Source organism: Acidicapsa acidisoli, assembly GCF_025685625.1.
Lineage (GTDB): Bacteria > Acidobacteriota > Terriglobia > Terriglobales > Acidobacteriaceae > Acidicapsa > Acidicapsa acidisoli.
Genome location: NZ_JAGSYI010000004.1, coordinates 57,672 through 115,342 on the forward strand (window position 1 = coordinate 57,672; position 57,671 = coordinate 115,342).

The window sequence follows — 57,671 nt, forward strand, 5'->3', positions numbered from 1 at the left end:
AAGATTGTGCCGAGCGGAGCTGCGTCCCCTTCCGGCTCCACAGACTTCGCCGTGGAGACATCTAAGAGCAACTGCGGTATATCCGGCAGCGGCACAACGGCCTCGGACGGCCAGACGGCATTCACGATTGCGCCGAATTCCTCTTGTGTCATCGCCGTTCGCTTCGAACCTACAAGAGTCGGCCAGATCACCTCTACCCTGACCTTCGACGGCGATAACTTGGAAGGGTCTACCTCAGTCACACTCTCCGGAACCGGCGTCGGACTCATTATGCAAGCAACAGATTCACCGAATCAGTCCTCCTATACCTTCTCCTGCACCTACTCCAATCTCAACAATTGCAATTTCCCGCTTGGCAATCAGAACAATCAATCGGCCAAAGTTAACGTGTATTACTTCACTGATCCTTCGGCTCCCGACACCCTCACAGTTAGCCAGACTCCCGCCGCCGTTCCCCCAGCCGCGGCCCAGACATTTGCGAGCAAGACGTTACCAACTGTTTTAGCAACCATTCCGAGCCTGGCTCAGATATTGACTGTGCCACCAGGATCAGTCACTACCATGACGTTCTCTGACACCAAATTCTTCAAGACACCGCTGACAGTCAACTTCGTCTTTGAAACTGTAAAAACGAAAATTGATAAAAATGACGTGGCGAGTTCTCTCGACGCCAACAAGCTAAAGCAAAACACTACATTGAGTGTCCATGTAGTGTCTGACCCCGATAGTGGAGTTCCTACAGGAACCGTCACGTTTGCTTTCAAGAACGCCGCTGCTGTTGTCAAGAAGCTTCAAGCAACTATAGATGGCACTGGTACGGCTACAATTAACGCCGACGCTCTGTCCAAGCTCGATCCAGGAACATACGACCTGATGATTTCTTATGACGGAGGTGACAAGTTTATGCAATCAGACATTGTTACCTTTTCAGGAGTGATCGTTTCATCCCCGCCAAAACCGGTTAGTCTGACGATCGGTCCTAAAACAGCAGTAGTCGAGTCGAATTCATCCGCAAAAGTTCCTGTAACCGCATCCAGCACTGGTGGAACTTGCCTCGGAACTCTCAGCGCACGAGTAACTATGAATGGGAACGATGTCACTCCCACGCTGTCCCCAACAGAGAACGGGAGTGGCCCATGGACCATAACATTCCCCACTGCGTCGGCCGGTCAGTACACCATCACCGCGACCTATGCGCCAACTGATTTGTCGGCGGCTTGCGCGGCAGGAAACCAAACGACAACGATTAGCCTTCCATAGAAAGCAATCACAGGGAGGATGTCAGAACGACTTCCTCCTCCGCGATCATGATGTCGCCCAGGCCTGATTCCACGGCAAAGCGTTGAACTTGCGGTAGTGTGAGCATCGTTCTAGCTTCCCTTCTCGATGGCTTTGTGCTGCCCTAAGCCGGTGAGGTTGTGCAACTCTTCAGGCGCAACATTCACGAAGATCCTCCACGTTTCGTCATACCCGATGGCGCGTGGTACTACGTGTTCAGGGGATGAGCCAAGCCAAGTCTTACGGCTACGAGCGGCCAGATCGACGATACGCGCGCGCGCGGACGACGGCATATCCGCCTTGATGAAATCAGCCAACCAGCCGAAGCGTCGTGCCAATGCGCCGGCGCCAATGCGCTCCAGATAGTCTGCTGCTTTATCCCAATCAAAGCGGCGACGACTGGCGGTAGCGAAGATTGTGGCGGCTTCGCCAACGCCTCCGGTGAATTCCGGGTGATCTATGCAGTCGATGGCCGTCTTCTCACGGTCGGACAGCATGACCTTGTAGCTCAACACATCGACCTCTGCAATGCCAAAGAACTTGCTCTCTGCTTGAGTGACGATTTGAACCCTTGAGCCGCCGACTGTGCGTTCGCGCAGCCGTTGCGGCGTGACCACAAAGATTACGTTGCGGTGCTGCGTGGTCAGACCGTAGTGGGCAGCCGCCGTTCCGAACCCGATGTAATAGCGCTTTGTGATGCGACTCGCGAGCGCAAGGAGATTGCTGTTGCCGAGCGCATCTGGTCCATATTCAGGAGGAATGAAGAGGTAAGCGCCCCAGGTCGCTCGTTCCAACCATCCCTTGCGGCGTAACGATTCGATGACATGGTCAGCCGCCTTCGGTGTGCTCCCAAGCAGATCGGAGATTTCGGCACGAGTGATCTCCCGCCGCCCGCTCTCGCTGAGTGAGAGGACGATTCTGCTTTCCTGAGCCGAGAGTGATCTGGTTGCGAATTCCATGTGATTCTCTGTAACGAAACCCCTAGATTGAAGGTGTTTCGATGAAGACTATAGCACCGCAGGAAGCCAAATGCCACCATTTCATGTAACAAAACACCCTTATTTGAGGTGTTTTGAGACATAATAATGCACGTCAGCAACGAAAATGAGCGTAAGCTACATAAAATAAAAGGGATGCGTCCAGGGCCAAATGAAGACTCAGGGGAAGTTCGTGAACAGTTCTCTTGGAGCCACCGACAGCGCACGAGCCAGTTTGACGATGTTCTCCAGAGCGACGTTCCGCTCCCCTCGCTCGACCCCACCAACGTAATTGCGATGCAGCCCTGCTCGCTCGGCCAGTTCCTCTTGCGAGAACCCGCGCTCGTCGCGAAGTTTTCGCACTGAGGAGCCAAATCGAGCCTTTACCGAGGGAGTGGTCACTCTCCAATCTTTGGATTGTGACCACTATGAGTCTACACACGATGAGTGTGATAATGGACCAGCCACGGTTGCGACGCAGATTTCCACCACGGCGAGGGCAAAGATGGCAACCTCAGCTTGCGCAGCTCATACGAATACGGTGGTTCTCCATCTGCAATCGCGCAATAATATCTTCGTCTCAAGCAAGCAAGGATTGCAGTGGTTTCCCGTAGAGCCTGGCCAGTTGCAGAGACTCGATTACGTTGATGAGACGCTTACCGGTGTCCCATCTCGAAAGAGACCATTCTGTTCGGCGAAAGGACGGGAAGGATGACGGGCGACTACATTGAGTGTTCAGATATATCAGGTAAGACGATTCAGGCGCTTCGGATTTACAAAGATACGGGGGACGGTACGGAACTCCAGATCGACTTGACCGACGGAACTAGCTTCTCGTGTTCATTCTTGGCTAAGTCGGTTGTGGAGGCAAGCCTCATTCGTGCCGGATCGGGTGAACCGCAGGTCCTGAACAAGTATGATCTTGCGTAAAGCTTCACCACCCTACCACCATCTGATACGCATCTATTCCGCCACGGAATAGTCCGCTGACAAAAAGTCATTGGACGATATGCGATAAGCAGCCGTAGGTTTGCGCCATACCCGACGAGATCCAGGTCGGATGGAGGTGCAAACATGAAAACGGTTCATAGTTCAGCCCGAGTAAAGAGTTCAGGTTGGCGGCCTACTTTCTCGGGCCTTCTACTGCTCACCCTACTGGTGATCCCTGTGGCAGCTCACGCGCAGAGCGGGACGCCGTTCGATACCGGCTTCACCGCCATCCAGACCCTCTTCACCGGCACGATTGCAAAGGTGGCAAGCCTGGTTGCCATTGTGATTGGCGGATATGGCTTTGCCCACGGAGAACCGGGCGCAAAGAAGGCGCTTGCCGGTGTCGCCGCTGGTACCGGTATTGCCGTCCTCGCTGTGAACGTCCTGAGTTGGCTTTGGGGCGTGTAAACAATCTCGCCCGTCCACTCACACCCCTTCGTCACAGCGAGCACAATGAGGGGCATATGACAGCCGTGAAGCCGCAAACACGCCGAACCAACCGGGTCTTCAAGAGCCTGCATAAGCCCCTCACGTATCTGGGTGTCGAGCGCACCTTGTTTTACTTTGTCTGCGTTGGCGCGGTCGGCGCATTCAACATCTTTAACTCCATCCTCGCCGGCATCGCCGTCTTTATCGGAGGCTTTGCCTTCGGGCATTGGGTCACGGACAGCGATCCCGCATTCCTTCGCATCCTTGCAAAGTCCGAGCGCTACAAGCTGCGCTATGACGCCGCCAAGCAGAGTGTCCCCCGTGTGGAGGTGGTCTGATGCTTCGCCTCGACAAAGTCATCAAGCCGTGGAAAGAGAGTGCGTCCCTCAACGACCACATCAACCTCTACGGCTTCTGGAATGAGACGGCGTTCCTGACAAAGAGCGGCGACCTGGGCGTGGTCATGCGTGTTCCCGGCGTGGATTACGAAAGCCTTGACCATGCGGAACAGGAATATGCGGTCAAGCGGCTGGAGGCAGCGCTGAAGGCATTCGGCCCCGGCTTTCACATCTATCAGTATCTCTTCAAAAAGAACCGGCCTGACATCCCCTTCGCGTCGTATGACGACGCCGTCGTGGATGCCGCCATCGAACAGCGGCGCCAGTTCTTTGAGGACAAGCGCGACAATCTTTATCAAATTGAGATTTTCTATTGCATTGTCCTTGAAGGGGCGCGGTCGAAAACGGGTGTTGGTGTTGCGCTCGCTCGCCTGTTCCACGATCCGTGCGGGGCAATTGACGAGCTAAGAGCGCAGTTCACCAACGACAGCATGAAGACGCTGCTGCGGACGCAGATCGAAGCCGACCTTGCGCGGCTTGAACAGCGCGTGCAGGCATTTGCCCGGCAGCTCGCCGACTTCGTGCAAATTGTCGCTCTTGACCAACTGGGCCAGCTTCACTTTTTTCGCCGGTTGCTGAACTACGACGAGTGGCGGATTGCGGGCAAGCCACAATCCACACAGTTTCTTGACTACCAAGTGGTGAATTCGAATGTCGAAGCGGAGCGAGATCATCTGCGCGTAGGCGAGCACGTTGTCAGGATCTTGACGATGAAGGAGGCGATTACGGAGACACGGCCTTTGGTGCTGGATTCTCTGTTGAAGATCCCGGCCAACTTTTACGTGGTGACGGAATGGACGCCGCTCTCAACCGATAAGGCCCGCAAGGAAGTCAACAAACGCCGCCGCCATTTCAATATGTCGAAGACGGGCTTTGTGTCCCAGATGGGCAACGACCCCGCAAAGACCAACCCGCGCGACGTGCTCGTCGATGAATCGAAGCAGGCAGACATTGAGAACCTCGGAGACTGCCTGCGGGCGTTGGGCGACGGCCAATCGCTCGGCGATTTCTCGCTCACGATTGTGCTGTGCGGCCACTCGAAGCCCGAGATTGACCAGCTTGTGGGCGAGTTTGCCGGGGTCTTCACCAATGCCGACGGCAATCTGTTTGTCGAGACGTACAACCAGCTCAATGCCTACTTTGCCACGGTTCCCGGCAATTACGCGCTGAACCTCCGCAAGTTGTACCTGCTCAACACGAATTATGCCGACCTCTCGTTCCTGTTTACGATCCTCCCCGGTGAGATGACCAATGCCCATCTTGGCACGGAGTACCTGGCCGTGCTTGAGACCGACAACAGTACGCCCTACTTCCTCAACCTGCATAACGGCGAGGTCGCGCACACGCTCATCCTCGGAATGACCGGATCGGGCAAGAGCTACTTCTGCAATTTCCTGCTGCAGAACGCCCAGAAGTATGCGCCGCTCACCTTCATCTTCGATATCGGTGGCAGCTTCCAGTCGCTCACGACGATCTTCGGCGGCTCCTACCTCAATGTTGGCCAGGAGGCGCGTGATTTCACGATCAATCCGTTTTCGCTCCCCGATACCAAGGAGAACCTGCAATTTCTCTTCAGCTTCTTTCGGGTGCTCATTGAAGGCAACGAGCAGCGTTACCGGCTCGACTTCAAGGAGGAGCGCAGGCTGTGGGACGGAATCGAGCGCATGTATATGCTGGAGCCGGACCAGCGCACCGTCTCCAACTTCGCCAACATCATTGGCGAGTTGAAGGAGCGGCTGCACCGCTGGACGCGCGGCGGCCAGTACGGCTTTCTCTTCGACAACGCCGTGGACACGCTCTCCTTCAGCCGTTTTCAGACATTCAACTTCGCCGGTTGGGGCGACGCCCCGGAGGTGTTCGAACCGCTCCTGTTTTATGTCCTGCACCGGGCATCGAACGAGATCGCCGATCCGAAGAGGCTGGCAACGTTCAAGCTCTTCCTGTTGGACGAGGCGTGGCTTTTCATCAAAAACGAGACCATTCGTAACTATGTGGTGCAGGCGCAGAAGACTTGGCGCAAGCACAATGCCGCGATGATCCTTGCCACGCAGTCCATCAAGGAGCTTCAGGAGTCGGGCATGTTGCAAATCGTCTCCGAAAGCTGTCCAACGAAGATCTTCCTTGCGAACCCGGAGATGGACCGCGACGTGTACCGCGAGGCTTTCCACCTGAATGACACCGAGCTGGATTTGATCGCCGGGCTTGTCCCGCCAGGCCAGATGCTCATTCGCAAGGCTCAGTCCTCCAAGAAAGTTCAGTTGAACGTCGATTCCGTCTCGCATTGGATGGCGACCAACAACGCCCGCGACAACCTGAAAAAGCGCGACTACTTCGACCGTTTTGGCATCGCCGACGGGCTGCGCCGTCTGGCTACGGACTTCCCCTTCCGGCCCCGCACGCTGGCCGGCGCAGCAACTTCCACCCCCAAAGGAGCTGTCGTATGAATCGCAAATTCATTTTCATAGCCTGGATTGCTCTGACTCTCTCCTCCGCAGTGGCCCGCGCGCAAGATGCGTCTGCCCGTACTGTGCAGTACCACTCACAGGACATCGTTCCAATCCACGCCAAGTTGAAGTACACGACCTTGATCGAGGTTCCGCCCACTGAGAAGATCATGGAGGCGGCGACCGGCGACAAGGACTTCTGGATTGTGGATGTGGTCGGCAACTTCTGCTTTGTGCATCCGGCCAAGGCAGGCATCAGCTCCAATCTGAACCTCATCACGGACAAGGGCAACATCTATTCGTTCACGCTCCAGGATGTTTCAGGCACATCCGAAGCGCCGGACTTGAAGGTGCTGATCGAGCCCGCCGACCACTCTTCCATCGTCGCGGCCAACGGACCTCCACAGTTCGTCCCGGCCGCCCAACTGGAGCGGACGCAAGAGCAACTTGCCGCGCTCCAGTCCCATGTCAGCCAGGCGGTGGACGAGTATAAAAGCGCCTACCCGATGGAGTTGAAGTTCGATTATGTCTACAAGGCCAACGAAGCGCCCTTCGACATCCAGTCCATCTACCACGACGACAAGTTCACCTACATCAAGACCAACGCCCAGGAAAAGTTCAGCGTCTACGAGATGAAAGATGGAAAGCCCAACCTCATCACCTATGACCTCCGCGATGGCACGTACATCATCCCGAAGGTGATGGACTCGGGCTATGTCGAGCTGGGGAAGAAGCGGATGGATTTCACGCGGAAGGGGTAGAGCCATGCCAGAGCCGGAATTGACAGTGAAAGCCATTGACCCGAAGGGCGTGCTTCAGAAGAACATGAAGGCATTTATCTTCCTTGGAGCCTCCGCGCTGGTGATCGCGGCAGCCATGTTTAGCGCAGGCGGAAAAAAGTCTACCACCCAGGCCGCGGCCAAGGGTCAGCCACCCCAACCCACCCTTCAGGACAACACAGACAACAACGTGCAGGACTTGAAGAACCAGCTTCAGGCCGAACGTCAGAAGCAGCAGCAACAAGCGGCGCTTGCCGCTGCGATCGGCGGAGATCCTGCTCTTGCGTCTGCCACGTCCGCGCAACAGGCCGCCGCAGCGGCCTATGGCCAGACCGGCGCATCCCTGCCTTGCGTTCCGGGCCAGTCCTGCCCGCAAGCCCAGCAGGCCAACATGCAGCAAGTGAATCCCGAACAGCAGCAGGCACAAATGATTGCTGCGAAGGAGCGCGAACGCGCCGACGAATCTCGCTTTGCCTCCAACCTGGTTTACTCCCGGCCGTCCGAACAACAGCAACAACAAGTCCCAGGCCAGATGATGCCCGCGCAGTATGGTCCGACCGGTTCACGGCAGGCAGGCAGTAGCCTCGTTCCCCCACGAGCCCCAGGCGAACAGCAGGAAGTGCCCGAGGGCTACAAACGCCCTCTGGAAGCAAATGTTGATTCTGCCACAGGTCAGCCGTACCTCGTTTACGAGGGCTCGGTTCTCGATACCGTTCTTATGAATCGTCTTGACGGCGATGCGGCAGGAGCGGTAAAAGTTCTAGTCTCGAATCCGTTGTATTCGCACGACCATCAGCACGTCATCATCCCAGAGGGAACGGTGGTGCTAGGCGAAGCCAAGAAGATTGGTGCGGCTGGCTTCGGCCAGCAGCGGCGCATTGCCGTAGTCTTTCACCGCCTGATTATGCCGGACGGCTACAGCGTAGACCTTGACCAGTTCCATGGCCTCGACCAGATCGGCGAAGAGGGCCTGAAGGACAAGGTCAACAATCACTACCTTGAAATATTCGGTACCTCGATTGCCTTGGGTGTCATCGCCGGTGCGGGAGAAATTACCGAGGGCGGAGGCACGATTTCAACTAGCGGCTCGCAGGCATTCGTCACCGGGGCTGCCGGTAACCCGAGAACAACTCCGAAGAGGAAGTGGCCGTCTAGGCCACTTCCATTTCTGGGGAGACGAGGTGCCATTGGTGAGGAATCATTTCAGATCTCAAGTTTTCGCGCTTCGAATAAAGTCGCGACTTATAGGCTTCGCCCGGGGTGCTCAACAGATAAGCTCCCTGACGATCCCAGATGTCACGAGAGGCCTGCTGTGTATCCGACGATTCGACGGCGTTCATGATCGCTTGGAAGCGCTTCACGGTACCCCAGTTGATGAGCGACGGATGGTTTACTTCACACCATCCCTTGATATCGGTCATGAAGACATTCATTCGCATCAATGCGAACGGGTGGTCGCAGTGATCTACTCGTTGCTCGTCAAAAGTCCCGGGTGCCCAGAGGTAAAACAGTCCACCTATAGCCAGCAGCAAGAAAGTCATGATGAACTCTTCTTCAGGAAGCTTAGTTGCCAAGAAGTCGGCAAGAGACTTGCCCATTATTCCGTCGAAGAGATTCTTGATCAGCATGTGGGCGCAATAGCCGTCGGCTTCTACTTCCATTGCCTGCAATCTGAGGCTGTTTTCAACGTTATACGTGAAGCACGGAGCAGCGTTTTCTGCCGCTTCCACGAGCGGCAAAGAGCGCGCGGTCTCATAACAGTGACCATGGAATATGTGGCCTGTTTCATGGCTGGTCAGAACCTGCATGATTGTAGAAAACAAAGCACTCGCCAATCGACTGAGATCGTCCGGCTTGCCAATCCCCAACTGTGCCCAGATCCCAGGCGTAACCGCCATACTTTGGGTGATATGAAGGACTCTGTTGACCGCCGCTTCTGTGATCGCGATGCAAGCCAGATCGTCAACATAGAAGGCGAAAGCATTGCTCTCTTTGGACTCAATATAGTCCAGGTGAATCCCGGTGATGTCATCTGCTGCTTGAATCTTGGGCCAATTGGCGTCGTGGCGCTCGTTAATAGCGTTCCGAAATGTGGAGATCGCATCGTTCAAAACCACATCGCCGAAATCCAAAGACTCGAGACGTCCTGGATATCGCCTTCTAAACGATGGATCTGGATGTGTTGTGAAGTACCGCCGGAACTTCATCAACGTGTCGAATTCTACTGTCTCTGAGTGTGAAGGAGTCTTTTCCATGTGCTTTGATCTTATACTCCCATTTCTACGGCCCATCGAGTCGCTCCTCATGGATGAAAGTATCAGCGAGATCATGGGCAATCCAGACGCCTCATGGTGGTACGAGCGCGACGGGATCATACGTCAGGAGGAGAGCATCTCCTTCGACGCCGGCAAGCTTCGCACCGGCCTCGAAGTGATCGCCAATCAGCTTGGCAAGCGGCTTGATGAAGACAACCCAGTCCTGCACGCGCAACTCCCGGATGGAAGCCGCCTTGCGGCGGTCATTCCTCCGGTTGTGCGTCCCTCTCCCGCAGTGACTATTCGCAAGTTCACCAGTCGCCATTACACGGTCGATGACCTGATCGCTCGCGGTACGCTGACGCGGCCACTCGCGGACCTCCTGGCCGAGCAGATTCGCAGCGGAAAGACGCTGGTCATCAGCGGCGGAACTGGGACCGGCAAGACGACATTACTGCGGATATTGGCGGATTTCATCCCGGAGCATGAGCGCATCGTTGTCATCGAGGACACCTCCGAGCTTCATATACAGAAGCCCAATATTCTCCCCGTCGAATGCCAGACCGATACTTTCAAGGCCAGCATCTCATTCGATGATCTTCTGAAGTCCGCTCTCCGCTGGAGACCGGATCGGATCATCCTGGGCGAAGTGCGCGGAATCGAGGCGCGGACGCTGCTCGATTCCTTGAACACCGGCCACTCCGGTTCTCTCGCCACCATCCATGCCAATTCTGCCGAGAAAGCTCTGCATCGCTTTGCCAATCTGGTCATGCGCAACCACGCGCAGACGACTTTCTCGGATATCGAAGCGGAGATCGGCGAAGCCGTCGATTTCGTCGTGCATGTAGAGCGTCAGCCAGGCCGCCGCATCATCCGGGAAGTGCTGGCACTACATGGATATGACCGCGACACGAAACGGTTCCTGATTGAGCCGGTCTTCGAGGTGCAACATGCCTCAGCATAGATCGCGGATCGCCGCCGCCTTCCTCACCCGTGGCTTCGCACCGGGCGAGACGATTGCGCTCCTGCTGCGCCGTCAGAATCCCGCCGTCACATTCCAGCGGATCGTCCCTCTGGAGTGCGCGCTTACGCCTCGCTACCTCTGCTGGCTCGCGCATGAGAACGCCTCCGGTGCAAACATATACGTGGCTGCCAATCCGCTTCGCTCCTGCAGCCGCAAGCGCACCAAAGAGAGCATCGCTGAAGTTCGGCACCTCTATCTGGATTTAGATTCGGATGGCGACGCCCGGCTCGCTGCGCTCCGGGCATCCGACGCCGTTCCCACGCCGACCGCAATCCTCTCGACTTCCCCCGGCAAATATCAGGTGCTTTGGCGCGTCGAAGGGTTCGACTTCTCCATGCAGGAAAGCACCCTCAAGCTGCTTTCCGTCGCCTATGGCGGCGATCCTGCTTGCACCGACTGCAACCGTGTCCTGCGCCTGCCCGGATTCTTCAATTGCAAGTACATTCCGTCGCATCCAGTCACGGTCGAATACACCTGCAATTCAATATCGAATCCAAGCGACTTTCGACTCGATATGGCAGCGCCCGACACCGTCCTCCCGCTGGATGGCATCGCGCGGCAAAAGCATCAGGGAAATCGGACACATTCCGAGCACGATTGGGCGTGGGTCCAGCATGAACTGGCGCTGGGAAAAGACGCTGCCAAACTCACGCTCGCGTTAGCTTCATGTCGATCCGATAAGCCCAATCCTCTCTACTACGCGCAACGGACGGTCGATGTCGCCTCGGCCAAGCTCTGGCTGATCGAAGGCGCACTCATTGCGGATGTAATCGCCATGCTTGAACACCGCCGCAGCTTCGAGATTCCCGCCGCACTTTGCTCCGCTCGTGCTCGGGAGATCGCTCATACTGCGCAGCGCATGATCGCTCGTAGAAGGACAGCTTGATTCCAACGCTCAAAGGAGAACCAATATGCCGTTACTTGAGATCAATCAAACCCGCCAGATCAGCGCATCTGTCCGGCTCGACGAAGGCACCGCAACCCAGGTGGATCAATACGCCACCTTCATCCATGCGTCCGCTGATGACGTGGTGGATAAGGCGCTCAACTACGTGTTCTCGAAAGATCGCGACTTTCAGGACTTCCTCAAGACGCCGCAATCCAGGCATGTCACGTCCACTCTGCGCATCCGTAAAGCCGCCAGCAATGATGCGCCGGAGCAGCCTGCAAGAAGGCCCGTTGCCGTGGCGGAACCCACAGAATCTGTTCGGACATTGAAGGCATGATTCTCCATCGAATTCCGGGGTGGAGCGGGCACGGTGCTCCGCACCGGAACAATGTTGATACTCCACCCCTCCGAGGGTCGTGCCAGGGACACTTGATGGCACTTGAAGGCAGGCGAACAAAACCAATGATTTATAGGCAGCAGGTGTCCCTACGGACACTTCGGGGACACCCAGGGACACCACGAGTGAGGGAGGAACGATGAAGCTCCTAGACGATGCACAAATTGCTACCGACGCCCAGAAGCGAGCGGGCTACCGCTTGCGTGGCGTTACCACAAAACTGAGTCCGAGCGAAGTGGATTCGGTCGAACGGCTCGCGCGGTCGCGGGGCCTGCAGCGGGGCGAACTCATCCGCAAGCTCATCCTTGACGAGCTTGCCCGCGACTCCGGTTCCGTACCCGCCAGCACGGAGCTTACCGAGATCATGGGCATTCGTCTGATGTTGACCAACCTCTTCCGGCCACTCGCCACCGGCCAAAAGCTCACTCCCGAAGCCTTCGACAACATGGTTGCCGAGGTCAAGAGACGCAAACGCAGCGTCGCCGAAGACGCGCTGCAAGACCTGGAGCGTGCAGGATGAATACACCAAAATGGGGCCGCAAAGAGACCGTCATCTTCCCGCCGCATTCGCCGATCTACACTTACGGCGCAGTCTTCTTCGCGCTGATACTGACGGGCATGTTCGTCTACCTCCGGTTCAGCCGAGGTCAGACTCCATTGCAGCGGTTCTACACGCCGATCTACGCAAGGAGCGCGGCGGGCGAAGCGTTCAACAAGAGGGACAAGTACCAGCTACTTTATGTTGGCGACGGAGCGGGGGCCGCGCGGCTGGCGACCGAAGCAGACGTGCAGGCGGGAACGACCGCCGAGTCCAACGGCAAGCCCGTACCGCTCGCCTTATCGAGCCAAGCAGCCGCTCAAGGGCTTCGCATACTATATCGCGGCCCCGCGCAGAGTTACTTCGATGCGCCCCTCAGCGCCTATCTTCGCAGTGCGGTTTTCGGCGGTGAACAGCTCCGCGACATCTACCAGCTTCCGCTTCTCTTCGGCCTCCTGTCGCTGCTCGCTCAGCTCCCGTTCTCCATCCGCAAGGACATCCGCCGCCGAAAAGAACTGAAGTACGGGCGTCGGCTCAAAGGCCCCGTCCTGCTCACCCCGAGGCAGTTCAACAAGACGGTGAACGGCGACGGCATCGGCTTCGTCACCACCGAAGCCAAAGAGATGATGCGGATACCGCTGCAAGCCGAAGCGCAGCACATCGAACTGATGGGCGACACAGGGGCCGGCAAGACGACACTTATCATGCAAGTTCTCCGTCAGATTCAGAGCCGGGGCCATGCGGCCATCGTGTACGACCCGGCCTGCGAGTTCATCCAGAGGTTCTACGACGAGAAGCGCGAGGACATCGTGCTGAACCCGTTGGATGAGCGGTGCCCCTACTGGGGACCGTCCGAAGAGTTGCGCCGGAAGGCGGAAGCGAAGGCCATCGCGGCTTCGCTTTACCAGCCGACCAGCGACAAAAAGGGCGAGTTCTTTACCGAAACTCCGCAGAAGATATTTGCGCATCTCTTGACCTACGGGCCGAATCCGCAGCAGCTCGTGGAATGGCTCTCGAAGCCCGCGGAGATCGACAAGCGGGTGCAGGGCACCGAGATGGAGGCCATGATTGCCAAGGGAGCGCAGCAGCAGCGCAACGGCGTTCTGGCCTCGCTCGGCCTGGTCGCCGACAGCCTCCGTATGCTGCCGACGAAGCAGCAGGCAAAGAACAAAACATGGAGCGCAACCGAGTGGGCCGTCAGCCGAAAAGGATGGATCTTCATTACGTCCAGCCCGACCGAGCGCGAAGCGCTGAGGCCGCTGCATAGCCTTTGGATCGACCTACTCGTGATGCGGTTGCTGACCGCGCCGCAGGACAAACAGACTCCGGTATGGTTCGTTTTGGACGAGCTTGCCAGCCTGCAACGGCTGCCTCAACTCCATACCGCCATTACCGAAAACCGGAAATCCAAGAACCCGCTCGTTCTCGGATTTCAGGGCAAAGCCCAGTTGGAGGTCATCTATGGACACCTCGCCGAGGTCATGCTCTCGCAGCCGGCCACCAAGATATTCCTGAAAACCACGGAGCCGAAGGCCGCCGAATGGGTGTCGAACGCCATCGGCAAGGTCGAGATCGAACGCATGAAGGAAACGCACTTCGACGGCTCCCGCTCGGGCAGGAACTTCGCCGTAGACCGTCAGATCGAACCCTTGGTAATGGACTCTGAAATCTCCGGCCTTGAAAACCGCCATGCCTTTCTCAAGCTGGGCAACAACGTTGCCCGCTTTGATTTCGAGTACATGGACGTGCCTCAGACGACACCAGCATTTTTGCCGCGCAAGGTGGAGGACGACGAACTGCCCTTCGATCCAAAGACGCTTGCGCCGAAAGCGTCGGCACCAGTCAAACCGGCTACCGACTTGGAGGCTTCCGTGCCCCCATCGTCAGGGGCAAAAGCAACCGCTCCGCGGGTAGAGCCTCAGCCTGCCGTTATGAAGAATGACGAAGGCAAGAAAGAGGCACACTCGCCAATGCAGCCCGAAGTCCCGGCGAGTGACCCCGATCCCGATGGCTCGGAGGATGGTCATGAAGAGGATATTCCGGTAGCCGACCCACAGCCGATGCGTCTCTGAGATCGCCTCATGCTGACCATCTCCAAACCGCTCAGTTCCAGCCAGGCGCAGACCTATCACGCCAAAGAGTTCATGTCCGCCGAACAGAACTATTGGAAGCAAGGCGACACCATCCTCGGGGAATGGCAGGGCCGGATGGCTGAGCGGTACGGCCTTGCCGGGGCCATCGACGCCGAGCACTTCGCACGCCTCAGCGAGGGCCAGAATCCCCTTACGGGCGAGCAGTTGGTGCGGCACCGCACCGGCCAGGAGTACACGACCGCTGACGGAACCACAGTGAAGCCCGTCGAGCACCGTGCCGGTTGGGACGCCACCTTTTCAGCGCCAAAGTCGGTGTCGTTGACCGCGTTGGTAGGCGGCGACGACCGGGTCCGCGAGGCCCATCGGCAGGCGGTGACAACCGCCCTCACGGAATTGGAGCGGTACACCCAGGCGAGGATCGGCGGTAATCACGCCGCCGAGACCACCGGGAAGTTCATCGCTGCCAAGTTCGAGCACGACACCGCGCGTCCAGTCGATGGCTATGCCGCCCCTCAGCTCCACACTCACGCCGTCATCTTCAATATGACCGAACGAGCGGATGGTTCCACCCGCGCCATTCAACCCCAGAGCTACTTCGACAGCCAGCAGTTTGCGACTGCTGTCTACCAATCCGAGCTGATGTATCGACTCTCACTGTTGGGGTACGAAATTACGCCGGGGATAAGCGGAGCGCCCGAGATCAAAGGCTATACGCAGGAGTACCTCGACGCCTCCAGCCCGCGTAGCCAACAGATTCGCGAGTACCTCGAAAAGAGCGGATTCGCCGGGCCGGAGGCGGCGCAAATCGCTGCCCACTCCACTCGCGACAAGAAAGAGATTCACACACCCTCCGAGGTATTGGCAGCCCACCGGCAGGTTGCGGCCGAGTTCGGCAATCAGGCCGATAGCGTCGTCCAAGAGGCGCGACTCCGGGTGAATAGCGTCGAGCAGACGCCACATCCGAACTCGCCCGAGCGGGTTCAGGAAGCTGTCACTTTCGCCAAGAGCCGCAATTTCGAGCGTGAGGCCGTAACCGATGAACGAGACATCATGCGCGACGCCCTGCGGCGCGGCATGGGCAACCTTACTTACAGCCAGGTACGCGACAACTTCGAACAACGGGAAGCCACCGGGGAGTTCCAGCGTGCCCCCAGCCAGAAGCACGACACTGGGCGGACATTCACAACCCGCGAGGCCATTGCCGAAGAGCTTGCGACCATCAAGCACATGCAGCAAGGCCAGCACGCGGTCGAGCCGATCATGCGGCAAGAGGATACCGCCCCCCATTCCCGCACTCGCGAGCTCCTGAACCCGGCACAACAAAAAGCCATCGAGGAAGTTCTCACCTCCCGGGACCGGATACACGGGCTGCAGGGGTTGGCGGGCAGTGGCAAGACCACGACCCTTGAGGCCATCCGCGAGGGCGCGGAACGGAACGGATACGCCGTCGAGGGCTTCGCTCCCACAAGTCGAGCAGCCGGCCAGCTTCGCGATGCTGGCATTCAGGCCGACACCTTGCAAGGTTTTCTAGCCCGTGGCGGCGTCGGGCGAAACGCGGGAGACCCAAATGTCCGGCACCTTTATATGCTCGACGAATCCAGTCTTGCCAGCACCCGGCAGATGCAAGCGTTTCTCGAAAAGATCGGGCCACAGGACCGAGTTTTACTCATTGGGGACACCCGGCAACACCAGGGCGTCGATGCCGGAAAGCCCTTCGAGCAGATGCAGGAGGCCGGAATGCGGACCACCCGGCTCGACCAGATTGTGCGCCAGAAAGACCCGGAACTGCTACGCGCCGTCGAACATCTCTCTCGCAACGAGACGGCCACCGGCATTCAAATTCTTCAGCAGCAAGGCCGCATTACCGAGATTCCCGACCGCCAGCAACGCATCGAGGCCATCGCCAGGGATTATGTTGCACACCCGGAGAACACACTGGTAGTCGCGCCCGACAACGTCAGCCGCCGCGACATCAACGATGCCATCCGCGCCGAGTTGCAGGACAGCGGCGCTCTATCCAAAGACAATCACGCAATGACCGTTCTTACACAGCGTTCGGAGTTGACCAGCGCCGACCGCAACTGGGCCGCGCTCTACCAGCCCGCCGACGTTCTCTATTACACCCGTGGCAGCAAGGAACTTGGCATTGAGCGCGGCACCTACGCCACCGTCGTCTCCACAGATCCCAAAGCGAACCAGCTCACGGTCGAACAGTGGGACGGCCAACAAGTTACCTACGATCCCAAGCGGCTGCATGGCATCGCCGCGTACCGAGAAATCACCAGGGACTTTGCCGAAGGCGACCGTCTCCAGTTCACCGTCAGCAAGCCCGACATGGACATCAAGAACCGCGATCTGGGCACGGTGGAGCGCATCGACGGCACCAGCATGACTGTCCGCATGGATGGCGATAAGGCCCGGCCCCTGACATTCGACACCTCCGAGATGCGGCACTTCGACCACGGCTACGCCGTTACGTCGCATAGTTCTCAGGGACTCACAACGGATCGAGTCCTGGTTAATATGGACACGACAGCTCACCCGGAACTCATCAATACCCGATTCGCCTATGTGTCCGTCTCTCGCGCGTCCGAAGACGCGCGAATCTACACGAACGACGCGACAACGCTCGCCGAGTGCCTCAGTACCGACATCAGCAAAGCCTCCGCTGTCGAAGTCGCGAGACCAAAGAACGAAACACAGGCCCACCAACCCCAATCGAAGGAGGAGACCGTGGATAACGCGAAAGAACAGACCCTCGAAGAACAAAGACGACAGCACCAGCATGACACTCAGAATCAGGCAGCCGACAAGTTGCCTACGCCGAACGAGATCGACTTCCGGCACTACGCGCCGATCCAGACTGCGCTTCCCAATGAAGCCACTGGATACGAATGGAAGCGGGAGACCGGCGACATCCAGAGCTACCAGCACAATCAGAATGGCGGATGGCTTCATATCGACCCGCAAGGCCAGTTCTATGACCGCCAAGGACAGCCCCTCTTACGGGAGAACGCCCTTGATCACGCTGGCCATTCCGCGGGTCTTTCGGAAGCTGAGAACAGCCAAGTCCAATCGTCGGCAGTCGGCATTGGTAATGAACATGGAATCGGCATGTGAGTGCTTTCGCTTCCTGGAGACTCTTCAACACCATTCAATCTTCCCATGTCGCAAAAAGAAGTGGCTCCGACAGCCATGCTGCCGCCAGACAGAGGGACTTAGACTTACGGTTCCGTCATCATGTTCCTGTGTTTTCCAGCATGGTCTGACCTGGCGAAGTAAATTGAGCCGAATAACCGCCTCGCACCCACATGGGCAAATGAGGGCTGCGGCCCAATAGTTGCCAGCCTCTCCAGCAACGTAAAGTCGATAGGGTGTCAATTCATCCGGCATATCTTCGACGAACACCAAGCAATACGAAGGCTCTTCTCTGGCCGGCAAACTGGAAATGACTCCAGGCTCGGCCCTAGAAAATCGCCTCCGAAGCCGGCGCCATAGGTTTAGCAGCCAAATCATTGATCGCTCCTGATATCCCCAAGCTCAGGCATATTTAATAATGGCTCCACATCGCCTCGTCCAATTCCTTTTGTGAACAGGCCGCCAGATACGCCATCCGGCTGCCGATAGGTCGCTCCATCAACAAAACTGACGCGTACGATTGCCGACTCAGAATTTGGATCGAGTCGATACGGATGAAGGCGGGCCAATAGTTCATTCACAGCTATGCTTGCCATTTGAGTATTGATGCTGATAACGGCGGGACGATCTTCTTTGACTCCGTGAATATAGCCGGCTTTCACTTGTTCTATGTATGCTTCCGGGTCAGTCCGTTTTAGCCCCTCTGATCGAAGTTGATCGAGAGTATAAACGTGACGGTCAAGCAAGCTTGAACCATCTGGTCTGACGTAGTGGACCGCCCCGCAAGCCTCTTCAATGCCACCTAAACCGTCGGCCTTCAGCTTCACTCCAACATCGAAGTATGGGAGCGTGTAGTAGGCACACAGTCTGTTAAGAACGTGACGGCCCTCAACACTATCCATGCATCCAAAAACGACATCGCAACCAGCCACAGCCTTGACAGCCCGAGCAGTCAACAAGCTATCCGCAATGATTTCGACTTCCGTTCCGAACCCCATCCGAGCAATAGCAGACGCGATCACCTGCACCTTTGGCCTCTGGAGGTACGCATCCTCCAGAGACGAGTTCATGATGCGATTAAGATTCTTCATCTCGATTACGTCCGGGTCTAGCAGGACGAGGCGACCAAAGCCAAGTCGTGCCAATTGCTCGATGAGTGGGCTACCAGTGCCGGAACAGCCGATGACAGCAGCCGACATACCTCGCACACGCTGGGTTGTTCCCGAGCCAAAAAGTTGCGCATGACGTTGAACAAAAGCGGGAAGTTTGACGCCTTCTTGGCTCATCCATATCCGAAGATCATCACCAGGTACAAGGATTGATTCGAGAGCGCTAAATGAACCATCGGCTTGAATGGCTCGCCCAAAGAGCCTCCCTCCCGGCAACATGACCGCACTGCACTGTGGGGAGCTGCTGTCCGTCCACCCATAGATTGAACTGAACAGGTCGATATCCGATTCATCGTCGGTTGCTGAAAAGGACTCATAGCCGCCAGGATGACTGTGTACCTTGAGAATTGCGAGGTCCTTCTTCGCAGCCTCCAAAAGAAGAGGCACGAGTCTTTCGGTTGACCACGTAACGCGGGTAGGAGTTCTTACCTTGCAGTCCTGATACGGAATCGGTTCAATTTTGAGAACTGTCAATATGTGGTCGTTCTTACCGTTGCGGCGGCCGCAAAGAGCCACCGCAACGGCTTCTAGCCCGTCGCCCGGAAACAGGTGACGTTCGAGTAGCCCGTGCTGAGACTGCGTCATCCGCAGCTTGGTCTTCATTAGCCCTTCCCCAATTCGCGCTCAAGCCAGGTTGTCACCTGTAGAAGGTGGGTGCAGATCGAGTCCAATCCGGGACGCCACGGATTCGCCGCAGTCCGGTGCCGTGACCATTGCTGGTATCGCTTACCTTCTAGGGTGATCGCTCCTTGGGTTGCTCCTATGTGCCGGTTGCTTAGTAGCGCAAGGGACGGATAGAAGTAAACCATGTCGATTGGTTCATCGGGATAGGAAGGCCCCAACCGGACCGCGGCATCCGCAACAGCGACGTTATAGCCTGCGGGGATTGAAAATCCCCGCAGGACCACCCATTTTGCCGCGCCCTCCGCGATCGTGTCGTAGACGTGACCCGACGCCGCTAAGGATTCGGTGTCATCTTCACCCAACACGAAGTCTCGACGCATCGCCACCTCCCTCGGTCGGGTCCAGCGCCAGCGTCTGGAAGCGTTCGATGATATGGTGACGAAAATCGACAATCTGGTCAGCGCCCACGGGGACGACTTGACCGCCGTGCAGTTTCTGCGACAGGAGGTACTTCTCCGGGGTCTTGCCAACCAGCGCCAAAATTTGGCGTCCGGTCATCTCCGGAACATGCACTTCCTTGTACTCGCGGTCGATGCGAATGCGGTAGCCCTTCGCATGTGGTGCCTTCTTGCCTTGCTTCGCGTAGACCTCAAGGTCGATGATCTCCTCGACGATGAGAACTTCGGTTACGTCACCCTCTCGGGTGACAATTTTCTCCACGACCACGATCTCCTCTTGAGAATCGTGGGAACGACCGATCTCCGATTCCGATTCCATAAGCACCTCTGCATGCTATGTAAGCATACAGAGCGTACATTTGCAAGCGGATCACAGTAAAGTCTGGTTTGTTTTGGGAAAAAGCTGCTCCAACCGAATCTTCGCTGCGACCGGATTTACGTCAAACTGCGTCGAAACCGCTTGCGCCGCTGCGACACGCGCCGTTAAAGGAATTTGGGGGATTCCTAGCAACCCGCCCCTCTCTAACCAACCCTCAACAACTTCCGTAACGAGCCCAGCCGGCATCAGAAGAGGACCGATGGCGGCATTTGCCTGGAACTCCCACCATTTGCCATCGTAGGCACCTACCGGAACATCTCGGCAAAGGATCTTAGGCTTGTCTGTGTGCACCTCTTCATCTCGAAATAGGTCGAGGGGCATGTCAGCCAAGGCGAAAAGATGGCTGTGCAGCAGACAGTGCCCAGCCTCATGGGCGAGAGTTGTATTGATACGACGTTCCGCGACCACTGTCCCGGCATCTGCCAGCATCTGAGCAATGACCATTGCTGAAGGGCCGTTCGATCCGAAAATCGTATACCCTAGGATTCCCGCTGGCAGAGCGCTGTACTCGGGGGTCAACCCAAATCGCTTTTCGATGAAGCGTTCAATTCGGATAGGCTCTGCACTGGAAGGCATGAGTTCCACTTTTCGCAGAGCTTCTTCGCAAATGTTCTCAATCTCGATTGGCTTGAAAAAGGGTTGTTCCCGGAACGGGCCGCGCCCTGCGCTCTTGCGAACTTTCACGGCTTACCTCGCGTCGGGCGGTTCTTTGCAAGTTCGAGAAGATCATCTGCACTGACCTCCTTGTCTAGCAGAGTTCTAAAAGCAAGCCCAAAGGCAGGATTCGATTCCGCGAGTCGCTTCATCTCTTCGACCGGCGGCCTCGGATCGCGCTTCATTAGCTCCTCAACAGTAGCCCCCAACTCCTCAGCCAAGTGCCTAAGCACGTCCTCGGACGGATACCTCCGACCAAGTTCAATATCTGAAACGAATGCTGCTGAGGCTCGTAACCGTCGCGCCAGCTCCCGAAGCGAGATGTCCTTCTTTTCTCGAAGGAAACGTATGTATGCTCCAAAGGTTTCCATTACGTCAGCTTACGCAGCTAACAGAGGAGTTGGCAACCCTCGTCACTGTTTCGTTACGTTGTTCCATCGGCCTTCACCGTCCTTATCCCTTGCCTCCGGGTGAAAATGCTGCGTGTCCCGACGCCATAATGACCTTGCCCAGGTCAGACGCGGTAACATTCGAGGTCGAATCTTTCCTCTTTCATATGGTCCGTGGCGGACTTGCTACGTGGCAAATACAAGCCGCACGAGTACGGCCAAGTCATTCTGGCGTTTACGGTTCTGCGCCGTATGGACTGCGTACTTGAGCCCACGAAGCAGGCTGTGCTCAAAGAGGCGGCGAAGCGGGGATCCAGCGGTGCCAGCGTTAACCCGTTCCTGACCCGCGCCTCCGGCGCCACATTTTACAACATGTGGCCGATGGATTTGAGATCCATCATCGGTGACCAAGGCAATGTCCCGCCAATCTTGCGGCTTACCTCCACGGCTTTTCGCCGAACGTGAAAGACATCTTCGACCGGTTCAAGTTGGAAGTGCAGATCGACCGGCTCGCGAACGCTGACCTGCTCTACCTTGTCACCAAGAAGTTCAGCAAGATCGACCTGCACCCTAACCAGGCCAGCAATGCGGACATGGGCACCAGCTTCGAGGACCTGATCCGGAGGTTTGCTGAACGCTCAAACGAGACGGCTTGCTGAACATTTCACGCCGCGCGAAGTCATCCGGCTCATGGTCAACCTCATTTTTTCTGGGGACAACGACGTTCTCTCGAAGGCTGGTGTGGTGCGAACGATCTATGACCCGACTGCCGGCACGGGTGGAATGCTTTCTGTCGCGGGTGAGTAGGTGCATGAGCACAACCCAAATGCGCGGCTCACCGTATCCGGCCAGGAGCTGAATGACGAGTCCTATGCGATTTGCAAGGCGGACATGCTCATCAAGGGGCAAGATGTGGCGAACATCAAGCCGGGTGACACGCTAACCGCCCCTTCCCACCCGTGCGCGGATGCTCCTGCACGAATCGCAGGAGCGCCTGAGCCGCCCTACAGTCCATCTAAAAGATGGCAATCGCGCATTGAATATATGTTTTATGATATTCTGTGCTTGCGGTATATCGTATGGCATATATGCAGGATCAAATCCGGCAGGCGCGTGAAGCCAAAGGTCTTACCCAATCCGGCCTTGGCAGCCGCATTGGGCAGCCACAGAGCGCCGTTTCCAGAATCGAACGCGGCGGCGACCTCCGGCTCTCCACGCTGTTGGAGATGGCACGGGTATTGGAACTGGAGCCGATGCTCGTTCCCAAGAGCCTGATACCCGCGGTTCAAGCCCTTGTTGGACATGCCACGAGTCAGGAGAGTTCCAATGCCCCAGATGCAAACAGCCTACCGCTGGTAGGCGGAACACCGGAAGATGCCGAAGACGAAAACGAATAGCGCGAATCGGCCCACCGTCCTGGAGGTGAGTCTCGAAAACACCGTCGTGGGCATCCTTACCAACCTGCCCAATGACCAAAACCTCTTTGTCTTCGATGCGGCCTATATTGCCGCCACAGATCGGCCCCTGCTGAGTTTGAGCTTTTATGATGCGTATCGCCAGCTCGTCACGAATGTGCGGCCCGTCACACGCAGGCTCCCGCCGTTCTTTTCCAATCTTCTGCCCGAGGGGCAGTTGCGGCAGTACATCGCCGAACATGGCGAGATCAACGCGCAGCGTGAATTCTTCCTGCTCTGGCTCCTCGGCGATGATCTGCCCGGCGCTGTCAAAGTACGCGACGTGGAAGGTCGCACTCTCCCGCCTACGGAAAGGAACCCTACTACGGTGCGCACCCGTGCGGGCAGGGATGTCCTGCGTTTTTCTCTGGCTGGCGTACAGTTGAAACTCTCTGCTATCGGTCATCCACATCGCCAACTCTCGATTCCGGCCTCCAGCGTCGGTGGACACTGGATTGTCAAGCTACCGTCTCCGGCCTATCCCGGCCTGCCGGAGAATGAGTATTCCATGATGGAATTCGCGCGGGCTGTAGGCATACAGGTTCCCGAAATCGGGCTGGTTCCGCTCGCCGAAATCCGCGGCATTCCCGCACAGTGGGCGCAGTTGAAGGGGAATGCCTATTACATCAAGCGATTCGATCGGGGACCCAAAGGCAAGCGTGTCCATATTGAGGACTTCAACCAGGTCTACGGACAGTTCCCCGAGGCCAAATACAAAAACTACAGCTACACCAATATGGCCTCTGACCTCTGGCGCCTGACCGATGAAGCCCAGTTCACGGAATTCATTCGACGGCTGATCTTCAACGCAATCGTTGGAAACAACGACATGCATCTGAAGAACTGGTCGCTTATCTATCGGGATGGTCGCACGACGCAACTGGCACCGGCGTATGATTTCGTGTCCACTGTGCGTTATATTGCCGACGACCGGCTGGCTCTGTCCATTGCCAAAGAAAAGGCCAGCACTCAACTGAATCTGGCACTGCTGGAACGCTTTGCCCGCAAGGCACAGGTTCCCACGCAACTGGTGCTCGAAACCGCTCGTGAGACGGCAGAGAGAATGATGACCCTTTGGCCTACGCTCCAGAGAGAACTTCCGCTGGATCGGGAGACACGCCACCAGATTACTGCTCACATGCAATCTGTCCCCTTAATGAAGGAGTAGCGGATTTAGACTTCGAGTTCCCATGCTAGTGCCTTCTTGACTCCGCCTACTGGGCAAAATCTGCTCCATGGAAGCCTTGTGCATGCAAACGATTCAGCTTCAAACCACAGCCATTTCTGGCGGCTGCTCTATACAATTGGATAGAGCAGAAACGCGGGCGAAAGTCGAAAGTTGGCTGGCCACATCTCTTCGCGCGACGGCGACTCAGGAGATTAGCACAGAGTGCACGCGTCAGCTGGAATTGGAAGCGGAGGCGAGCCAAAGTGCATATTCGTGCGGCATAGCAGAAACAGGACGTTTCGCCCATCCAAAGGCTGAAGCAGTTTTTCAATGTCTGCTTCGGTGGGCATGTGGTCCGTGATCTCGGAATATCTCAAATAGCTTCCGTCCATCATCGCTAGAAGACCTCATCACTTCAATCATCGCTCGAGTCGTCCGAATTGCGAGAGTTACCTAATCCAAGTTGTCGTTGTTTTCCTGGTTCAATTCTTGCGCACTCAACCCCACAGCAATGGATGCTTCAAACCATTTGCGCTCCCGAGCGGGAAACCTTACCACATCTTGACGCAATGCGGCTAAGAACGATTCGCCATTGCGTTCGCGTAAAAGCCGTTTGAATAGCAGTCTCTTGTCTCCGGGACAGATGTATGTATCACTTTCCGGTTCATAACGGAAGTCGGTACGACCGAATAGGGTGCCACCCCCCTGGTTGTTGACCGTGCGCATGACCGGAACATACGGGATGATGCCGACGGCTTCGCAGTGCGCCACCTGCTCACCATTGGAGTAACCAGCATCCGCCACGACATTGAAAGTCTCTAGCTCAAGTGCTTGCTTTGCAGCCTCAGCCATTGGCTTCAGACACCGGATATCAGAAGCATCGAGTACCACCGCGTGTGCCACGATCAACGCATGTTCCGCATCGACGGCTGTCTGGACGTTGTAGGCCGGAAGCGCGGTCTGTCGCACCAACATGTAGCCAGCCTCAGGTTCAGGATGTTGGCTCAACCTTTCTACGGCAGCTTGCACGGCGGACTGATCGATATTTGCTTCTTGCTCTTCATCCGCTTTCTTGATGCTTTCCAAATAGCGCTGTAGGTCGAGCCGTTCGCGGGTGCTGTCAACGCTGGCGACAGCACGAAACTTCGACCCGTCTATAGCGATCCACTCGCCACGGATAAGACCACAACTCCGTGCAAAGCGAATGAGGGCCGCGCCCGCTGCTGTCACGGCTTCAGAGTGCATTCGCCGAAACTCAGAGATGCTCTTATGGTCGGGAGACAAGCGGCCAAGAAGCCACATCAATTCAACGTTCCGACGACACTCAGCTTCCAAGCGTCGTGATGAACGAATCTGATTCAGGTAGCCGTACAGATAAAGCTTCAGCAAATCGCGTGGATCGTAGCCGGGGCGTCCTGTCTCTGCAGGTTGAGCGCGCTCGAAGCCAAGCTCTGACAGCGCAAGCCTTGCGACGAAGGCGTCGAGGACGCGGCACATATGATCGACAGGAACAAGGTCGTCGAGAACGACCGGAAACAGAGTGCCCTGACTGCGTCCTTCACCTTGGATATAAGCCATAAACGTCGATGTCCTCGCGCTTCCGAGAACATCATATTACGATCTCGACCCCGGCTATAGAGGAACACTCTAATCGAAAAGCGATAGCGCGTGTAGTCCCATGAATCGCTGCTGAATGTGTTTCCCAAGCTTATCCATAAAGCCGTTTGGGCCTGTATTAAATAGCACGACCCCGGCGCAATCGCATTCCGAACTGAAGAACACGTACGAGCTGAATCCGCCCGTTCCTCCGTTGTGCCAATAGCTCTTCAGTTCTGGGTCCCACAGCCACGCAAAGCCAATCTTCGCTCCATCACCTACGTCGGCGCGAAGCTCATGTTGCAGATTGAGCGCCGCGCCCAGAGTAGATGCTGGTCCGGTCTGTGGCGCAACCTTCACGGTATCGGGGTGGAGGTTCGCCTCAAGATACGTGAGCATGTCGTCAGCGGTCGAACGAATTGCGCCCGCACCTTCGAGCGAGCCAAGGTCCCACGCATTCGCAGGCTGATGATTAGCGCCGTGTCCCTGCGCAAACCGTGCTTGCTGCTCCGCACTCAATGAGATTGTGGTATCGCGCAACCCCAGAGGAGAGATCACCTGCTGTTTGAGCAGCGCCTTATAGCTTAAGCTCGCATGCACAGCCAGTGCCTGCCCAAGCAGCCCGAAGCCGAGGTTCGAATAGAGAAATTCCGTTTTCGCCGGCTTGCCTACGCCTTGCTTAGCGAGGAATGCGTATAGGTCCGCAGGCGTGTAATCGGCATAAGGATTCTTCACGTCTTTAGGATTAAAATTCGAAGGCATGCGAGGTAGTCCCGAGTGCTGGGTCGCAAGATCGACTAGCGTGATCTCCGTACCGTCGGGCTTCGCAACTGTGCCCTGCGGCAGCAATGTCCGGACCGGGTCGTCGAGACTGACGCGGTGCTGTTCGACCATTTGTGCCAGGATGAGTCCGGTGAAGGTCTTTGTGATTGAACCAATCTCGAAGATCGAATTGGGCTTCACCGCGCCATAGCTGAACACCCGCCGTACGCCGTGCTGCACGACACCAATTGTTACCCCGCCTCCGGTCGCCGGCGCAAGTTGACCCGACTTGAGCGCTCCTGCCAGATCCTTATCGAGCACTGCCTGCATCTCGCCGGCTGAAACAGGCGCGATCACAGAATCATACGCGATGGGCGTAACCGCAATTGCCGCCTGCTGGCGCGTGAAATTCAGAACAAGTGCGCTGCCCTGGCTCCAGTTTCCGTTAAGAGACTTGCCGTCTTCAGAGAGCTTGCCTTCCCAGTGTCCTTTCACGGCGGGAACATCGAACAAGAAATTTGGAGTGGCAAACTGAATGTTCGCGCACTCCAGTCCCATTGCACGCTGATCGAGTGAATCGAGTGTGCAGGATTCATGACCCGTCGCATCCGACTTCACGTTGATCTGAACGCGAAGCGAAGCAGCGCCCGCCGTCAAGGTGCCAAGCCAGACTCCGTCTACGCCCGAAGGCTTTGAAGATGTAATATTCGACTGCTGTGCGCTCAAAATAGGCAGCACACAGGAGACGAGAGTCAAAGCGATAAGTCGCGTGTAACGGAAAAATGCATTCCGCATTCTAGTCCATTTCTGGTTTAGTGGATTGCGAATCAAATGGTTCTTGCTAGGGTTGATAACCATCTCAGTCCTTCGTCGCATGGCCAAACTCATTGGACTTTCATTGCTTCAATGGTGTCGATTTGCCGCTGAATCTTCCTTGATTTCCGATAGCTCAGCCAAACAGCAAGTGCGGCAAGGATCGAAACAACAATAAGATTAATTACGCGGCTTCTTAACGTCGCATGATGATCTAGGGGTCCCCACCCACCCAGAAACAACCCCGAATACAAGGCAAGCAGCCGCCACCAGAACCACCCGCCGCGATAAAAATCGCGCTGCCGGACGAGCTCGGCTCGATAGAATTCCAGGCAGCTTGTCTGTCCAGCGGCATCTGAATTCACCAGCGCTTTTTGACGGTCGCGATTGTAAAGCCAGATCTGGCCTGCCCAGAAACTCATCCCGAGAACGAGCAGCAACAAACCAGCTCGCGTAATGATTGGCTGTGTAGTAAAAATAAGCCAATAAGCAAACCAGATTGCCAGGCCAGGACACAAGATATATACAACAATCTGCACATCACGCAAGTCGGCTTGGAGTCGCGAAAGCCTCCTCTGAATCTCATCAGGCTCCATCGAGAACGAAGAGCCGCTCTGTCGCTGCCACAATTCGCGAAGGGCATCGGAGCCGTTATCGGTTGTCATGATTGTCTCCGTTCAACAAAACGTTTTGCGAGAATTTGCTTGATGCGATGGATTTTTGTTGCGGCATAACCCGGTGAAATTCCGGTGATCTCACCGATGGAGGCCGCGTCTAGGCCTTCGAGATAAAGCGTGATGATTTGACGTTCTGCCGGATTCAGGCGCTGAATCAACGCGTAGAGCTGGACTAAAAGCAGCTGTGTCTCGACGGTCGTCGCGGTCGAGTCCGAAGCCGCCGGCTGTTCGCTTTCATCGAGGTCCTCGATGCTCAGCAGGTTGAGTTTTTTCGTTTTCCGGCTGCGGTAAATGTGCGTGACCGCGATGTTCTGCCCAACCCGGTAGACCCAGGTTCGCAAGGAGCAGCGCTCATCGAATCCAGTAAAGCTGCGCCAAAGCGCGATGTGGATCTCTTGCAAAAGATCGCGCCGATCTTCAGGACCGGCCTCATAGGCGCGAGCTAACCTCTCCAAGGCCGCACCATACTCATTTATCGCTTTGCGATACCAGTCGTCTTGTTCGGACATTGTAAGGTCTCTATTTACGGTAGTCTCTGGATCTCTGGCTTTCTTACAATGTTCCAAGACTTTTTTTAAATGCCCATCAGCAGTCCTGGAGCGCGATTAGAGACTGAATTCCGATCTCGGGCGTAAAGCGGGGGATCTGAGCGCAACTTTGTGCGGTCAGCGAGTTTCGTAACAGCCTCGTTCCTGCCCACAACGCCGGCCCTGATTTCCTGAAAAACAACAGCAAAAGCGGCTAAAGTCTATATGTCTTTTATTGAGCCTTTGATTTGGGCTCTCCTAATTACAGGAGGAAGACATGCAGACGCGATCATTCGTAGGTCTGGACGTCCACAAGGCGTCCATATCGATCAGTGTGGCTGAAGACGGACGAGGCGGTGAGGTTCGGTTCGTTGGTGTGATCCCGAACACAGCCGAAGAGGTGGCGAAGATGGCCAGGCGGCTATCGAAGCATGGCGAGCTGGAGTTTTGCTATGAGGCCAGCTGCTGCGGATATGGCATCCATCGACAGCTCACAGCGCTGGGCCATCGATGCACGGTGGTGGCTCCTTCGCTGATCCCGCGCAAGCCGGGCGAGCGGATTAAGACCGACCGCAGGGACTCGGAGAAGCTGGCGATCCTGCATCGAGCCGGCGATCTGACCGCCGTCTGGGTGCCTGACCCAACCCATGAAGCGCTGCGCGACCTTGTCCGTGCCCGCATGGACGCGATGATGCACCTGATGCGCGCCCGCCAGCAACTGCTCGCCTTTCTGCTGCGACACGGCCGGAACTATACCACCGGCAAGCACTGGACCATGCGCCATCGTGCGTGGCTGGCTGGCCAGACCTTTGCCGAAGAAGCTCACCAGGCCGTCTTCCAGGACTATCTCGAAGCCGTCTGGACCGCTACCCAACGTCGAGACGCACTCATCACACGCATCGAGACGATGGTGGCAGCCTGGTCCCTCGGGCCACTGGTCGAAGCGCTTCGCGGCCTGCGTGGCATGGACACCATCTCGGCTGCAACCTTCATCGCCTCGACTGGCGATCTCAGCCGCTTCGAGTCACCGCGTCTGCTGATGGGATACCTGGGGCTGGTGCCCTCCGAACACTCCAGCGGTGACACGATTCGTCGCGGCGGCATCACCAAGACCGGCAACCGCGAGGCCAGACGCATGCTCATCGAAGCCGCCTGGAGCTATCAGTACCCGGCTCGCGTCGCCAAGGAAAAGGCCGAGATCCTGGTCCGGCTGCCGAGCAACATACGCGAGATCGCCTGGAAGGCCCAGACCCGGCTCTGTGCCCGTTATCGCAAGATGATCGCCCGAGGCAAGAAGCCTACCGTCACGGTCGCGGCCATCGCACGCGAACTGGCAGGCTTCATCTGGGCCATCGGCCAGGAGATGAGGATCACCATGGCGGCTGGATAGGAACCTCGCACGTTCCCCCAGCCCCGTGGTGCGGGAACCGGGCAGCCGGTCACGGTGATCCTCGATCAGCCCCTTGGGCAGGATCATACTCCGACGCCCGCGCTAAGTCAGAGGCAAGCCTGCGACGAAAAACACTCATGCGGTACCCAACCCGCGGATGGAAGTTTGAGCGACTGTCGCCAGAACGCTACCCGGTTCCCAACTACCAACGGAACTTCGACAACTACACCCGCACAAAATGCAGGGATAAAACCCCTGCGCCTAAACCTTGACAAAAGACATGGAGGGGCTCTGCCCCGCCCGCGCCCGCAAGGGGTGTCCCCAGGCTTCCGCGCTGCGCTTGTGCAGCCCTCCGCTGCGCTGCGCCCTTTCCACTTTCGCTTCGCTTCATTTCAAGGGTGGGAGATCCCCCTCCCCTTGCAGTTGCTACCCCCCGCCTTCGCCAGGAGGCGTTCGGCATGTATGTCACATGCCGCTGCCAATGCAAAAAGCAACGGCAAAGGCAACTGCCCAAGGAGGAACCACCCATGAACACCATTGCCACCACCGCAGCCGTCACCCCGTCCACCCAGACCCCCAAACAGCCGCAACAGAAGCAGACCGCGAAAGAAGCGATCGCGGCCAAGGTTGGCAAAACTCCGGCATACTGCACGACCCGCGTCCGCTTGACCGAGCTTGCCGCGCCCATCGTCGAAGCCTTCTATGTCGAGGAAATCGGCGTCGGCCACGCCCTGCTACTGGCGAAACTTCAGCCAGCGCAGCAGGAACAGGCACTCGCCAATTGCTTCCGCGAGGAGTGGAATGGAGCCGGAGCCAAGGCCAAGCGAATTCTGCTTCCCGTTCGGCATCTCCAACAGTGGATCGAACAGAACGTTCTTTTGCTCTTGAAACAGGCGCCCTTCAATAAGCGCGACCCGCAACTCGTTCCCGCCGCCGGAAGCTGCGTTGATTGCCCGAAGCGCACCGGACACAACAAGCTGCTCTTTGCCGAGGTCAGCGGCAATCTGGACGCTTGTACCGATCCGAGTTGCTATGCCGCCAAGCTGGACGCGCACGTCAAGGCGAAGGTCGCCGCAAAGCCGGAACTGATCCAGATCAGCACGGCATACAAGCAGCAGGCAGAAGGCGAGAAGGCCATCCCGCGCAACAAGTACGTTGAGATCAGGGAGGAGAAGCCCGACACACCGGAGAAGGCGAAGTGGCCGGAGTTCAAAACGTGCAAGTACACCACGGAGGCTATAGTTGCCGATGGCATCGACAAGGGCGAACTGCGAAAGGTTTGCACCGAGCCAGATTGCCCGGTGCATCACCCGAAGAAGCAGCCGTCGAATGCCGATGCCAGCCTCAAAGCAGAGCAGGAGAAGCGCCGCCGAGAGGAGGCACTGGCGAACGCAACCGGCATTCGCGTCCTGCAAACCATCGTCGCCGCCGTTCCCGTCCGGCTGATGAAGCGCGATCTTCTCTTCATCGCCGAACAGATGCTCCCCTTGCTGGAGGACAAGCGGCTGGAAATGGTCGCGCGAAACCGGGGCATCAAGGCGAAGGAGGGAGAATCCGCAGCAAAACTGCTCACCGCGTTTGTTCGCAAGGCAGACGAAGGGACTATCGGAAGGCTGACTGTCGAAGCCGTTATCCTTCTCGCTGCCAGAACCCAGGCAGACGGTGGCAAGACTCTTCGCGCCGCCGCCCAGGTCTACGGAGTCGATACCGATGCCATCGCCCTCAAAGTCAAGCAGGAATTCGCCGCGAAGGACAAGGCGAGAAAGGCGGCCAAGCCAGAGCCGAAGGCGACCGCGAAGACAAAGCGAGTCGCATAGTTACTCTCAAATCCTTGGGTCTGCCTTCGGGCAGGCCCATTTTTGTCGCCATCCGTCTTCCCACCCTGAAGGTCGCTCTCTCACTTGCGAGAGCGCCATATTTTGCCCACCCGACGGGCAGGCGATCATACGACTATGCGTTGCCTCGCATAGTCCTTCCCTCCACGGGTCGGTTATAGAGTAGTTGTTTGGGCCACTTCGACATAGCCAATCAATTCCGCCGAATAGCTGCCGTCTCCGTCAGCAGCCCCTTTGTGCTTAAGTTCACGAAGCAGCGTCGGTTCAATCGCTCGTGAGAACAGATCAATTCGTTGTTCCGGCGAAAATGTCGAGGTTGTAGTTGGGGCTTGCAAATAGCGCTCACATTGGCGCTCGACGGCAGGCACTCGCGTGCCGTCCTGCTTAATTGCAATCGGCAGCACAATCACACGCCGCTCTCCGTTTCGAGCAGATGTTTCGATCATCCATAGTGATAACAGGATCGGTATGTCGAGATCACCCACAACTGCAATTCCAATCTCATCCGCAGAAACGCTACGCCATCTAGCGAGCTCTTCCTGCACAAGGGGATGATCCAGCCCCATCAACTCGACATCGTCGCGGCTCGTGGCAGCATCGCGATTCAGGGTGAATCGCGTTTGCCGGACTCCATCGACATTCACGAGGTCATACGTTGCGTCGCTCACCTTGATTAGCTGCTGCTTGCGATCCACTACCGCAGCCGAAACAAAGCGCACTAAGCGATCGAGGCTGGAAGTCACATCGGCGAATGGCTTGTATTCATCCAGACTGAAGCCATCAAGATCCTGAAACAGGTCAGACACGACCTGCCGCGCCTCGCGCGAATTTGAAAGCGCCGCCTCAAGCTCCACTTGTGTTCGTTTCAATTCCGGGTCGGATAGTGCCTCTTGGTACAAACGGTCGTAGTTGAGGCGCTCGGATAACTGGCCGAGAATCTGTGCGCGGAGATCTTCTGCGACATTCCCTTGATCGTCAACCTTTCCGACCGTTCTCGCTATTTCCGTCAGCTTTTCTTCAAGCATCAGGAAGATGCGTCCTTCGATGGTGTCCGACAGTACGAGGTTGTAAACCTGCGCTGTGTGGTTTTGGCCATACCGATGGATACGACCAATGCGTTGCTCTATGTCCATCGGGTTCCAGGGAAGATCGAAGTTGAACAGGATACGTGCAAACTGTAGGTTAATGCCTTCCCGGCCCGCTGCCGTACACACTAGAACGCGCGGACCGTCCTTTTGTCTGAAGCGGCGCTCCGCAGCAATTTTGGCTCCGTGGTCGCCACCACGGAGCACCACAACACCCTGACCAGGAAAAGTCTGCTCAATCTCCCGCGCGATCAAGTCCACCGTTCCGAGGTAGGTTGCAAACACAACGATCTTCTCGTTCGGGTTCTGTCGCCACAATGTGCCAAGGCCGTCGAGCAGTTTCTGCGCTTTGGTCTCGCGTTGCTTTGGGAAGCCGTTGAGCAAATCCCCTATGCGCAGACGCTCTTCTGGCAAATGCAATTCAACGACTGCCGAAGCCGCCTCTTCCGCGTGCGTGGATGAATACTCGCTGCCGTACGGATCAGAAGCAAGCTCCAGAGCCTCTTCGTCCAGCTTCTTGACGAGTCGGTATTTCAGGTCGGCAAGTATGCGGTCAACTTCGCTGCGACCGATGCTGTCATGCGATAGATTGAATTCTTCGTGAATCAGTGCGCGCGCTTCTCCCGTCAATCGCTCGCGGCCCTCGATTTCCAGGTCTCTGTCTCGTAAGAATGCCTCGTGCAGAGTCAACATAAGCAGACGGCGCTTGAGTGTCCGCCGGATTGCTGCAAGGCTCGATGCCGCGATCTTTTGGAAGATCGCCATTAGGAAGCCGAGTGCGCGTCCTTTGTTGCCCTGGCGAGATGCAAGGTTGAATCCATCATCCAAATACTCTCGCAGCCTTTCATAGAATCGCCGCTCATCATCGCTCATCAGAAAGGACTCGGTATGTACCCACCGCCGCGCAAAGAGAGGTGATCCATCGGGTTGGCAGGCATCCGCCTTGGTGCGGCGAAACATCACCGTGTTCAAACGGTGGCGGTTCTCCAGCATTTCTTCCGGGCTGCTAAATAAGGTGGGATTGAGCAGTTGCACCAGCATCCAAAATTGGAAATGGTTTCCCTGATGCGGCGTCGCAGAGAGCAGCATCAGATCGCGCGTATGGCCTTTCAGCGCTTCAGCGAGCTTGTAGTTTTCCGTCTTCCTGATTTTGCCGCCTATGCGGGATGCAGTCAGGTGGTGCGCCTCATCGAACACCACAAGATCCCAGCGTGGTGCTGCTAGCAAACGCTTGATGCGAGCCGGACGCTTGAGCGTGTCAATACTGGCAATCACTCGGTCATGCTTGGAAAAGGCATTTGTCTTTCGGTCTGTGATGTCGCCCTCGGAGCCGAAGACTTCAAAATCAAGGTTGAAAACTTCGTTCAATTCGCGATGCCAGTTATTGACTAGGCCCGCGGGCACCACCATAAGTGCCCTATTCAACTCGCCACGGCTCGCCAACTCCCGCAGGATGAGCGCAGTTTCGATAGTTTTCCCGAGCCCCACTTCATCAGCCACGAGGTAGCGACGTGGCGATGCCGTCGCAACCCGGTGGGTGAGCACGACTTGATGAGGGAGCAAGTCAATCTTGGCAGATGTGAGTGCCGAAGCACTTTCCATCACCGGGAGAGCATGAGCCTCATAGCACAACCATGCTTTGCGTGCCCGCTCCGCAGTCCCCTCCACAGACTGCAGTATGCGCTCGGTGCGAGATCGTTCGCGGTGAATCGAGCCGACCGGTACTCTACGTTCTCCAGCGCCGAAAAACGCGCGCAAGTAGCCATCGCGTGCGGCATCTAGAATGACGCCTTGGCCGAACTCATTGTGAATTACTCGTTCGCCCGGCAAGAAAAGCTCTGTTACAACTACCATCAAGAAAGCCTCGTAAGATTTAGGCCGATCCACGCGGGACCATCTGCGTCCGAATTTGCACATTTGGGATCGATGATCCGTCTTACATCCGCTTCAGCGCCTGCCCAAAGAATTCTGCCAATTTCAATTCGCTCATGACCATGCGGGGCGGAGCAGAGCCAGGAATAGGCTTCACTCGCCGCATTCATGCGGAAACGGTTCTTGCCAGTAGGCATCCAAAAGACAAGGGCGGCGCCAAGTTCATACTTTCTGCCGAATGCATCAATTGCTGGACCAAGATGTTGGTCCAACCAGCGCTCTGCATCTCCTGGCTTCATAATGTCCAGGCACCCTTCCAGCCCTGCCACAACCAGCGCTTTTCCTTCGTTGCAAGGCAGGTCGGCGGGCCAGTTGCCAATCATTGCAAAGAATTGACGAATCGAGACCACGCTCTGAGGCTCTGCAAGTGCCGACAAAGCCTTGCCGTCCCACAGTAAGTTCATTCCCCGACGTGTCCAAACATCCCCATGCAGAACCTTCATGGTTACGCCTCATCAAAGAAGAGTGACATCTGCCGCACCTGCTGCTCATGGGTGGCGGCCCAGCCGTTATAGATGGAGAGCGCCCGTGAAGCGGCGTTCCGAGTCTGCAAGGTTGCGCCGCGATTGCCCAGCCATTCGAGCAGTGGCTTGAGTGCGACGTGCGGCTTGAAATTCTCATTCTTGAGCGTATCGGAGGCGTTGATTCCGCTGCCATCGAAGCACGCTCCTATCAGCACCAGCGCTTGATCTAGGTCGGAGGTTAGCTTGCGCCTATGTCGTCCGTGCCAATCGCGAGCAAACTCAAGCGGATCGACCTGGGTAAATAGCTTGCTCTTCTCGGCACACCAGCCGCGCTGTGCAAACTCATCGGGAGCCAACCCAGAACCACGCAGGAACTTTTGCATCTGGTCACGGGCAACCTCCATCTTGCCGTGAAATATGCGCAGGAACTGGCGCGTAATCGGTTCGGCGTTGACCGGAGGTGGTTCTTGAGATTTGTTTGCATCCTCGTCGATGAGCTGATTAATGCCAACCAGTGCATCTTTCACACTGATAGCCCGCCCCTCGTCAACATAGACCTTGCCGTAATGGCGGGAGAAATACTCAAGCGCTTTGCCGCGCCGAATCACTTGGAGGTCCGCAATAGGAAGGCCCTGTTTGGCGTGGTTTTCAAGCATACCTTGCAATTGACGCACATCGGCCAAGACTTCACGGCGCATCCGCCCCCAGCTAACGGGGGTGGGTTCTTCGGTGCGCTTTCTGCACACGTGAATGATGTCGTATTCGATTGTTTGAGAGCCAAAGGTTCCAGGCTTTGCACCTTCTCCCTTCGTATCATCAGATCGGATAGGATAGGTCGCTTCGAGGTAGAAACCGGCATCAAATAAAGACTCCAAAACAGCAACCCAGGGTTCATCCTCGCTATGGTGGAACGTGAATGCCAGGATCCCACCTGGTTTGAGGATGCGCTTGGCTTCAATCCAGCATTGCGTCAGCAGGCGCTGATAGAAGCGGTCAGAGTCTTCGGGTTCGCGTGCACGGTTAGCTACGACTTCTAATAGCTTCGGTGTATAGTCTGAACCAAAATAGTCCGGATACTTTTCTTTCAAAACCAATCTTAGCCATACATAGAAGAAATCTGAGAGTTCCGAATAATGAAGGAGCCCTCCAAAAGGGGGATCGGTTACTACAAGGTCGATAGTTCCGGAGTCGATTGTTGAGAGGTTAGTTGACGAGCAGCATTCGATTTTCGGGCAGTGCGCGATTTTGTCGCCCACATAGGCCCTTTCAGACTTCCCCGTAACCTGCCCAGAGAGGCTGGGATCTAACTCTTCCAGTCGCTGATTACTAGCTAGATCCCATGGATTCTGAGACCACTCAATGGTCTCGAAGAGATTTTCGATGGATGAGCGCCAATTGCCCCGTCCAAGGTGGGCAAACACGCTGTTTTCTACTAGAGAAGATTTTGGATGATAGTTTGCGTTGCTTAGACTAGGCGCGACACAATCCTGCTGAATATCCCAAAAGCAAAACATATTCTCGTGTTGCAAGAAGCGCTGGAAAGCCCCGAGAACATATTCGCGAACATCCCAGCGGTGGCGATCACCCCCCACTTCTACAATCGCCTTTAGGAGCTGAGATAGGATGAGCATCTGCCGAGGATTGAACATCGTCCACCAATGGGTATATCCGTGACCAAGCCGGATATCGCCATTATTTAGAGCCGTCATGAATCCAAACGGCACTTCGGAGCGAGGCCAAAAATTAGCTAGGTCGCCATGTTTTCTCGTTTCCCATTCATCGCTTGCAGCGATATATTGACGTGCAAACTTCGCATCAAAGGGAGCGAAGAATCGTCCGTTATAGGGTGCACCCTTTTCGCTCCGCTTCGGCGAATAGCCCTGAATTGCGTACGCCGCAATTGGTCCTGTCTTGCCACTGGACCTGATTGTTGTTAACACGTCTTGTACGGTACCGCAGGAGGCACATGTGTAGCTTGATTTTCTGGGAACAGTGCCGCCCTGCTTCCCTGTCTTGAATGTGATCTTGGTTTCGGGGCACATAACTTCTTCAGGAAGGGACCCCCTCACCTCAAGGATTCGAATTCGTGAAGCTCTCTCTTTGTTCCAATTTGCCGTCGAGGTTGCAGCATCTTGCGCTGATCCACCGTATGGTTGGCCACTGATATCTCTATTAGAGGTTCCTGCAAGCCATTGTGGGTGTATCAAGAGAGATAACTCGACTTTTTTGTTCTTGCCTTTACCAAGTTTCGCCATAATAGTATCCCCGCAAAACGGACAGGCAATACCCAGCACTGGATCAAGAACAGAATATGGATGTTCGGTCGGAACGACGTAAAGAGGGACATCAGGTGCCATCCGAGCGGGCGTCTCTTCGACGTGAAAGTTACCACCGCAATTCTTGCAATTCCACTCCCAGAACTTCACAGAAAGCGTCTTAACCGCAATTATTGAACTCGTCATGATCGGAGTTCTATGACCACAGCCTGTCACCTGACAAGGTCCGTGCTTTGACCAGAAGGTGTAGATTATCTCTGGGCCTTCATACCTATACGTACGACGTTCATGTGGATATAGTGCCAACGCGTCGAAAGTCTCTTCCTCAACTCTCCCAGTTGGAATGTGTATCCACCTCCCTTTCTCGCCATTGGGACCGTCACATGCGGTATAAGGGGAAATTTGATGGCGTACCTCTTCCTCTATTTCATCGAGAAGCGCTCGGACTTCCTCCGTTTTGATCGCGCTTAGCTCGTTCTTCACCACGAGCCATGCGACAGGGTTTAGATCATTTCCATACATGTCGAAACCAAGCCGTGCTCCCTCGATAAGGGTTGTGCCACCACCCATGAAAATGTCCGCTACGCGAATACTGCTAAATGACCGCCTTTTTTGATGATTAGCGTAAAATGCATCCCAGACGCCAGGGGCGGCGTGAGTAGTATCTTCTGGAGACTTGATTGCAGCCGAAAGCAAAAGCGAGCGAAAAACACTCGATGGACGACGAGCCCACCACTTACTCATTGTGTAAATAGGCTTTCTGCCCGCCCCTGAAGAGCTCTCAATCTTGGCAATCTCATTGATTGGTAGGATGGGGAAATCTACTTCGAGACAGCTTTTGGGCCTATTTGGAATATCAAAGTCGACGGTTTCCACTGTGGCGGGCTTTCCTGCGCCAACGGCTTTGGATACTGCCTGCGCCAATTGTTCTTTCTTCGTTGCCATCCGGAAGATTCCTTATTTGGAGAGTTCGATGAAGGGCGACAGTACCTCAAGGAGCGAGAGTCCGCCGTGCGTTAATGTGGGGTAGCCACCCTGACTCTTCCATTTCCAGCGGCCAACGGCCAATAGATGAGCGCCATACGGTGTTTTGATTTGCATTGCAACAGGAGGCACGAACGGGCCTATCTCACTGGTGCCCGGCTTGCTGCGTCCGCTTGCGAAGTTTTTCTTGAGAAACTGACCTACCTCTCCGTCCGCATCAGAGAAATAGCCTGTAGCGGCGTAACCATGGTCGGAGGTAATGACCAACCGCCGTCCTTGCGCCAGGCGCTCGACGAATTCCCAGAAGTCATCACTGCTCAGTTGCTGGGCTACATCCCGTGTCAGCATCTCTAGACCCTGACCGGCGCCTGAACCGTCATGCAGCTTGCTGTCTGGCCAATGATGCCAAAACACCCAGTTCGGAGCAAAATCGATGAGATGTTGGCAATCCTTCCACGCAATATCTACGCTTTCGGTATTCGTCGATTGAAGCTTGTGAGTAGCCCCGGCACCATTATTTTGCAGGTGGCTGCGGCTCCCAAAACCGAGCGCTCCGGCGAATTCATTGGTTTCGCCGGGAATTTCGGAGGCACTCGCCGTGACTTCGTGCAGCGTGAACCCGTGCTTCTTTGCACCTTGCAGCAGCCATGGCAATTCGCGCAGCGACAGACCGTCGAGGATCAGAACAGCTTTGGAGCTGTAGGGCTGTCCCCACCACTGCACAAGTCGATCCGTGGTCCGCTCCACAGTATCGCCGAACACTTGCCACAAGTCCCATCCACTTGAGGACAGGAAATAATCGAGCGTACCGATCTCACGGTCACGTTTTGTAACCTCGCTTTGGGCATTGCCAGCAGAAAGGGGCTTTGATGCGATCTCGACAGCCTTTTGGATGATGACCTGCCATGCCTCTTCAGGTGTGCCCTCTACCAGGCTATGGAGCACATCGACATCGATCGTCATCCGTTGTCCTCCTTCTCAAGACTCAACTCGAAGATCATGCCATCCGGCAACTTCTTAAGCAGTTCCTTGAGCTGGGCTCCGGTTGCGCTCGACACTTTCAGTGTTACCTCGGCGACCTGGGTTGCCGGGCCTACGCCCCAACCTTCGAGTTTGCCTATTAGGTTCAGCGGCGACGTGGGCGGGTTGTTCAGGCTTACGTGTGGCTTGCTGACAGCACTCGTAGGGTCGCCGCCATAAATCCCACCGCCACTGGAAGGTGGCGTGGTGAAACCTCCAACTGCGGTTCCGCTGCCGAACAGGGTGGGTTGCGACGCAGTCACACCGACGACTGTCCCTCCGCCGTTCTGGTTCCCAGGTGACTGAGGCGCGATGGGCGCTGTCCCACCTGTTGTCGGAACCGCAGACGGCACTAACAGGAAGACTTCTTTCAGGTGCTGTCCAGTAAACGAGAGTTTTGGGCGCATCCGCTTCCATGCGGTTTCTTGATCCTCGCCAGGCTGTGCTTGCAGGAATTCCAGCCCTCTAAGGTTGATCGCAATCTTGCCGCGGGCGCAGAGCCGCAGAATGCGCTCCTTCATTGAAGTCTCACCAAGCCAGGGAATGCAGTCTTTTCCTGCAGGCCGGGGTTCTTGAAGCTCGACGAGAAGCTTGCCAACGGACGTACTATTGCCAGCAGCTTCGAGTACCAGGTCTTCGAAATCCTCAGGCACAAAAAGGTCGTTGGTCAGCGATTCGTCGATAGCTTCGGGAATCTGCGCCCCTTGCTTCTGGAGATTTTCAACGCTGAATTCACACTGGCTCGGATCAATGAAGTTCCAGCGATGGAGCACTGCAAAACGGTCATAGCGCTTCTTGAGAATATCTCGTAGCTCACCCTGATATTTCGTGTTCAGCTTCTTGTATTCCGGGCTTTGACTGCTCCATTCCAATGCTTTCATTTCGGCACGCGCAAGGATTAGCAGATCTCGATCCTGGTAGGCATTCAATGAACCGTTGCGCGGCAATAGAAACCGAATCGTGTTTCGCCGCTTCTGAAGATGGTCCTTGATCCAATAGCCGAGTCGTTCATTAAGTTTGTCTGGCTCCTCAGGTAAAACGAGGATCGGCAGACGGTCGTCCCAATGGTCCGGCTGTTCGGACTCTTCAAGCGTAGACCATGGATCGGTCAGCCAATTGCCGGGAAGCGCAATAACACGAAACGCCTTCTCAACTTGATCTGAGCCGGTAATTACGTGGCGGATTTCTTTGGCAAGTCGGGTGAGATCAGAGCCATCCGAAAAGAGCTTGTCATTGCGTGCGCAGGCAATGAGTTTCGCCTGTGGGTTCTCTTCATCCTTGAACACCAACCGCAGACCATCCTGATGAATGTTGAAGCTGTTCTCGACGACCGTGGCCAGCTCAACCTGAAAAGCGTTGTCATCGATGGCTTTGTCGCGCGTGATGTCTGCTTGCAGGGTAGCTGGCTCGGCACCGACAAGATTGCCCACCGCGATTGAGCGCAACCACAATGCGCCCATGACATCCTGGAGATGTGGTGCGAGGCTGGCATAGGAAGGGACAGCTTCTGTCACCGAAATGATGTTTTGCTGAGCTTTTGCCCGCAGCTTACGGTGATGTTCGTTCGATACCGAGTCCAGTAGCGCACCGATACCGGATGCTTCATCGTCCAACCTGAAGTCTGCGGCGGTGAGAATCGGGACAGCCTCGCCGCGACTCTTATAAAGGCTGGCAAGAATGCGGATCATGTCGCGCGTTTCCTGCGCGTCGGTCGCAATCAGCACCTGCTCTTCCAGCAAGCGCAGCAGATGCGGTGCGAAAGGCCACGACTCAGTGAATTCTTTGCGCTTGCGATCCTGCTCAGATGGCAACACGTCTAGGAGGCGGAAGTATTCTGTGATATGTGTGGCGAGCAAGGACTCAACATTGACTGCCGGAATCTGAAGTCGGTTGTCAAACAGCCGGTGCAACAGCATCCGCCGACGGTCCTGTTGAATGCGTTCGGCATTACCGCCAGCCTTAAAGTCGATGGCTATCGGGTTGACACGATGTACCTGCTGATAAGCGTCGCTGCCACCATTGCGAACCGAAATCACAAGCACCAGTAAATCAGGGCGCTCTTTGGCAATTTCCGACAAAATCTGAATGAAGTTGAATGCCCAATTCTTCCATGGGTATTGCTTGGTGTTCGTCAGACCGTCGTACCAAGTCTGGAACTCGTCCAGAAGCAGCATCGTAGGCGTGTGCTGCAGTAATTCAATGATCAGTTTATCTGACGGGATATCGGTTTTTGCCGCTCCCATGCCTTCCCATTTGCCTCTGATGAAATTCCCGTGTGGATGGCGCTCGAACAGGAGGTCCCATAAGAATTTATAGCGCTGTCGGTGCAGGCTTTCCCCGATAACTAGCATTCCGCTGCGTAGGGCGATCTTGCCAATACTTGGTTCACCGAGGGTGGTTGCCCAGTAATTGAGCCACTTATGAGTGGAATCTGCATCATTCACCGCGTGATAGAGGGCCGCCATTAAGTGCGACTTGCCGAGACCTCGCTCTCCGACCACAGCAACGGGCCGGCCCTGATTCGGACCTACAGCCTCAATCCCCTTCAGCAAGTCATGCGTGGGGTACGTAATCCCCAAGAACTCCTGTGCAGCGATCTGGGTTGCACCGGTGTTCGTGTCGTTTGACAGCTCAATTGCTGTTCCTTTGAGGAGTTTGCCGCGGAATTCTTCTCGTAGAGTCAATGCAAGCATTATTTTCGCTCACCCTTATTCAATTGAACACTCCATGCGCAGTGCTCTCCACGGGAGGCATCACGTCGCCCCATCGATTGGTGTTTGCACGATCTCTCGCTGCCGGTGAGTGACAACCGCCACGCACCCCACACCTTGACCGCCGGGATCGCTGGCTCCAGCCTTCAGATCGCCCGCTTTGTGCCCTGGATAGCCCTAAGCGTCTTATTCTAAACCCGCAAAGGGCAAATGCCACCGTTACACAATCAGGCGCTCATTCATGTTCAGCGTTTGAACCCCGAGTAGACTGAGTCGATCCCTGCCTCGACCGGTGCCAGAGTTAAATTTTCGGCTGAAACGGGAGTCCATGGGGTTCACGATGGATGTTTGTGCACAGCCAGCAGTAGTTACACGCGATGCACTACTACTAGGGCGTGGAGACGCCAGGAGCCCAATATGTAGGGTGCTTCGCTTGACATTCGCTCAAAAGAAGCGCATCATCCAACCAACTATCAGTGGGCGGAGGCATGTAATGGTAGATGACCAATTGTTTGTAGAGCGGCGCCCCCAAGGCGACTAAGCCGTGAGAAGACCTGATTCTGAAAGAGCCAGTGATGTCCTACCTACGCAGAGAGAAGCCATCGAGAGAGCACGGGAACTAAACCCAAATCGGACGCCGCTCGTTGAGCGGGTGCGAGATACGACTCATGGTAACCGGGACAAGTGGCGTAAGCCATAGTCCTTGGCAACGCACCAAGGAGCCTTGCAGCCTGAGGAGAGTCTTGCCCTCTACCTTTGTTGCGTATTTGCGAGCTTCGATAGGGGTGGGTAGCCAGGTTCCTTGCTGCTCGCGATTGCGGCCGGTCCCGCAATCTTAAGGGCGATTCGCCCGTCGATCCCGGCCTTGTTTTTCAAAATCCTTCATTCTCGACAGCCGTTCCGCTGACTGAAGTATGAATCTTGAGCGATTGACAGTAACGAGAAATATAATACCCATTATTTTGAACTTTAGGGTATGATACTTCTCGTTATGGGAAAGACAACCCCAACACTGCTGCCCCGACTCAGCCGCCTCCTGCAGGGGTTTGGCGGAAATCTGAAGCTCGCCCGATTACGGCGGAAGTATTCGTCCGAGACGGTCGCCCAGCGTGCAGGTATCACGCGCAGAACGCTTTCGAAAGTTGAGCAGGGCGATCCAACCGTCTCCTTCGGCGTCTACGCCCGCGTCATGCAGATCCTCCGGTTGGAAGACGACCTAGCTCAGTTGGCCGTCGATGATGTGCTTGGCCGCAAGTTGCAGGACGCCGGACTCACACCGAAGCGGAGAGCCCCGAAGAAGTCGTCGGCGAAACAGCCTGAAGCTGTCTTCCCCGATGACGAACGGAGGGTTGATTAATGGCTCGATTCGATACCGTTCAGGTGCATGTCGATCTAAACCGTTCCGGCCAGTCCGCCGTGATGGGCGAGCTGCACTGCCAACAAAGTGGCGCCGGCGAGATCTTCTCCTTCAAGTATGACGAAAGCTGGCTGGCTCGTCCCGAGGTCTTCGCATTCGACCCGGACCTTGCGCTCTCTGCGGGCCATCAATACCCCGCGGCAGATCGGACGAACTTCGGCATTTTTCTCGATTCGTCGCCGGACCGCTGGGGAAGGGCGCTCATGCAGCGCCGCGAGAATTCGCGTGCCAGGAAGGAAAAGCGCAGACCGCGGACACTAACTGAATGGGACTTCCTTCTGGGGGTACATGATGAAACTCGGTTGGGAGCGCTGCGTTTTCGACTGCCCCCGGACGGCCCTTTTATCGACAGCGATGCACAGTTTGCCGCGCCGCCAATCACGTCTATACGAGAGCTGCAAGCGGCCAGCCTCCAATTTGAAGAGCATATGAATGAGGAGGAGCATCCGGAGTACGAAAAGTGGCTGACTCAGCTCTTCGCTCCAGGAACGTCGCTGGGGGGCGCGCGCCCTAAGGCATCGGTGCGAGATGAGGCAGGCGCGCTTTGTATGGCTAAATTCCCAAGCAGGCAAGACACCAGGGATGTTGGCGGCTGGGAACTGGTAGCCCATCGGCTCGCTTTCAAGGCCGGAATCGTCGTCCCGGATGCTCGGTCACTCCGCCTTCAGGAAAGTCCGTACACGACCTTCCTCGTAAAGCGGTTCGATCGCAATGCGCACGGAGGCCGATTGGCTTTCGTTTCTGCCATGACCCTCACGCAGCATCGAGACGGAGAAGCTGGCGCCAGCTATCTTGAGCTTGTGGATCTGCTGCAGTCCCGCGGCTCCAAGAGAGAGTCAGATTGCGAGCAACTGTTTCGTCGCGTGCTCTTCAATATCATGATCCATAATACTGACGATCACTTGCGCAACCACGGCTTCTTCATCGACGAACTGGGTGTCCGCCTCTCGCCGGCCTACGATATGAACCCGTCGATTGATCGCACAGAATTATCGCTGGCAATCAATGAGGTCGATTCGGCCTGTGAGGTTTCGATTGCGATGGATGCTTACAAGGACTACGGCCTGTCAGTTCAACACGCCGCGCTTGTGCGGAAAGAGGTACAAGCAGCAGTCGCAACCTGGCGGGAAGAAGCAAGCCGCTTGCACATCTCCCGAACAGAACAGGATCTGATCGCACCCGCCTTCGAACATGCCGGAGAAGGATAACGTTCAAAGGCTTTATCCCGACGAAAACCTGATGAGTACTCTGGACTAAAAAGCAACATTCGCAATCTTTTGGGGTCTAAATACCAAACACCAAACCAAGTAAGGCGGGCCCAGATGAGCGACCAAGAACTTCACGGAACCGGGAAGCTGGAGGCAGTGCATGTCTGCGAAAAATGCAATACCCGATTTCGGCCGGGGCAAGTCAATGAGGATGTGAATGTCACGGGGGTAATAGAATGCAAAGTGTGCTCGCATATTGGCCCACTCCGCATACTCATACTTCCAGAGAGTCCGGACTGATAATTCTGAAGGATCAGCCCGCACGGTAGTTGTAGCTGTGTACAATCAATTCTTCCACTCAACAGAGCGTTTTCCTGCAATCCAATGCTCCGTTATTCTGCTGGTGATTGCGGTGTATCGCAGCCGTCAGCAGCACCGGGCAAAGCAAAATATCCTCTCTAATATCCCGAGATTTCCCCGGCTTTGCCGGGGAGGCAGTAGCAGCTAATTGGTTGCGCTGAACATGGCGGGGACAATGCGAATGCGTTGGGTAGAACGCTAATCAGGATAAAAAACGCCGACGTCGCTGATCATTGTGCTGAGTTCTACGAACCCAGCTACAATCAGTGAATCAACGCAATTTGAACATTAGTTGAGGTGACGGCCATTAATTCGTCGTCCATTTTGGGCTTGGTCCGTTCTGGCACGTGGTCTCAGGTTTTATGTACGAGCTACGCCCTCAGTCTGTCCTTTTTCGAGGCGGTAGTCCTGAACGAGCTCACCGCGCGCGCCGCTCCGGCGTGTACTCTTCTGATCGACAAAGAGGGTGTTCGTTCCGCGCTAGATGAGTACGGGCCCCAGCACGCGGGCCGCATGTACGAAGTCGAGCCGGTTGCAGTTCACACTGGATGCTTTCACCCGAAGATTTTGCTCTTGGCAAATCAGGGCGATGCTCATCTCGTGATCGGATCAGGCAATCTGACTTTCAGTGGCTGGGGCCGAAACCTGGAATGTTTCGATCATCTGCATGCAAGTTTTGCAGCCGGTGCGTTTCGCGAAATGAGCGAATTCTTTCGCGTTCTAGCGGATGTGCCTTGGGCTCAACACGCTGCGCAACAGGCTTGCCACCACGCAGCCGAGGTGCTTGATCGCGGCGCTCGGAGCGGTGCGGACGACGGAAGCATTCGCGTCTTGCACAATCTGCGCTGGCCCTTGCTCGACCAATTCGCAGACATTGCCACCTCTCTCGGAGGTGCTCGTCGCGTGATCATTTCTGCGCCGTACTACGATCAGGTTGCAATTCCAGAGATCTGCAAGGCCTTAGCAGTGGAACATACGTTTCTCCATGCACACGCAGCCGGCACTGTGGAAGGCACAGCCGCAAATTGGCCGCCGAATTCGGCTAAGATCGCTCGACCGGTTCGGGTGAATTGGATCGACGAGTTTAGCGACCGCCCCCTTCACGCGAAGCTATTCGAGGTTCTCTGCACGAAAGGGCGCTTTGTTGTTTCGGGTAGTGCGAATGCGACGCGAGCAGGTCTGCTGCAAGGGGGCAACGTGGAGGTTTGTGCGGTTCGCATCGATCAGAAAGTCTTGTCCGGGTGGGCATATCAACCATCGCAAGCCCTGATCCCCCAAAAAGTGACCCTAGACGTTGACGATAGTGAAAACAGCAATCATGTGTGCGTTCTTACCGGAAAACTCAATGGCATGTCAGTGCTAGGTCGCGTGATGGAACCCTTTCCGGCGGGGCCTTCCCAAGCGTCTTGCCGGACTGCCGGCGTGTGGCACGATTGCGGCTTGGTATCGACCGACGCTCTTGGTCGCTTCGCTATACGTCTATCCGCCGAAGCTAGTTGGAAAGATGGACAAATGATTCTTCAGCTAAGGGCAACAAGTGGCGTGCTGGCCCGCGGATTTCTATCGCAGCCAGAGTTCACCTCTGTTGTTCGTCGCCTGGGGACCTCAGCACGAAGCTTTATAACATTTCTGCACGAAATGGATGTGCCGGAGGATATGGCCGCAATTCTGCATTATTTTCAGCAGCATCCAGAAGATCTCTTGGAGCCTCAGACGTTCTCCGGAGGAGGGAATAAATCGGTTGCGCCTGTTGAAAAGGACCACACTCTCCCTGTACAGGAAGAGTCGAATTCTGACCACTGGCATCAATCGAACGATGGTCACGCTTCTTCGAAGTCGGGCAGCGCCTGGGAGCGAATGATTCAAGATTTGATCGCGACGTTGACGAATCGAGTAAGACGGGACTCAAGTGAAGATGAAGATGAGGACAGTGCAGAAGACGATAAAACGAAGAACGCGCAGAAAAAAAGGAAAGCAGCTGCTGAGGCGGCGCGGCGGAAGATTGAATTGAGCGTTCCATATCTGTTCGACCAAATCGAGAAGGCAAATCCGGAGCGAGTAAATATAGCACTGGCCTTAGCGCTATTGGAACATGCAGCTCATGAAATTAAAATGAAGCCTTCAGTGGCTCACAAGTATTTTACAAGGCTCATAGCGATTGCAGCGCGACGTAAGACGTGGCCGTCGGGTCAGAGCCTAGTGCAAGCTGCTTTCGTCTTGTGGGGTTTACAGTTCGTGATTGCTGGGGAGAACGGTGTCGTTCTCAGGACACGTCTGCACTTGCTGCGCTGTGGCTGCAATCTGAATCTGGGTGAAATGCCGGATATCTCGAAACTGAGCGGGCTCTGGCAGGCCATTGCGAAGGCGCATTCCGCAGAGAACTTCTGGCGCGAAGTGTGCGCTGCAACGGTTCCCCAAGAGGAGGCTGCGCGATACATCCTCTCGCGTGGCGTTCCCAATCTCGGCGCTTTCCCCGCCCTCTCCAAGTCTCCAGGGTGGAAAGCACTGATAGGAGGAATGCATTCACGAGTTCGAGTGTATGACACCCTTCCCAAGGCATGCCTAAGTTGTTATCGAGTTCTTGCAGCTCGCGACCGCGATCAACTACAGCAACATGCCGCGATAACCCATTCATGTGGTTACACCCTACTTTGCACGGAGCTATGAGTTGAAAACACTTGAAGAGTTCACCGCGGAGGCCGCGCAAGCAACTGGTCCGCGAGTTTCAGAACTCGTGAAGATCCGGCCCGGCGGTGTTGACCCGCTAGGACTGCGTCAAATCAATTTCAACCTAATGGATCAGCTCCTTCCACAGCTTAACAACGTGGCCCGCCACATCCGTCCGCTCACTGTCATCGCGTGGGGCTGGCATTGCGCGTGGGGTTGCGCTGAACGGCTAGGGATCCAAACTGTTCCAGAGACTAAACTACGGGACTTGGTAGATCGCATTGAGGTAATCTTCGTTTGGTCGCAGCTGATCACCCATGCAAAAGTCGATTTGCCCGGAAATGAGTATCTGAAGACTCGCATGCCGTCCGGTCGGTTTAAGTTCGGCGGTGATCAGTGGACTCGGATTCGGGAAGAGCGCAGGTATTCGACTTCGCTCAGCACGCCTGCAAATTATGGCCCATCGTTGTTCAACCTGTGCTTCCTCCGATCGGGACCGCGGCGCAACGAAGTACGAATTCATCCTATGGCGATTTACGTTATAGAGGAATTCGAGTCTCTTCTCGGTGACGATTGTCAGCATCCCGCGTTCACGGAGTTTGGAGCGGTCACGTAAAGCACGAAGAACTGGAGCGTTGGGGCAAGCTGTGGGACATGAATCGAATTACGAAAGCCGAACGCACCCACATTTCTTCGGTCCTCGGAGGAAAAGAAGCACCTCTCAAGCGACAGGCCGGAATCCGCCTCCTTACTACAACTATCCGACGCTTAGGAGATAAAGACGAGCCCGCGCTACGGAAAGGCATGTGTGAAATCGATGCCGTGGGCCACGACCCGACCTTGCGGGAGGCGGCAGTTACCTGGCGCGGAATTCAGGCCCGGCAGCTCTTTCGCTTGGCATTAGAATCCATGCTGTTCTGGGCGACACGAGAAGTTGGCGACGGAACTCGTACTCTGAGGCAACTGACGAGTGCCTTTCTTGATTTCACCCCTAAGGCCGCGACCGCGTCTGTTTGGCTCTTGCCGCGACTCGATCCGGATTCCGTTGATGTGGTGGGTCCACTAGTCCAGCTCGAAGAGGTACTTCGAGGTCGAATAACCACTAGCAAATTGCCGGCAGCTATCCACGCGGCGCTTCGTGCAGCGCTGGCATGTCGCGCGACAGATGGTGGCGAACGTGAAGATCGGCTTCCATTGGTGCGTGCCGAACGGGAAGCAAGATCGTTTGCGAAAAGGACTCCCGCTGAATTGCTCCAGTTCATTTTGTCTGCCTGGGTTTTCGGACAACACGTATCCTGGTCTGTAGGCCGCGGCATTGCTGATGCCCGCCAGGGTACAGATCGCATATTGCGTCTAAAAATAGTTCCCGATGAATCGGGCTGGCGTCTCGTTCCGGGTTCAAGTACTAGTGCGCCGCGTCCAACGCCTGACCGTCTAAACACTGCGGTCACGCTGCTCAAAGAGTCTGCTGGACGTCACTGAGCAATTAAGATTGCCGGTCCGCGACCCAGTCGAACAAGGGTTGCGGAGTCCAGTACACTAGAATTGCGACTGCACAAACCGAATGCTGGGAATATGAAGAATTTGTGGAGGATTGGTATGGACGTATACATGTGGGAAGACAAGCTGGATCGGTGGCACAAGCTACTCACCAGGGACAAGCAATTGCCCGAAGCGGCGTTGTCCTTAACTAAGGGCGGATGGAAGCTGGAGCATGTGGTTCTCGACCTAGCTGCTAGTGATGTACGCCTCGCCCTCGATTCCCAAAAGGCAGTTAAGGACCTTGACGCTGCTGGTTTTCACGAGTTCAGTGTTCAGATTACAACGACTATCAACTCCTAAGTCTTGATGGCGATCCTTGTCTTCAGCAGCGGCAAGGGGCCAGCAGAGCATACTTACAAGAGCGGACTCGCTCGAGTGGCCCACAGGACGGAAGTGGACGTTCATTCCAAAGCCTCGAATGCTGCTGACATCCCAAACCGGCGTTTCCAACCCGGCTGCAGCCTGCGATTCCGAGTTCCGGTAGGAGAGCCACTTTTCCCTTTCCAGATATTCGCCCCGGATACCTTGTGAAGCTGGCTGCGGACCGGGCCCTGCACGGTTGGCCGGTGATGCCCCAGGGACTGGTAAAAGTGGGGAGTTTCTCGGCCTGCGGTCTCCTAACCGGCGAGCCCTAGACGCAACTGTTTGGCGCTTGCAGATTCTTTGATGCGCTTCACAAAGCCCCGCAGAAATTCGCTGATGACCCGAGCTTGGCTATCCGCCCTACACGCAAGGCGTGTCTCCAGGCCAATTCCATTGACATTCAGGGGCCGGATTGTGATTCCATTTCGAGCAATGCGCCAGGCTCCAGCCTGCCCCAAGATAGCAACGCCAAACCCTCTCAGAATGAAATGGGATGCGTCCTCCGCCGTCATGATGTGATGGATGGAGGTTCCCGGTTTCGTCGCCGCCCTAGTGGCAGCTCGCAGCGCGTCATACAAGGGCGGGTGAACATGCCGTTCAAACAAAATGCAGGAAACACCTTCGAGCTGATGCTGCTTCACTTCCGCGTACTGCGCGAGATCATCGTCTTCGAGCATGGCGACAAAAAAGGACTGCTGGGCAACCGTGACAGAACTGAGGCGCGGGGTCGGTGGAAGGCCGGTGAGGAAGGCCAAATCGAGGGTCCCATTCAGGAGATCGTGCGCGAGTTCAGGGGTGAACTTGCTGGTCAAGTGAACCTTTAGATTCGGGAAAAGCGGCAGGCGAAATGAAAGCAGGTTGCTCAAGAGGTAAGGGTCCGTGTAGGGCGACTTTCCCACGTGGAGCGTGATCTCACGATCCCGGTGTGCCTCACGGGAAAGCTGAATCGCTCGTTCCTGATGCAGCAAAGCAAGGCGCGCTTCTGGAACAAATATGTCGCCGGACGGGGTTGTCGATACGTTCCGACTGTCTCGGAAGAACAACTCGTATCCCAGGAAATCTTCGAGGGCAATAATCTGTTTGCTTAGTGCGGATTGGCCGATGTGGAGCTTGTCCGCCGCACGACAGAAGTTCAGTTCTTCTGCTAGAACAACTGCGGCCCGTAACAGCTTGGTATCGACTCCAGACATAGCTTGTCCCCGAAGTACCCAAGGCGACAAACCGTGCAAGAAATGCGCTATCCGTTTGTACGAAATGCCATCATTTTCTTGTTGCCTGACAGCTACAAATTGTACACCGAGATTCAGACGGAATTCGCCCAGAAATAAAAGGCGCCCATCAAGTTTAGACATCTATTCCGCAGCGGAATAGATGTCTGCCGGAATTTCATTGGACACGTCTGATTTCCAGGGAGAACTTTGAGGTTGCCGAAGCGGATTCCGATCTCAGAGGTGTCTCATGGCCGGCGCGCTTTTCAACTCAGAGACTTCATCAGGTGAAGTACGGGCTATTCCCTCGGACAAGCGTAACTCGGACCGACGACCAGAGGAAGAGCCCCCGTACAAGACCAGTAAATACTTTTTGAATGCCGACGAGGCGGCGGAGGTGCTCCGCATGGACAGCCGCACGCTGGTGCGATGGGCACGCCTGGGTCAGGTTCCAGCCCATCCTATGGGTGAGGGAAAGCGCCGGCTCTGGAGATTCATCGAGAGTGAGTTGATTTGTTGGCTGGAAGGGCGCGGAACGCCCCTGAGGAAACCCGCCGCGAGTACCATAGAGACAGCCATCAGCGCTCGTGCAAGGAGAACTGCATGAGTCGCTTTCAAGAAGGAAGCATATTGAGGCTGAAGCGCAAAAGCGGAAGCGATGTCTGGGTGTTCCGTTGGTACGAGGAGTTGAACGGAGCGCGCACCTATCGCAAAGTCACCATCGGATCGGTGGATAGATTTCCGGCTCGTCTCGACGCGGAAAACGCGGTCGCAGCGCTTCGGCGAAACATCAACTCCGAGTTCAGAGTGCCGGAAACGGTCTCCGAACTCATCACCCACTATCGCGACAACGAGCTGACCGCGGATCGAAAGGCGTTTGCCACCATTGAGGCGACCTCGATCTATCTCGACAGGCATGTTCAGCCCAAATGGGGCGCGAAACGCCTCTCGGAGGTCCGAACCGTTGACGTGGAGAAGTGGCTGTACGAACTGGTTTACGCTCCAGGCACGCGCAGCAAGATCCGCAACATTCTGTCGGCTCTGTTCAACCATGCCATGCGGCATGAGTGGATAGACCGTAACCCCATCACGAAGGTAAGAACGTCTTCGAAGCGGCTGCGGGAGCCGGATGTGCTCTCTCCAGCCGAGTTCGCTGCGCTCTTGCCGGAATTGGAGTTGCGGGAACGCACGATGGTGATGTTGGCGGGCAGCACCGGGCTTCGTCGGTCGGAACTGGTCGCGCTCACTTGGCGGGACATTGACCTGGAGCTTATGCAGATCAACGTCCGCCGCTCCTGCGTCCGCAACCACTTTGGCGATACGAAGACGGAGGCGAGCCGCAAGCCCGTCCCGCTTCATCCCTCTGTGGTCCTCTGCCTTGCCGAGTGGAGAGACGAGTCGTCCTACAAAGCCGACGACGACTTTCTCTTTCCCTCTGTGAGACTGAACGGCGCCAAACCACTGACGCCCGACATGGTTTTGAAGAAGACGATCCGGCCGGCACTGGAACGGGCCGGCATTCAGGGAAAGGTGATCGGTTGGCACAGCTTCCGCCACTCGCTCGCAACGAACCTGCGTGCTGCCGGCGTGGATCTCAAGACCGCGCAGGAGCTGTTGCGTCACGCCAACTCGCGCATCACGCTCGACGTTTACACCCGAGCGATATCGGCGACGAAGCGGGAAGCGAATGACAGGGTGATGCAGATGGTGTTTGACGCGGGGAAGAAGAAACTTTCAGCACCCTCTCCAGCACCCTCGTGATTCACTTTGATCTTGTCACTGTGCCATAAACCCTTGAGTTTCTTTGGTTTAGTGGCGGGGACGACGGGGCTCGAACCCGCGACCTCTGCCGTGACAGGGCAGCGCTCTAACCAACTGAGCTACGTCCCCTCTGCAATTTCAATCGCTTAGCGCAAATCGCAGAATTTACTGTCGTTTCTTACTATCCACTCCTTCGCCTGTTTCCATATTCCCCATCGGATATAACCGAATTCCGGGATAAATGAACAGTATGCTAAAACCCAAAAATCTCTGTTCACCACAAGCGAAAGCGAACCGCGAAGTTGTCACCACTCCGCTGTTCAAATTGTACCAAACAAATCAGCCTAGCAAGGATGGTATCCCCGAAAGGCTTGCAAACTTTGCGCGAACGAGAAGAGATCGGTTCGGCATTTGCGTCAGGCGTCGAAGTGGTCGGGGCGAGGACGCATCCGCAGGGATTGGGAAATTGCAAGCCAGTTAAAGAGCATTGAACAGAAGAAGTACACTGCGCCAGAGAAATTCGCCTGAATGACATGCTGGCTGCCCTTCACCGGAAGGCGCTCTCCATGTCTGGTCCAGTTCGTGAATTGCGGAACCCTGGACCGATAAAAGCGGGGGAGGATATCGCGACAGAGATGGTAAAAAGAACCGCGGACGCGCACGCATGGCAGATCGTCTATGGAGAATGGGCAAGGACTCGGCTCTACGGGTATGCGCCATTGATAACAAGCATAAGAGAAAGGATTCGCAATGAAACCCGAATACTAACGAAGGACCGGAGGCAGCGGAGCGTTTTGAGAAGTTGGCTACACAAGTATTTCGAGCGCCAAGACAATTATCAAGAACGCTCCGCGAGGCGAAAAAAACAGCAATGGCTCTCAATGACGGATCAATGCTGTGGCGAGCCACTCCGATCTGCTTTGAGCGAAATGCCGCTCTTTTCCAGCGTGTGTCCCAGTACGCGGTCTAACTGAGCCGATGCTTTCAGCCACGCTGCCTTGGCTATGACCTCCGTAGTCTGCGCCTGAGCGAGATAAGTTTGCTGCTCAATGAGGGCGAGATTGGTCGTATAACCTGCCTGGAAGCTTTCCTGAGCTGCGTCGAGAAGCTTCGTCTGCAACTCTCGCGCTTCTGTTGCGGCATCGGCAGCACTTTTGGCTGCGTGGAGGGCTGTGATCGCGTTCCGCACCTCAGCAGCTACTTGCGACTCCAGTTGCGTGACTCGCATCTGCTGCTGCTTTAACAGCGCTTTATCTGCTCCCAGATTTGCCTCCGCCACCCGGTTTTGCACCGGCAAGGAGAACTGTATCCCAGTCTCATACACCGTCGAGGAGCGGCTGCCTCCAGTCGGAACCGGGTCTGTAGGGGCATTGCCCGTCAAGCTGTCTCCACCGATCGCGGTCAGTCCGGGGATTACGACCCCTCGGCTCTCATAGCTTCCATAGAGATCGATCTCAGGCCTCGCGGCATTCGCGGAGCTCGCAACCTGCCGCTCGCCGTTGGTCAACTGCAAGCGCGCCTGTTGCACGTCGGGGCGCTTCTCCCATGCGCTCCTGATGAGCTCGGGAAGCGGCGCATCCGTATCTGTACCAGGTTCTGTCTCTGGAGGCGAGAGCGCGTCGGTCGCCACTATTTCGGACGTGTTGCCCGGCGTGCTCGTGAGCGAGTGCGGATCGAGCAGCGTTCGCAGGACTACCTGCTGCTGATCTCGGAGGGAAATCGTCTGGGTGAGTAGCAGTTGGCTGCTCGTCACGAGTGACTGCGCGCGTGCTATCTCGATGGGCGGCATGCGTCCTACGTTTAGCTGCTCCTGGTCGTTGTGCAACAGCAACCGGGCCGCGGTCAGCGCCTGCTCCTGCACTTTGACTGACTCTTGCAGGCTCATCAGGTCGACATACAGATTTTCTACTCCGGCAATCGTGCCGATTATCTGCTGCTCCAGCACCGCGGCGGAGATCTTCTTGTTCGTTTTCGCGATGGCGATGTAACGGGTGTTATTCGCGTGTCCGGCCCCTCGAAACAGGGGCTGCGCAATCAACGCATAAGCATTCGGATGACTGAAGGGAACGGCGGAGGAGCGCCCCGAGTAGAAACTCTGTACAAAGTCATTGACGCCCAATTGGATCGTGGTTCCCGGGCTGAAACCCTTTGTCAGAAGGGTATCGCCAAGGGTATTGTCTGTCGTCGCTGTATCGGCCGGCGTTGCCGCTGACGGGTTGAGGGTGAGAAGCGAGACAGCCGGGTTCCTACGCAGCCATCCGTACCGGCCCTGTAGCTGCGCGTCGAAGCCGGGCACCGGCGATCCACCTGAATATGGGGTTGGGCTGAGAGATAAGGAGTGCGACCCCTCCAGCACACGGCTTGTGTTGTAGGACGAGGATATTGTCTGAGTAATCGGGTCCACGCTCAACGGGGTCAGACCGGGCGACGAGAAACTGAGCAGGGGCACTGCCGCAGGCGCTTCGCCAGCCGGCGTATCCGCCACAGTGTAGTTAATCGGACGCGGCAATCCACCGCCTTTTGCCAGCGGGATGCTCTGGTCTGCGATCGTTTGATCGACCCTTTCGATCTCGATGTCAAGGTTGTTCTTCAGCGCCATCTGGAAGACTTGCTGCAGACTCAGGTAGAGCGGGCCGTCCTGCGGGCTCGCCGATCCTGGTATGCTTCCCGGCACGCTCCCCGGTGTCTGCGCCAACGACAGTGAAGGCGCGGGTGCGTTCGCAAGAGCTGTCGCAGCAGCCGGTGTCTGCGGGGGTTGTTGCGCGGCCGCTGCCGATACCAGCACGCAGCTCATCGCGAGACCGCCAAGGGCCGCGCGGGAGTTACATCGCACTGCGGACCGCCCGAAAACAAGCTCGATTGAGGACGCTCTCTTTGCGGCGCAGCGCTCCATTCTATTGATCCCGTTTACCCTGATTGCCACTTTTCCCTCCCGCGCGGGGATCGGCACTGACGCCCAGTTGGCCGACAGGGGCGGGCCGCGTGCTCACGCGCACACCCTGCTTTACGGCATCATTGGGGTTCACGACGACAAGGTCGCCGTCCTGCAATCCTGCATTGACGTATACCTGGGTACCCAGATCCCGCCCAACGTTCACCGGCCGCATCTGAATGACGTTGTTCTCCACCACCGGCACAAACTGACCGCGCGCCATCGTAAGGAGGCTATCGCCGGAGATCAGGATGCCCCGGTTCGGGGCCCTGTAATGCATCTGCACGGAAGCGAACATGCCTGGCCGCAATCGGTGCTGCACATCGTTCACCTGCACCTCTTCGAGCAGTGTCCGGCTCTGCTGGCTCAGAGAGTCGCTGCTGCGGATCACCTTACCCGCGAATGTCTGTCCCGGTAACTCGGAAAAGGTCAAATTCACAGGCTGGCCGGTCTGCACGAAAGGCGCATCCTCCTCCGGCACGGAGACAAACACTTCGAGACTGCCAAGGTCCACGACATCGAACAATTCGCCGCCCTGCGCGCCACCCGTGGGCGGGCCGCCGGTGGAGTTGGCGGGGACAGCGGCCAGACCCTGTGCGGCTCCCACGGCCGATACCAGATTGCCTACCTCGACATTGCGTGCGGTGATCGTCCCGTCGATTGGCGATCGAAGCTGCTCGAAGTCTGCCAGTGCCTGCGCATGAGCCAACGCTCCCTGCGCTCCCATCACGGCGCTCTCCATCGCCTCCAGGTTCGATTGCGCCGACTCAACCGCCGCGCGCGCCGTATCGTCTTCCTGCCCAGAGAGAATGCCGTGGAGCACCAGCGTGTGCACCCGGGCGTAGGTCGCCTGCTGCAGCCGCAGTGTGGATTGCGCCGTCAGCACGTTGTCTTTGCTCTGCTGCACAGCCGCCGCCTCTTGCGCGACCGAGGCGTCCAGGTCCGGCGCAGAGATTACCCCCAGCAACTGGCCCTTATGCACCGTATCCCCAAGATCGACGTACCGCGCCTTCAAATACCCCGGGACTCGCGCATAAATGTGCGCACTGCGGAGCGGGGTCACGGTGCCCGGCAGGGTCAGTTCCTGCTCCGAAGCTGCGGTATGTGCAACCTGGACCTGCACTATCGGCAAGGCGTTCCTCTGCTGTTGGGCTCTCGCGTTCACTTCCTTGTTGCGCTTGTAATGGGGCAGCCATCCCAGCAGCAGGGCCAGGGCCAGCACCACGACCGATATCAGAACCCATATGATCCCCCGGCCGCGCCTTTGCTGTGGTTGCGCCCCATGCTGGTTGCCAGCCGCGAGTGTCGATGTGACGTCTGTGCTCATTGGTGCGCTCCCTGTATCTCATCCTCCAGGCGCTTCTCCCAGTTCACCGGGGCCTGCTTGCTCATCAGCGAATACATCACCGGCACCATAAACAACGTGCCCACCGTAGCGAACAAGAGGCCACCAATAACGGCCCGTCCGATGGGTGCGTTCTGCTCGCCGCCTTCGCCCAGTGAAAGCGCCATCGGCAGCATGCCGATGATCATCGCCAGCGCAGTCATGCACACCGGTCGCAGCCGCGTGGAGCCCGCGATCAGCGCCGCATGCTTTGAATCCTTGCTGCTCTCTCCCTCGCCGCGCGATTCGTTCGCAAAGCTGACCACCAGGATGCTGTTAGCGGTTGCGACGCCAATGGTCATCAGAGCGCCCATCAGCGAGGGCACGTTGAACGTTGTCTGCGTGAGGAACAACATCCATACAATGCCCGCAAAGGCTCCCGGAAGGGCCATCAGAATGATGAACGGGACGGTCCATGACTGAAAGTTGATCGCCATCAGCAGATATACAAACACCACCGCCGCGGCGATCCCAACCTCCAGGTTCGCAAAGGATGTATTCATCGTTTGCACCTGGCCGCTCAGAACGATCTCCACCCCAGGAGGCAGGTGTTGTGAATTCTTCTCCACAATCTTCTGCACATCGCTGGCCACCCCTCCCAGGTCACGCTGCTGCACGTTCGCGAACACGTCCATAATGGGCAGCGCGTTGTAATGGGAAACGGTCAGCGGCGAAACCTGCCGCTCCATCGTGGAAACATTGCGTAGAAGCTGGTCACTGGTGCCGGGCGGCGGAGCCGTAACGACCGTTTGTTCCAGCGAATCCAGGTTATGCAAGCGCCTCTGCGGCACCTGTACGATCACCGGATATTCAACCCCCGTCTTCGGATCGAG

48 protein-coding genes, 1 tRNA gene and 2 pseudogenes (2 of these 51 cut by a window edge) are annotated in these 57,671 nt (G+C 56.3%); 27 read left to right on the forward strand and 24 right to left on the reverse strand.

What is annotated here, in order from left to right:
- Positions 1-242, reverse strand: partial view of a hypothetical protein gene (locus OHL23_RS29215; protein ID WP_263354200.1) — the 5' portion only. Its footprint begins 202 nt before the window's first position; 242 of the gene's 444 nt are visible here — the first part of the coding sequence; the start codon lies at positions 240-242; its stop codon lies beyond the left edge, outside the window.
- A gap of 28 nt (positions 243-270) precedes the next feature.
- Between OHL23_RS29215 and OHL23_RS22265 the strand changes: the two genes are divergently transcribed.
- Positions 271-1,260: an Ig-like domain repeat protein gene (locus OHL23_RS22265; RefSeq protein ID WP_263354201.1), complete on the forward strand. Its 990-nt coding sequence runs from the start codon at positions 271-273 to the stop codon at positions 1,258-1,260.
- A gap of 110 nt (positions 1,261-1,370) precedes the next feature.
- Here OHL23_RS22265 and OHL23_RS22270 read toward each other — a convergent pair whose 3' ends face one another.
- Together OHL23_RS22270 and OHL23_RS22275 are read right to left on the reverse strand one after the other, a co-directional pair.
- Positions 1,371-2,237: a type IV toxin-antitoxin system AbiEi family antitoxin domain-containing protein gene (locus OHL23_RS22270; protein WP_263354202.1), complete on the reverse strand. Its 867-nt coding sequence runs from the start codon at positions 2,235-2,237 to the stop codon at positions 1,371-1,373.
- Between the two features lie 198 nt (positions 2,238-2,435).
- Positions 2,436-2,657, reverse strand: a complete 222-nt coding sequence (locus OHL23_RS22275; protein ID WP_263354204.1) for a helix-turn-helix domain-containing protein — start codon at positions 2,655-2,657, stop codon at positions 2,436-2,438.
- Positions 2,658-3,329: 672 nt separating this feature from the next.
- On the opposite strand from OHL23_RS22275, the gene OHL23_RS22280 reads away from it, so the two are divergent.
- From OHL23_RS22280 to mobF, 11 genes are all read left to right on the forward strand, one after another.
- Positions 3,330-3,653 (forward strand): TrbC/VirB2 family protein, encoded by a 324-nt coding sequence (locus tag OHL23_RS22280; RefSeq protein WP_263354205.1) that lies wholly within the window; start codon positions 3,330-3,332, stop codon positions 3,651-3,653.
- A gap of 56 nt (positions 3,654-3,709) precedes the next feature.
- Entirely contained in the window at positions 3,710-4,012 is a 303-nt protein-coding gene (locus OHL23_RS22285) for a VirB3 family type IV secretion system protein (protein ID WP_263354206.1), read from the forward strand.
- Positions 4,012-6,516: a VirB4 family type IV secretion system protein gene (locus OHL23_RS22290; protein ID WP_263354207.1), complete on the forward strand. Its 2,505-nt coding sequence runs from the start codon at positions 4,012-4,014 to the stop codon at positions 6,514-6,516. The genes OHL23_RS22285 and OHL23_RS22290 overlap by 1 nt, the downstream gene beginning before the upstream one ends.
- On the forward strand, positions 6,513-7,277 hold the full coding sequence (locus tag OHL23_RS22295) for a TrbG/VirB9 family P-type conjugative transfer protein (protein ID WP_263354208.1): 765 nt from the start codon (positions 6,513-6,515) through the stop codon (positions 7,275-7,277). The genes OHL23_RS22290 and OHL23_RS22295 overlap by 4 nt, the downstream gene beginning before the upstream one ends.
- Before the next feature lie 4 nt (positions 7,278-7,281).
- On the forward strand, positions 7,282-8,637 hold the full coding sequence (locus tag OHL23_RS22300; RefSeq protein WP_263354209.1) for a TrbI/VirB10 family protein: 1,356 nt from the start codon (positions 7,282-7,284) through the stop codon (positions 8,635-8,637).
- Positions 8,638-9,548: 911 nt separating this feature from the next.
- A complete protein-coding gene (locus OHL23_RS22305; RefSeq protein ID WP_263354211.1) occupies positions 9,549-10,514 on the forward strand; it encodes a CpaF family protein in 966 nt (321 codons plus the stop codon).
- Positions 10,501-11,460 (forward strand): RepB family DNA primase, encoded by a 960-nt coding sequence (locus tag OHL23_RS22310; RefSeq protein ID WP_263354212.1) that lies wholly within the window; start codon positions 10,501-10,503, stop codon positions 11,458-11,460. Before OHL23_RS22305 ends, OHL23_RS22310 begins: the two co-directional genes overlap by 14 nt.
- A 25-nt stretch (positions 11,461-11,485) precedes the next feature.
- Positions 11,486-11,800 (forward strand): hypothetical protein, encoded by a 315-nt coding sequence (locus tag OHL23_RS22315; protein ID WP_263354213.1) that lies wholly within the window; start codon positions 11,486-11,488, stop codon positions 11,798-11,800.
- Positions 11,801-11,999: 199 nt separating this feature from the next.
- Positions 12,000-12,380 carry a ribbon-helix-helix domain-containing protein gene (locus OHL23_RS22320; RefSeq protein ID WP_263354214.1) on the forward strand — a complete coding sequence of 127 codons (381 nt, stop codon included), beginning with the start codon at positions 12,000-12,002 and terminating at the stop codon, positions 12,378-12,380.
- On the forward strand, positions 12,377-14,470 hold the full coding sequence (locus OHL23_RS22325; protein WP_263354215.1) for a type IV secretion system DNA-binding domain-containing protein: 2,094 nt from the start codon (positions 12,377-12,379) through the stop codon (positions 14,468-14,470). The genes OHL23_RS22320 and OHL23_RS22325 overlap by 4 nt, the downstream gene beginning before the upstream one ends.
- Before the next feature lie 9 nt (positions 14,471-14,479).
- On the forward strand, positions 14,480-17,611 hold the full coding sequence (gene mobF / locus OHL23_RS22330) for a MobF family relaxase (protein ID WP_263354216.1): 3,132 nt from the start codon (positions 14,480-14,482) through the stop codon (positions 17,609-17,611).
- 24 nt (positions 17,612-17,635) lie between these two features.
- Here mobF and OHL23_RS29005 read toward each other — a convergent pair whose 3' ends face one another.
- From OHL23_RS29005 to OHL23_RS22355, 6 genes are all read right to left on the reverse strand, one after another.
- Positions 17,636-18,007, reverse strand: a complete 372-nt coding sequence (locus OHL23_RS29005; RefSeq protein ID WP_396127403.1) for a DUF6527 family protein — start codon at positions 18,005-18,007, stop codon at positions 17,636-17,638.
- Positions 18,004-19,401, reverse strand: coding sequence for a ThiF family adenylyltransferase (locus OHL23_RS22335; protein WP_263354217.1), 1,398 nt, complete (start codon positions 19,399-19,401; stop codon positions 18,004-18,006). The genes OHL23_RS29005 and OHL23_RS22335 overlap by 4 nt, the downstream gene beginning before the upstream one ends.
- On the reverse strand, positions 19,401-19,802 hold the full coding sequence (locus tag OHL23_RS22340) for an E2/UBC family protein (RefSeq protein WP_263354218.1): 402 nt from the start codon (positions 19,800-19,802) through the stop codon (positions 19,401-19,403). The genes OHL23_RS22335 and OHL23_RS22340 overlap by 1 nt, the downstream gene beginning before the upstream one ends.
- Complete coding sequence (locus tag OHL23_RS22345; protein WP_263354219.1) at positions 19,777-20,142, reverse strand: multiubiquitin domain-containing protein; 366 nt, start codon at positions 20,140-20,142, stop codon at positions 19,777-19,779. The genes OHL23_RS22340 and OHL23_RS22345 overlap by 26 nt, the downstream gene beginning before the upstream one ends.
- 108 nt (positions 20,143-20,250) lie before the next feature.
- Entirely contained in the window at positions 20,251-20,943 is a 693-nt protein-coding gene (locus OHL23_RS22350; protein ID WP_263354220.1) for an ImmA/IrrE family metallo-endopeptidase, read from the reverse strand.
- Positions 20,940-21,284: a helix-turn-helix domain-containing protein gene (locus tag OHL23_RS22355; protein ID WP_263354222.1), complete on the reverse strand. Its 345-nt coding sequence runs from the start codon at positions 21,282-21,284 to the stop codon at positions 20,940-20,942. The genes OHL23_RS22350 and OHL23_RS22355 overlap by 4 nt, the downstream gene beginning before the upstream one ends.
- A 183-nt stretch (positions 21,285-21,467) precedes the next feature.
- Between OHL23_RS22355 and OHL23_RS22360 the strand changes: the two genes are divergently transcribed.
- The 5 genes and pseudogenes from OHL23_RS22360 (at position 21,468) to OHL23_RS22380 (ending at position 23,924) form a co-directional block, all read left to right on the forward strand.
- Entirely contained in the window at positions 21,468-21,767 is a 300-nt protein-coding gene (locus OHL23_RS22360; RefSeq protein ID WP_263354785.1) for a type I restriction-modification system subunit M N-terminal domain-containing protein, read from the forward strand.
- Complete coding sequence (locus tag OHL23_RS22365; RefSeq protein WP_263354223.1) at positions 21,764-21,961, forward strand: hypothetical protein; 198 nt, start codon at positions 21,764-21,766, stop codon at positions 21,959-21,961. The genes OHL23_RS22360 and OHL23_RS22365 overlap by 4 nt, the downstream gene beginning before the upstream one ends.
- A 31-nt stretch (positions 21,962-21,992) precedes the next feature.
- Positions 21,993-22,271, forward strand: a pseudogene (locus tag OHL23_RS22370) (HsdM family class I SAM-dependent methyltransferase); the annotation flags it as partial.
- Positions 22,272-22,381: 110 nt separating this feature from the next.
- A complete protein-coding gene (locus OHL23_RS22375; RefSeq protein WP_263354224.1) occupies positions 22,382-22,699 on the forward strand; it encodes a helix-turn-helix domain-containing protein in 318 nt (105 codons plus the stop codon).
- On the forward strand, positions 22,677-23,924 hold the full coding sequence (locus tag OHL23_RS22380; protein WP_263354226.1) for a type II toxin-antitoxin system HipA family toxin: 1,248 nt from the start codon (positions 22,677-22,679) through the stop codon (positions 23,922-23,924). The genes OHL23_RS22375 and OHL23_RS22380 overlap by 23 nt, the downstream gene beginning before the upstream one ends.
- 453 nt (positions 23,925-24,377) lie before the next feature.
- On the opposite strand, the gene OHL23_RS22385 is transcribed toward OHL23_RS22380, so the two are convergent.
- From OHL23_RS22385 to OHL23_RS22400, 5 genes and pseudogenes are all read right to left on the reverse strand, one after another.
- Positions 24,378-25,169, reverse strand: coding sequence for a transposase (locus tag OHL23_RS22385; RefSeq protein ID WP_449701822.1), 792 nt, complete (start codon positions 25,167-25,169; stop codon positions 24,378-24,380).
- Between the two features lie 2 nt (positions 25,170-25,171).
- Positions 25,172-25,502, reverse strand: a pseudogene (locus OHL23_RS29220) (transposase); the annotation flags it as partial.
- A 69-nt stretch (positions 25,503-25,571) separates the two neighbouring features.
- Positions 25,572-27,077: a serine hydrolase domain-containing protein gene (locus OHL23_RS22390; protein WP_263354229.1), complete on the reverse strand. Its 1,506-nt coding sequence runs from the start codon at positions 27,075-27,077 to the stop codon at positions 25,572-25,574.
- Between the two features lie 89 nt (positions 27,078-27,166).
- Positions 27,167-27,760 (reverse strand): hypothetical protein, encoded by a 594-nt coding sequence (locus OHL23_RS22395; RefSeq protein WP_263354230.1) that lies wholly within the window; start codon positions 27,758-27,760, stop codon positions 27,167-27,169.
- Complete coding sequence (locus OHL23_RS22400) at positions 27,757-28,281, reverse strand: RNA polymerase sigma factor (RefSeq protein ID WP_263354231.1); 525 nt, start codon at positions 28,279-28,281, stop codon at positions 27,757-27,759. The genes OHL23_RS22395 and OHL23_RS22400 overlap by 4 nt, the downstream gene beginning before the upstream one ends.
- A 295-nt stretch (positions 28,282-28,576) precedes the next feature.
- Between OHL23_RS22400 and OHL23_RS22405 the strand changes: the two genes are divergently transcribed.
- Both OHL23_RS22405 and OHL23_RS22410 read left to right on the forward strand, forming a co-directional pair.
- The gene (locus tag OHL23_RS22405; protein ID WP_263354232.1) at positions 28,577-29,689 is read left to right on the forward strand and encodes an IS110 family RNA-guided transposase; all 1,113 of its coding nucleotides are present in this window, start codon (positions 28,577-28,579) and stop codon (positions 29,687-29,689) included.
- Positions 29,690-30,216: 527 nt separating this feature from the next.
- On the forward strand, positions 30,217-31,506 hold the full coding sequence (locus OHL23_RS22410) for a chromosome partitioning protein ParB (RefSeq protein WP_263354234.1): 1,290 nt from the start codon (positions 30,217-30,219) through the stop codon (positions 31,504-31,506).
- 173 nt (positions 31,507-31,679) lie between these two features.
- Here OHL23_RS22410 and OHL23_RS22415 read toward each other — a convergent pair whose 3' ends face one another.
- From OHL23_RS22415 to OHL23_RS22435, 5 genes are read right to left on the reverse strand one after another with little or no spacing between them, the layout of a single operon-like run.
- On the reverse strand, positions 31,680-34,463 hold the full coding sequence (locus tag OHL23_RS22415) for a DEAD/DEAH box helicase (RefSeq protein WP_263354235.1): 2,784 nt from the start codon (positions 34,461-34,463) through the stop codon (positions 31,680-31,682).
- Positions 34,463-34,984, reverse strand: coding sequence for a hypothetical protein (locus OHL23_RS22420; protein ID WP_263354237.1), 522 nt, complete (start codon positions 34,982-34,984; stop codon positions 34,463-34,465). Before OHL23_RS22420 ends, OHL23_RS22415 begins: the two co-directional genes overlap by 1 nt.
- A gap of 2 nt (positions 34,985-34,986) precedes the next feature.
- Positions 34,987-38,226 (reverse strand): DUF1156 domain-containing protein, encoded by a 3,240-nt coding sequence (locus OHL23_RS22425; protein ID WP_263354238.1) that lies wholly within the window; start codon positions 38,224-38,226, stop codon positions 34,987-34,989.
- Positions 38,227-38,238: 12 nt separating this feature from the next.
- Complete coding sequence (locus OHL23_RS22430) at positions 38,239-39,228, reverse strand: hypothetical protein (RefSeq protein ID WP_263354239.1); 990 nt, start codon at positions 39,226-39,228, stop codon at positions 38,239-38,241.
- Positions 39,225-41,978 carry a DUF499 domain-containing protein gene (locus OHL23_RS22435; protein ID WP_263354240.1) on the reverse strand — a complete coding sequence of 918 codons (2,754 nt, stop codon included), beginning with the start codon at positions 41,976-41,978 and terminating at the stop codon, positions 39,225-39,227. The genes OHL23_RS22430 and OHL23_RS22435 overlap by 4 nt, the downstream gene beginning before the upstream one ends.
- 562 nt (positions 41,979-42,540) lie before the next feature.
- Between OHL23_RS22435 and OHL23_RS29010 the strand changes: the two genes are divergently transcribed.
- The 6 genes from OHL23_RS29010 (at position 42,541) to OHL23_RS22460 (ending at position 49,490) form a co-directional block, all read left to right on the forward strand.
- Complete coding sequence (locus OHL23_RS29010) at positions 42,541-42,696, forward strand: DUF2188 domain-containing protein (RefSeq protein WP_396127404.1); 156 nt, start codon at positions 42,541-42,543, stop codon at positions 42,694-42,696.
- A gap of 291 nt (positions 42,697-42,987) precedes the next feature.
- Positions 42,988-43,353, forward strand: coding sequence for a helix-turn-helix domain-containing protein (locus tag OHL23_RS22440; protein WP_263354241.1), 366 nt, complete (start codon positions 42,988-42,990; stop codon positions 43,351-43,353).
- A complete protein-coding gene (locus OHL23_RS22445; protein ID WP_263354242.1) occupies positions 43,353-44,621 on the forward strand; it encodes a type II toxin-antitoxin system HipA family toxin in 1,269 nt (422 codons plus the stop codon). The genes OHL23_RS22440 and OHL23_RS22445 overlap by 1 nt, the downstream gene beginning before the upstream one ends.
- A gap of 1,059 nt (positions 44,622-45,680) precedes the next feature.
- Positions 45,681-47,648, forward strand: coding sequence for a phospholipase D-like domain-containing protein (locus OHL23_RS22450; protein WP_263354243.1), 1,968 nt, complete (start codon positions 45,681-45,683; stop codon positions 47,646-47,648).
- Between the two features lies 1 nt (position 47,649).
- A complete protein-coding gene (locus tag OHL23_RS22455) occupies positions 47,650-48,264 on the forward strand; it encodes a hypothetical protein (RefSeq protein ID WP_263354245.1) in 615 nt (204 codons plus the stop codon).
- A gap of 983 nt (positions 48,265-49,247) precedes the next feature.
- Positions 49,248-49,490 (forward strand): hypothetical protein, encoded by a 243-nt coding sequence (locus OHL23_RS22460; RefSeq protein ID WP_263354246.1) that lies wholly within the window; start codon positions 49,248-49,250, stop codon positions 49,488-49,490.
- 317 nt (positions 49,491-49,807) lie between these two features.
- On the opposite strand, the gene OHL23_RS22465 is transcribed toward OHL23_RS22460, so the two are convergent.
- The gene (locus tag OHL23_RS22465) at positions 49,808-50,743 is read right to left on the reverse strand and encodes a LysR family transcriptional regulator (RefSeq protein WP_263354248.1); all 936 of its coding nucleotides are present in this window, start codon (positions 50,741-50,743) and stop codon (positions 49,808-49,810) included.
- Positions 50,744-51,011: 268 nt separating this feature from the next.
- On the opposite strand from OHL23_RS22465, the gene OHL23_RS29015 reads away from it, so the two are divergent.
- Both OHL23_RS29015 and OHL23_RS22470 read left to right on the forward strand, forming a co-directional pair.
- Positions 51,012-51,368 (forward strand): helix-turn-helix domain-containing protein, encoded by a 357-nt coding sequence (locus OHL23_RS29015; protein ID WP_396127405.1) that lies wholly within the window; start codon positions 51,012-51,014, stop codon positions 51,366-51,368.
- A complete protein-coding gene (locus tag OHL23_RS22470; protein ID WP_263354249.1) occupies positions 51,365-52,522 on the forward strand; it encodes a tyrosine-type recombinase/integrase in 1,158 nt (385 codons plus the stop codon). Before OHL23_RS29015 ends, OHL23_RS22470 begins: the two co-directional genes overlap by 4 nt.
- Positions 52,523-52,574: 52 nt before the next feature.
- Here OHL23_RS22470 and OHL23_RS22475 read toward each other — a convergent pair.
- The 4 genes from OHL23_RS22475 to OHL23_RS22490 form a co-directional block, all read right to left on the reverse strand.
- Positions 52,575-52,651, reverse strand: a tRNA-Asp gene (locus tag OHL23_RS22475).
- A 760-nt stretch (positions 52,652-53,411) separates the two neighbouring features.
- Positions 53,412-55,316: a TolC family protein gene (locus OHL23_RS22480; RefSeq protein WP_263354250.1), complete on the reverse strand. Its 1,905-nt coding sequence runs from the start codon at positions 55,314-55,316 to the stop codon at positions 53,412-53,414.
- A gap of 100 nt (positions 55,317-55,416) precedes the next feature.
- Positions 55,417-56,781 carry an efflux RND transporter periplasmic adaptor subunit gene (locus OHL23_RS22485; RefSeq protein ID WP_263354251.1) on the reverse strand — a complete coding sequence of 455 codons (1,365 nt, stop codon included), beginning with the start codon at positions 56,779-56,781 and terminating at the stop codon, positions 55,417-55,419.
- Positions 56,778-57,671: the 3' end of an efflux RND transporter permease subunit gene (locus OHL23_RS22490; RefSeq protein WP_263354253.1), read on the reverse strand. 2,322 nt of this gene lie beyond the right edge of the window; the window shows 894 of its 3,216 coding nt (coding positions 2,323-3,216); its start codon lies off the right edge, out of view; its stop codon occupies positions 56,778-56,780. The genes OHL23_RS22485 and OHL23_RS22490 overlap by 4 nt, the downstream gene beginning before the upstream one ends.

Bases quoted from the DNA above. Each gene is read 5' to 3' on its own strand.
- OHL23_RS22265 (WP_263354201.1), top strand. From the start codon at position 271: ATGCAAGCAACAGATTCACCGAATCAGTCCTCCTATACCTTCTCCTGC.
- OHL23_RS22270 (WP_263354202.1), bottom strand. From the start codon at position 2,237: ATGGAATTCGCAACCAGATCACTCTCGGCTCAGGAAAGCAGAATCGTC.
- OHL23_RS22280 (WP_263354205.1), top strand. From the start codon at position 3,330: ATGAAAACGGTTCATAGTTCAGCCCGAGTAAAGAGTTCAGGTTGGCGG.
- OHL23_RS22285 (WP_263354206.1), top strand. From the start codon at position 3,710: ATGACAGCCGTGAAGCCGCAAACACGCCGAACCAACCGGGTCTTCAAG.
- OHL23_RS22290 (WP_263354207.1), top strand. From the start codon at position 4,012: ATGCTTCGCCTCGACAAAGTCATCAAGCCGTGGAAAGAGAGTGCGTCC.
- OHL23_RS22295 (WP_263354208.1), top strand. From the start codon at position 6,513: ATGAATCGCAAATTCATTTTCATAGCCTGGATTGCTCTGACTCTCTCC.
- OHL23_RS22300 (WP_263354209.1), top strand. From the start codon at position 7,282: ATGCCAGAGCCGGAATTGACAGTGAAAGCCATTGACCCGAAGGGCGTG.
- OHL23_RS22305 (WP_263354211.1), top strand. From the start codon at position 9,549: ATGTGCTTTGATCTTATACTCCCATTTCTACGGCCCATCGAGTCGCTC.
- OHL23_RS22310 (WP_263354212.1), top strand. From the start codon at position 10,501: ATGCCTCAGCATAGATCGCGGATCGCCGCCGCCTTCCTCACCCGTGGC.
- OHL23_RS22315 (WP_263354213.1), top strand. From the start codon at position 11,486: ATGCCGTTACTTGAGATCAATCAAACCCGCCAGATCAGCGCATCTGTC.
- OHL23_RS22320 (WP_263354214.1), top strand. From the start codon at position 12,000: ATGAAGCTCCTAGACGATGCACAAATTGCTACCGACGCCCAGAAGCGA.
- OHL23_RS22325 (WP_263354215.1), top strand. From the start codon at position 12,377: ATGAATACACCAAAATGGGGCCGCAAAGAGACCGTCATCTTCCCGCCG.
- mobF (WP_263354216.1), top strand. From the start codon at position 14,480: ATGCTGACCATCTCCAAACCGCTCAGTTCCAGCCAGGCGCAGACCTAT.
- OHL23_RS29005 (WP_396127403.1), bottom strand. From the start codon at position 18,007: ATGATTTGGCTGCTAAACCTATGGCGCCGGCTTCGGAGGCGATTTTCT.
- OHL23_RS22335 (WP_263354217.1), bottom strand. From the start codon at position 19,401: ATGAAGACCAAGCTGCGGATGACGCAGTCTCAGCACGGGCTACTCGAA.
- OHL23_RS22340 (WP_263354218.1), bottom strand. From the start codon at position 19,802: ATGCGTCGAGACTTCGTGTTGGGTGAAGATGACACCGAATCCTTAGCG.
- OHL23_RS22355 (WP_263354222.1), bottom strand. From the start codon at position 21,284: ATGGAAACCTTTGGAGCATACATACGTTTCCTTCGAGAAAAGAAGGAC.
- OHL23_RS22375 (WP_263354224.1), top strand. From the start codon at position 22,382: ATGGCATATATGCAGGATCAAATCCGGCAGGCGCGTGAAGCCAAAGGT.
- OHL23_RS22380 (WP_263354226.1), top strand. From the start codon at position 22,677: ATGCCGAAGACGAAAACGAATAGCGCGAATCGGCCCACCGTCCTGGAG.
- OHL23_RS22385 (WP_449701822.1), bottom strand. From the start codon at position 25,169: ATGCACTCTGAAGCCGTGACAGCAGCGGGCGCGGCCCTCATTCGCTTT.
- OHL23_RS22390 (WP_263354229.1), bottom strand. From the start codon at position 27,077: ATGCGGAATGCATTTTTCCGTTACACGCGACTTATCGCTTTGACTCTC.
- OHL23_RS22395 (WP_263354230.1), bottom strand. From the start codon at position 27,760: ATGACAACCGATAACGGCTCCGATGCCCTTCGCGAATTGTGGCAGCGA.
- OHL23_RS22400 (WP_263354231.1), bottom strand. From the start codon at position 28,281: ATGTCCGAACAAGACGACTGGTATCGCAAAGCGATAAATGAGTATGGT.
- OHL23_RS22405 (WP_263354232.1), top strand. From the start codon at position 28,577: ATGCAGACGCGATCATTCGTAGGTCTGGACGTCCACAAGGCGTCCATA.
- OHL23_RS22410 (WP_263354234.1), top strand. From the start codon at position 30,217: ATGAACACCATTGCCACCACCGCAGCCGTCACCCCGTCCACCCAGACC.
- OHL23_RS22415 (WP_263354235.1), bottom strand. From the start codon at position 34,463: ATGGTAGTTGTAACAGAGCTTTTCTTGCCGGGCGAACGAGTAATTCAC.
- OHL23_RS22420 (WP_263354237.1), bottom strand. From the start codon at position 34,984: ATGAAGGTTCTGCATGGGGATGTTTGGACACGTCGGGGAATGAACTTA.
- OHL23_RS22425 (WP_263354238.1), bottom strand. From the start codon at position 38,226: ATGGCAACGAAGAAAGAACAATTGGCGCAGGCAGTATCCAAAGCCGTT.
- OHL23_RS22430 (WP_263354239.1), bottom strand. From the start codon at position 39,228: ATGACGATCGATGTCGATGTGCTCCATAGCCTGGTAGAGGGCACACCT.
- OHL23_RS22435 (WP_263354240.1), bottom strand. From the start codon at position 41,978: ATGCTTGCATTGACTCTACGAGAAGAATTCCGCGGCAAACTCCTCAAA.
- OHL23_RS22440 (WP_263354241.1), top strand. From the start codon at position 42,988: ATGGGAAAGACAACCCCAACACTGCTGCCCCGACTCAGCCGCCTCCTG.
- OHL23_RS22445 (WP_263354242.1), top strand. From the start codon at position 43,353: ATGGCTCGATTCGATACCGTTCAGGTGCATGTCGATCTAAACCGTTCC.
- OHL23_RS22450 (WP_263354243.1), top strand. From the start codon at position 45,681: ATGAGCGAATTCTTTCGCGTTCTAGCGGATGTGCCTTGGGCTCAACAC.
- OHL23_RS22460 (WP_263354246.1), top strand. From the start codon at position 49,248: ATGGACGTATACATGTGGGAAGACAAGCTGGATCGGTGGCACAAGCTA.
- OHL23_RS22465 (WP_263354248.1), bottom strand. From the start codon at position 50,743: ATGTCTGGAGTCGATACCAAGCTGTTACGGGCCGCAGTTGTTCTAGCA.
- OHL23_RS29015 (WP_396127405.1), top strand. From the start codon at position 51,012: ATGGCCGGCGCGCTTTTCAACTCAGAGACTTCATCAGGTGAAGTACGG.
- OHL23_RS22470 (WP_263354249.1), top strand. From the start codon at position 51,365: ATGAGTCGCTTTCAAGAAGGAAGCATATTGAGGCTGAAGCGCAAAAGC.
- OHL23_RS22480 (WP_263354250.1), bottom strand. From the start codon at position 55,316: ATGAGCTGCGTGCTGGTATCGGCAGCGGCCGCGCAACAACCCCCGCAG.
- OHL23_RS22485 (WP_263354251.1), bottom strand. From the start codon at position 56,781: ATGAGCACAGACGTCACATCGACACTCGCGGCTGGCAACCAGCATGGG.